Source organism: Peribacillus huizhouensis (genome assembly GCF_014138605.1).
Lineage (GTDB): Bacteria > Bacillota > Bacilli > Bacillales > DSM-1321 > Peribacillus > Peribacillus huizhouensis.
The window spans coordinates 1-45,526 of the sequence record NZ_JACJHX010000022.1; the positions used below are offsets into that span (position 1 = coordinate 1).

At 36.9% G+C, this 45,526-nt stretch carries 37 protein-coding genes and 1 pseudogene; 7 read left to right on the forward strand and 31 right to left on the reverse strand.

Annotated features, from left to right (window positions below; translation table 11 throughout):
• Positions 1 to 594: 594 nt before the first annotated feature.
• Positions 595 to 1,467, forward strand: coding sequence for a YitT family protein (locus HNP81_RS20655; RefSeq protein ID WP_034301526.1), 873 nt, complete (start codon positions 595 to 597; stop codon positions 1,465 to 1,467).
• Between the two features lie 332 nt (positions 1,468 to 1,799).
• Here HNP81_RS20655 and HNP81_RS20660 read toward each other — a convergent pair whose 3' ends face one another.
• From HNP81_RS20660 to HNP81_RS20740, 17 genes are all read right to left on the reverse strand, one after another.
• On the reverse strand, positions 1,800 to 1,994 hold the full coding sequence (locus HNP81_RS20660) for a cold-inducible protein YdjO-related protein (RefSeq protein WP_051404923.1): 195 nt from the start codon (positions 1,992 to 1,994) through the stop codon (positions 1,800 to 1,802).
• A gap of 843 nt (positions 1,995 to 2,837) precedes the next feature.
• Positions 2,838 to 3,044: a cold-inducible protein YdjO-related protein gene (locus tag HNP81_RS20665; protein ID WP_028391376.1), complete on the reverse strand. Its 207-nt coding sequence runs from the start codon at positions 3,042 to 3,044 to the stop codon at positions 2,838 to 2,840.
• Positions 3,045 to 3,248: 204 nt separating this feature from the next.
• Positions 3,249 to 3,530 carry a hypothetical protein gene (locus tag HNP81_RS20670; protein WP_182503861.1) on the reverse strand — a complete coding sequence of 94 codons (282 nt, stop codon included), beginning with the start codon at positions 3,528 to 3,530 and terminating at the stop codon, positions 3,249 to 3,251.
• 179 nt (positions 3,531 to 3,709) lie between these two features.
• The gene (gene recQ, locus HNP81_RS20675) at positions 3,710 to 5,857 is read right to left on the reverse strand and encodes a DNA helicase RecQ (protein ID WP_376766775.1); all 2,148 of its coding nucleotides are present in this window, start codon (positions 5,855 to 5,857) and stop codon (positions 3,710 to 3,712) included.
• Positions 5,858 to 6,201: 344 nt separating this feature from the next.
• Positions 6,202 to 6,999 (reverse strand): LysM peptidoglycan-binding and 3D domain-containing protein, encoded by a 798-nt coding sequence (locus HNP81_RS20680; RefSeq protein ID WP_182503863.1) that lies wholly within the window; start codon positions 6,997 to 6,999, stop codon positions 6,202 to 6,204.
• Positions 7,000 to 7,575: 576 nt separating this feature from the next.
• Positions 7,576 to 8,448 (reverse strand): CvfB family protein, encoded by an 873-nt coding sequence (locus HNP81_RS20685; RefSeq protein WP_182503864.1) that lies wholly within the window; start codon positions 8,446 to 8,448, stop codon positions 7,576 to 7,578.
• Between the two features lie 337 nt (positions 8,449 to 8,785).
• Entirely contained in the window at positions 8,786 to 9,967 is a 1,182-nt protein-coding gene (locus tag HNP81_RS20690) for a CapA family protein (protein ID WP_182503865.1), read from the reverse strand.
• Positions 9,968 to 10,101: 134 nt separating this feature from the next.
• Positions 10,102 to 12,966: an ATP-binding protein gene (locus tag HNP81_RS20695; RefSeq protein WP_182503866.1), complete on the reverse strand. Its 2,865-nt coding sequence runs from the start codon at positions 12,964 to 12,966 to the stop codon at positions 10,102 to 10,104.
• On the reverse strand, positions 12,956 to 13,324 hold the full coding sequence (locus tag HNP81_RS20700) for a response regulator (protein WP_028391383.1): 369 nt from the start codon (positions 13,322 to 13,324) through the stop codon (positions 12,956 to 12,958). The genes HNP81_RS20695 and HNP81_RS20700 overlap by 11 nt, the downstream gene beginning before the upstream one ends.
• A gap of 151 nt (positions 13,325 to 13,475) precedes the next feature.
• Complete coding sequence (locus tag HNP81_RS20705) at positions 13,476 to 15,092, reverse strand: GGDEF domain-containing response regulator (protein ID WP_312859714.1); 1,617 nt, start codon at positions 15,090 to 15,092, stop codon at positions 13,476 to 13,478.
• Between the two features lie 382 nt (positions 15,093 to 15,474).
• Complete coding sequence (locus tag HNP81_RS20710) at positions 15,475 to 16,962, reverse strand: sodium:solute symporter family protein (protein WP_182503867.1); 1,488 nt, start codon at positions 16,960 to 16,962, stop codon at positions 15,475 to 15,477.
• Positions 16,959 to 17,156, reverse strand: coding sequence for a DUF3311 domain-containing protein (locus HNP81_RS20715; RefSeq protein ID WP_028391386.1), 198 nt, complete (start codon positions 17,154 to 17,156; stop codon positions 16,959 to 16,961). The genes HNP81_RS20710 and HNP81_RS20715 overlap by 4 nt, the downstream gene beginning before the upstream one ends.
• 133 nt (positions 17,157 to 17,289) lie before the next feature.
• Positions 17,290 to 18,666 (reverse strand): hydantoin-5-propionate amidohydrolase, encoded by a 1,377-nt coding sequence (locus tag HNP81_RS20720; protein ID WP_182503868.1) that lies wholly within the window; start codon positions 18,664 to 18,666, stop codon positions 17,290 to 17,292.
• 15 nt (positions 18,667 to 18,681) lie between these two features.
• Complete coding sequence (locus HNP81_RS20725) at positions 18,682 to 19,413, reverse strand: IclR family transcriptional regulator (RefSeq protein ID WP_028391387.1); 732 nt, start codon at positions 19,411 to 19,413, stop codon at positions 18,682 to 18,684.
• Between the two features lie 467 nt (positions 19,414 to 19,880).
• Positions 19,881 to 21,113, reverse strand: coding sequence for an N-carbamyl-l-glutamate amidohydrolase ErtE (gene ertE / locus HNP81_RS20730; protein ID WP_182503869.1), 1,233 nt, complete (start codon positions 21,111 to 21,113; stop codon positions 19,881 to 19,883).
• Between the two features lie 12 nt (positions 21,114 to 21,125).
• Positions 21,126 to 21,893 carry an IclR family transcriptional regulator gene (locus tag HNP81_RS20735; protein WP_182503870.1) on the reverse strand — a complete coding sequence of 256 codons (768 nt, stop codon included), beginning with the start codon at positions 21,891 to 21,893 and terminating at the stop codon, positions 21,126 to 21,128.
• A complete protein-coding gene (locus HNP81_RS20740; protein WP_028391390.1) occupies positions 21,886 to 22,536 on the reverse strand; it encodes an AroM family protein in 651 nt (216 codons plus the stop codon). Before HNP81_RS20740 ends, HNP81_RS20735 begins: the two co-directional genes overlap by 8 nt.
• Before the next feature lie 304 nt (positions 22,537 to 22,840).
• On the opposite strand from HNP81_RS20740, the gene HNP81_RS20745 reads away from it, so the two are divergent.
• Positions 22,841 to 24,025 (forward strand): alanyl-tRNA editing protein, encoded by a 1,185-nt coding sequence (locus HNP81_RS20745; RefSeq protein WP_028391391.1) that lies wholly within the window; start codon positions 22,841 to 22,843, stop codon positions 24,023 to 24,025.
• Between the two features lie 172 nt (positions 24,026 to 24,197).
• Here the strand turns inward: HNP81_RS20745 and helD are convergent, their stop codons facing one another.
• From helD to HNP81_RS20775, 6 genes are all read right to left on the reverse strand, one after another.
• Entirely contained in the window at positions 24,198 to 26,450 is a 2,253-nt protein-coding gene (gene helD / locus HNP81_RS20750; RefSeq protein WP_182503871.1) for an RNA polymerase recycling motor HelD, read from the reverse strand.
• A 303-nt stretch (positions 26,451 to 26,753) separates the two neighbouring features.
• Positions 26,754 to 27,209 (reverse strand): (2Fe-2S)-binding protein, encoded by a 456-nt coding sequence (locus HNP81_RS20755; protein ID WP_182503872.1) that lies wholly within the window; start codon positions 27,207 to 27,209, stop codon positions 26,754 to 26,756.
• Positions 27,210 to 27,260: 51 nt separating this feature from the next.
• Entirely contained in the window at positions 27,261 to 28,094 is an 834-nt protein-coding gene (locus tag HNP81_RS20760; RefSeq protein ID WP_182503873.1) for an FAD binding domain-containing protein, read from the reverse strand.
• Positions 28,094 to 30,412 (reverse strand): xanthine dehydrogenase family protein molybdopterin-binding subunit, encoded by a 2,319-nt coding sequence (locus HNP81_RS20765; RefSeq protein ID WP_182503874.1) that lies wholly within the window; start codon positions 30,410 to 30,412, stop codon positions 28,094 to 28,096. Before HNP81_RS20765 ends, HNP81_RS20760 begins: the two co-directional genes overlap by 1 nt.
• Positions 30,413 to 30,563: 151 nt before the next feature.
• The gene (locus tag HNP81_RS20770) at positions 30,564 to 31,184 is read right to left on the reverse strand and encodes a nucleotidyltransferase family protein (protein ID WP_182503875.1); all 621 of its coding nucleotides are present in this window, start codon (positions 31,182 to 31,184) and stop codon (positions 30,564 to 30,566) included.
• Positions 31,181 to 32,176: an XdhC family protein gene (locus HNP81_RS20775; protein WP_182503876.1), complete on the reverse strand. Its 996-nt coding sequence runs from the start codon at positions 32,174 to 32,176 to the stop codon at positions 31,181 to 31,183. Before HNP81_RS20775 ends, HNP81_RS20770 begins: the two co-directional genes overlap by 4 nt.
• A gap of 192 nt (positions 32,177 to 32,368) precedes the next feature.
• Between HNP81_RS20775 and HNP81_RS20780 the strand changes: the two genes are divergently transcribed.
• Positions 32,369 to 33,910: a multicopper oxidase family protein gene (locus HNP81_RS20780; protein ID WP_182503877.1), complete on the forward strand. Its 1,542-nt coding sequence runs from the start codon at positions 32,369 to 32,371 to the stop codon at positions 33,908 to 33,910.
• Here the strand turns inward: HNP81_RS20780 and HNP81_RS20785 are convergent.
• Complete coding sequence (locus HNP81_RS20785; protein WP_182503878.1) at positions 33,907 to 34,923, reverse strand: FUSC family protein; 1,017 nt, start codon at positions 34,921 to 34,923, stop codon at positions 33,907 to 33,909. The two genes, HNP81_RS20780 and HNP81_RS20785, sit on opposite strands and share 4 nt — an antisense overlap.
• A gap of 122 nt (positions 34,924 to 35,045) precedes the next feature.
• Here HNP81_RS20785 and HNP81_RS20790 point away from each other — a divergent pair, with 122 nt between their 5' ends.
• Together HNP81_RS20790 and modB are read left to right on the forward strand one after the other, a co-directional pair.
• Positions 35,046 to 35,564, forward strand: a complete 519-nt coding sequence (locus tag HNP81_RS20790) for a MogA/MoaB family molybdenum cofactor biosynthesis protein (protein ID WP_182503879.1) — start codon at positions 35,046 to 35,048, stop codon at positions 35,562 to 35,564.
• A gap of 207 nt (positions 35,565 to 35,771) precedes the next feature.
• Positions 35,772 to 36,441: pseudogene (modB, locus tag HNP81_RS20795) on the forward strand (molybdate ABC transporter permease subunit).
• 204 nt (positions 36,442 to 36,645) lie between these two features.
• Here modB and moaC read toward each other — a convergent pair.
• The 6 genes from moaC to HNP81_RS20825 form a co-directional block, all read right to left on the reverse strand.
• The gene (gene moaC / locus HNP81_RS20800) at positions 36,646 to 37,146 is read right to left on the reverse strand and encodes a cyclic pyranopterin monophosphate synthase MoaC (RefSeq protein ID WP_182503880.1); all 501 of its coding nucleotides are present in this window, start codon (positions 37,144 to 37,146) and stop codon (positions 36,646 to 36,648) included.
• A gap of 38 nt (positions 37,147 to 37,184) precedes the next feature.
• Positions 37,185 to 38,201, reverse strand: a complete 1,017-nt coding sequence (gene moaA, locus HNP81_RS20805) for a GTP 3',8-cyclase MoaA (RefSeq protein ID WP_182503881.1) — start codon at positions 38,199 to 38,201, stop codon at positions 37,185 to 37,187.
• Positions 38,202 to 38,228: 27 nt separating this feature from the next.
• Positions 38,229 to 38,462, reverse strand: coding sequence for a molybdopterin converting factor subunit 1 (gene moaD, locus HNP81_RS20810; protein ID WP_182503882.1), 234 nt, complete (start codon positions 38,460 to 38,462; stop codon positions 38,229 to 38,231).
• 11 nt (positions 38,463 to 38,473) lie between these two features.
• The gene (locus HNP81_RS20815) at positions 38,474 to 38,902 is read right to left on the reverse strand and encodes a molybdenum cofactor biosynthesis protein MoaE (protein WP_182503883.1); all 429 of its coding nucleotides are present in this window, start codon (positions 38,900 to 38,902) and stop codon (positions 38,474 to 38,476) included.
• Between the two features lie 55 nt (positions 38,903 to 38,957).
• The gene (locus HNP81_RS20820) at positions 38,958 to 40,217 is read right to left on the reverse strand and encodes a molybdopterin molybdotransferase MoeA (RefSeq protein ID WP_312859715.1); all 1,260 of its coding nucleotides are present in this window, start codon (positions 40,215 to 40,217) and stop codon (positions 38,958 to 38,960) included.
• 198 nt (positions 40,218 to 40,415) lie between these two features.
• Complete coding sequence (locus tag HNP81_RS20825; RefSeq protein ID WP_182503884.1) at positions 40,416 to 41,435, reverse strand: ThiF family adenylyltransferase; 1,020 nt, start codon at positions 41,433 to 41,435, stop codon at positions 40,416 to 40,418.
• A 340-nt stretch (positions 41,436 to 41,775) separates the two neighbouring features.
• Between HNP81_RS20825 and HNP81_RS20830 the strand changes: the two genes are divergently transcribed.
• A complete protein-coding gene (locus HNP81_RS20830; RefSeq protein WP_182503885.1) occupies positions 41,776 to 42,345 on the forward strand; it encodes a PepSY domain-containing protein in 570 nt (189 codons plus the stop codon).
• Positions 42,346 to 43,610: 1,265 nt separating this feature from the next.
• The gene (locus tag HNP81_RS20835) at positions 43,611 to 44,450 is read left to right on the forward strand and encodes an immunoglobulin-like domain-containing protein (protein WP_182503886.1); all 840 of its coding nucleotides are present in this window, start codon (positions 43,611 to 43,613) and stop codon (positions 44,448 to 44,450) included.
• 571 nt (positions 44,451 to 45,021) lie between these two features.
• Here the strand turns inward: HNP81_RS20835 and HNP81_RS20840 are convergent.
• Positions 45,022 to 45,216 (reverse strand): hypothetical protein, encoded by a 195-nt coding sequence (locus HNP81_RS20840; RefSeq protein WP_182503887.1) that lies wholly within the window; start codon positions 45,214 to 45,216, stop codon positions 45,022 to 45,024.
• Positions 45,217 to 45,526 lie beyond the last annotated feature (310 nt).

A 45,526-nucleotide genomic window follows, 5' to 3' on the forward strand; every position in this document is an offset into this window, starting at 1 on the left:
CGCGATAAGTACCTTGCGCTTCCTTAGTGGTTAGTCGATGTGTACCCCCACAGTGGACTTTCACCACCTAGATAGTTGCCATGCCTGGCACACATTAAAAAGGGTGAGACCCCTCCCCCTTATGAAAGTTTCACTTAATTATCAGTGTATAGTAATCAACTCATACAGAAAAGACATTTCTTAACTTTGCATGTCAATATATGAATAATGGATAGACTTCATACAAATTTTATCTATAAATAAATGCCGTAAAATCTTTTGCAATTATTAGATCCAATAGCTAGACAAGATAAATCTTCCTTTTGTATCTTCGTTCGTCATAACACTATTTATAAATAATGATGTTCAGCTCCAAAAATGTTACTTAAATCCCATAAGGTTTTTATAGTGAAACTTCAATCAGTAGAGGTCTTACTACCCGTTAAGGAAATATAAACTGTTTTTTTTGAAAATTTAATGAATAATAATATTTTTATGATTAAGTAGACTGTATAATAATTAATGAAGACTATACTATTTATGTCAAGTACGTATTTAGACAGAAAGAGAGGGGTCTCTATGTCAAACGAAACAGATTTAGTGACAGTTGAAACAATGATTAAGAAAACGAAGCATAAAAAGCTCACTCCGAGGCAAGTTCTTCAAAGGGGAATATTAATTACAATCGGAGCAATATTAATGAGTACTGGTTTGGAAGTATTCCTTGTTCCTAATAATGTTATCGACGGAGGAATAACAGGGATCTCAATTATGCTTTCTTTTCTATCAGACTGGAAATTAGGAGTATTTCTCTTCGTTCTAAACCTTCCGTTTTTCTTCTTAGGCTATAAACAGATTGGTAAAACATTTGCATTCTCTACACTTTACGGCATTGTCGTACTTTCTATCACATCCATATTTCTCCATCATGTTCCAGCGTTTACACAAGATATTTTACTTGCCTCGATCTTTGGCGGAATTATTGTCGGCATCGGCGTCGGAATCGTTATTCGATATGGCGGTTCTCTAGACGGTACAGAAATATTAGCGATACTTGCCAGCAAGAAGCTCCCTTTTTCAGTTGGGGAAATGATCATGTTTTTCAACTTATTCATCTTTGCTTGTGCTGGTTTTGTCTATACATGGGACCGGGCAATGTATTCCGTCCTTGCATATTATGTAGCCTTTAAAACAATGGATATCGTCATTGCTGGATTGGATGAATCAAAATTTGTTTGGATCATTAGTGATGAATTTCGCGAAATTGGTGATGCCATTTTAAACCGACTAGGGCGTGGTGTAACGTACTTAAGTGGAGAAGGAGCTTTTTCTGGAGATGACAAGAGAGTCATTTTCTGTGTAATCAACCGCCTTGAAGAAGCTAAGCTTAAGGAAATTGTAAAGGACTATGACTCATCTGCATTCTTAGCGGTAGGAGATATTGCAGAAGTGCGCGGGGGACGCTTTAAAAAGAAAGACATACACTAACAAAACAGAAATGTCGCTATAACACACCATTTACTATGAAGTATCTACAATGTAGTAAGCTACACTCGCCAAATCACAATAGTGGCGGTGCAGAGCTGGAAATTTAGATGCTTTCTAAGTTGAAGTTCGTATACTTGCTAAGTAGTAGGCTCATTTGTAAGTCACGAAGACCCTTACCTATGGCCTTCATACAAAAAGAACTAGCCATCAGTGAGGTTAAAAATAACCTTCTAATGGGTAGTTCTTTTTCATAAAAGAATGTTAATAATTGCAGTCATGAAGTTGATTGAATAAAAATAATACACATTAGATGTGTAGTTCGCTTGTTGTTCTTATTTAAATCCTGGATTATCAATCGCTTGGAGCATCTTTGTCGTAGCAACCATATCACTACTGCATAAAGGACAGCTAGGCTGTTCACTCATGGTAAAATTCGCTCGAACCCATCCCTTACAAGTCGGAGATACACAATCCCAAATCTTTGTTTCTACCGGTTCCACTTCTTCTGTATTATTACGTCTATACAAAATAGCTCACTCCTCTGATTAAAATGGTTCGGTGCGGATTCCCCCAAAAATTGTTAACCATTAATAGTCGTTCTATTTCATTATACCATAAGAACAACATAAGCGCTTTGCAAAAGGAAAACTATCGTTACATTATGCTCTCTCCTATCTTCCTTTTTTAGGACTTACATCTAGAAGGGAAAATGATCTGTAGAAGCGAAATAATTTTACAATATAAAAAAGAAGCTGACTCAATGCAAAGGGACATACCCCGCAACCAAAACAGTATAAGATAAGTGTATGAAACACTAGATACTGATACAGAGCGCAAGGGCTGTCCCTTATGCAAGACCCTATTAAGTTAAACACAATGATGACAGATTTTTCAATGTGTTTCGTAAAGCATGAGAGTAATTTCTGATCCAAACCTAAAACAATGAAAGCCCTACCTCTCTCCCATCACTACGGTTCCTAGACCGCGCCAGCGAGAATCAGATTTGACTGTAAGTACATGTTTATTAAAGGTAACTGTAGGAAATCCCTAGACACAAGGGTTCATTATCCAATGGAAAGAAAGAATAGAAGTGTGTTTACTTGAAGAATAAAAAAACTTGTGAGGAAAATACAAATGGGTTTCTTTACTAATAAGCCATTAGGCTTCATTACATACACGTTGTCGTACTTCTATGCTGCTAAAACATCACTGTTTTACCATGCTTTAATAAAAATGTTCTATTTAAAATTACCCTCTGTGTGATTCATAAGAAAAACACATAAGAAATATACTATATCATCGTTTAATAAACTTGTCAATGTCTTTTCCCATGAAGAAAGGGATTACTTTATAGGCAATCCCTTTACGACTTAACGATAAGCATTATACTCGTTTGTAATTTTCGGTAATTCCCTTATTTCTTCAACTAAATTGCTCCCACACATTGGACAAGTATTTTCTGCACTTGCAAAATCTTTTCTCATCCAGCCATTACAAGCGTCCGATTCACATGAATAGACGACTGTATCGACCATTTCTACAACGGGTTCCTCTGCATTCTTTTTACCAAAGTACATAAGAGTAACCTCCTTTATGGATAGTATACTCATAAATACCAGGATTTATTTATCAAAAAAACAGGTGGATGTAACTAATTCATCAACACCCTAAAACATCATTAAAAGTAGCTTACAACCTCACTCTAATTCAATGGAAATAATAGACAAGATGATCATTAAATGATTTAGTTCAATAATCAACGTCTTAACTAATTTTGGTTATTAAGTATTCGCAGTAATTCCAAACAGTACTAAAAAAAACAGTAAAACAATAAGGTAAATGCCGATAAAAATAGCCATTAGTATCAATTGTGCCTTAGCAAAATTCCTCTTGTTCAAATTGGCGTCACCGCCGAATGCCCAAACAAACAATAAGATAATGTTAACGAACGGTATGATTAACAATGCTAAAGTGCCCAACCAACTTTTTACTGAAATTACATTCGTATTACTTGGGATATTCTTCTGTTGTTGAATTGGTGGTGTATCACGATTCTCTTCCATCTGGCCCCTCCAAAAATCAATTTTTATACAACTACATTCATTTTACGTAGCCACGATTAAAAATTATCATTTTAGATGTCTAATGCTCTTTTTTTGATGACCATATAATATAAGTAAAGAAATAGGTTACCAACTTCTTAAATTAGTATACTCATAAAAATTGAATTTATTTATCCAAATTATGCATTCGTTTGTCCCATTTTCAATAAAGCTAATTTTATCATGAAATAAGATATATCTTCTGGTAAATTTTCTTTAATCGGCTTTAGTTTATCCGTACCTATGCTTTCAATAGCTTGATAGATCAACTCCAGTTTCTCCTTAGGAAGAAACATGTCCCACTCTATATTTAAACCCTCTTCCTCGCATGTAACAAGATGATTTTCAATCGTTATTTTACTTAAACCACGTATACTTGCAATTTCACCAGTGCTGTTTCCTTCTTTGTACAAACGGTAAGTTTCCAAATATGTAGCTTCTTTTTTTGTTTGTTTCTTACCTTCCATCACAATTGGTTTCTCCAATTCAGCTTCCGGGTTATCTTCTAGATATTTAGCAATTGTTTGAAGGAATCGATCACCGTAACGATCTTGCTTCTGCTCCCCAACACCTTTAACCGTTAGCATTTGTGAAACAGTTACCGGCAATTTAGCGGCCATGTCTTTTAATGTCGCATCGGAAAATATTATAAAAGGCGGAACCTTTTCATTCTGAGCAATTTCCTTTCGAGTTTGGCGGAGCATTTCGAACAAACCGCTATCTACTGTTGTAATAGTTTGTACCTTCTTCAATTCTTTTTTCATAACCTTACGCTTTCCAAGTAAAACTTCTTTGCCCGTGTCACTCACTTTTAGCACTGGATATTGGCCGCCGGTTATTTCAATGAATTGCTGGGCAGTTAAATAGTCGATAAAATCAGCGACATGCTTAGCTGATTTTGCTGAAAGAATGCCATAAGTCGTTAACTTCTGGAAACCAAATTCTTCTATTTTCTTCACCTTAGAACCTGTTAACACCTGACTAATTAATGTTTTTCCAAAACGTTCACCCATACGAATCATGCAGGACAAAACCATTTGTGATTCTGTCGTAACATCCATTTCAACACGATTGTCTTTACAATTCTCACAGTGCCCACAATCTTCAGGATTCTCTTCTCCGAAATAGCGAAGAATGAAGGCTTGTAGACATCCTTCTGTGAAACAATAATCTTTCATTTGATTCAACTTCTGTAATTCCTGATCCTTCCATTCATCTGTGCCTTGCGATTGATCAATGAAAAACCGTTGAATATGTAAATCCTGCGGCGAATAAAGTAAGACACATTCACTGTCAAGACCATCTCGACCGGCACGGCCCGCTTCTTGATAATAACTTTCCATATTTTTTGGTGTTTGATAATGTAAGACAAACCGCACATTCGATTTATCAATTCCCATCCCAAAGGCAGAAGTAGCCACCATAACCGTTATATCATCTTTTAAAAAACCCTCTTGTTGACGAGTACGTTCCTCCTCATTCATCCCAGCATGGTATCTACCTGCTTTAATCCCTGAATTCGTAAGTTTTTGCGAAATCCGGTCTACGTCTTTTCTTGTTGATGCATATATAATTCCAGACTCACTCTGATTTTTTTCCAAATATCTCATTAAAAATTGCGCTCTATTTTCATCCTTCAAAACGGAAAATGTTAAATTATTTCGGGCAAAACCAGTGGAAAATTGATGATCTAATTTGATATCTAGAGTTCGGCAAATATCTTCCTTGACGATTGGTGTAGCAGTAGCTGTTAGGGCGAGGACAACCGGATTCTGCGGAATTTCTTGTAGGAGTGTTTTGATTTTCAAATAACTCGGACGGAAATCATGCCCCCATTGTGATATACAGTGCGCCTCGTCAATGGCAACAAATGAAATGTCCAGTTCACTTAATTGATGCAAAAAATGAGGAAGTTCCAATCTTTCCGGAGCAATGTATACGAGTTTATATATTCCGGCTTTGATCCCAACCAATCGTTCTGCCGCTTCATTAGCACTAAGGGAACTATTAAGAAACGTAGCTGAAATGCCATTTTGATGTAAAGCATCCACCTGATCCTTCATCAAAGAGATGAGAGGGGAAATGACTAGCGTAATTCCGGAAAAAATTAGTGCTGGGATTTGATAACAAATTGATTTCCCTCCGCCAGTCGGCATAATTCCAGCAGTATGGTATCCCGCTAGAACCGATTCGATAATTTCTTCCTGACCAGATCGGAATGAATCATATCCGAAATAAGTTTGAAGCAACTGTTGATGCTCACTTTTCAACACGTTCACCCTTTCCATTCATTTTCAAAAATTGTACAAGCACTTTCATTATACGTAAAGAACGATATGAAGACAAATTGAATTATATTAGAAACTTGAATCGCTCAATGAGCAAAAATCAATATATGAATAACAACATAAAACCTTTTATTACAAAAGGTCGGACAATGCGTACAATCTCTAGTTAAATTAACGTAAAAAATAAATATAGTACGCTAAACAAAATAAAAAAAGGTGTTGCAAAAGAAGGGTCAGACCTCGCATCAACTAAATTCAGTATAAGGTAAATGTTTGATACTCTACCTACTGATTTAGAATGCGAGGTCTGACCCTATAAGACACCTTCCGTTTATGTAAAGCGTTTAGTTTAAAACTTTAACTTTCACATTTTTTCTGCCCCAATTTTTTGCATCTTGCAAATCAGGTACGAAGACATCAATTTTATTTCCTTTAATCGCGCCGCCCGTGTCTCCGGCTACTGCATATCCATATCCTTCAACATAGACTTTTGAACCTAATGGAATGACAGATGGATCAACTGATATTACCTTTGTATCTGGATTGTTTTTCAGATTAATTCCAGTCGCTGTAATTCCGCTACAACCATTACAACTTGCCGTATATGCTGTTGCAGTAACAGTTATTTCCTTTTCAATACTTTCAGTATTAGCATCCGTTTTTGCAGCTTGTTTAACGACTGGTTTTGTTGCTGCCGTTGATGCTGATTGCTTTTTCGGCTGTGCCTCTGGAACTTCAGCGGTTCTTGGTTGTTGAATGGCTTCAGATTGAACTGGCGCCTGACTTATACTATCCAATATAACAATCTGATTGTCTGGATAAATTAAATCACTTTCAATACCGTTCCACTCTTTAATATCATTGACTGTTACTCCGTTTGTTTTCGCTATATTCCATAATGTATCACCAGATTTAATCGTATAATATTTTTCATTCGAAACCTTTAGTATATCGCCCGTATGAATTCGAGCCGTTTCCAAACCGTTCCATGTCATAATGTCTTCTACAGATACTTGATGTGTTTGAGAAAGTCCCCATAATGTATCTCCATCTTTCACTTTCACATCCTGGGCATTTGCTTGTGACCCTAGACTAATGGACAATACTGCAACCGCAGCTAATGATAAGACTGATTTTTTCATATAATAGTTACCTCCCTGTTCGCTTGTTCAAGCTAACAATATTCATGTTAACACAGAATCTCCCCCTGCAAAGAACAAGCAGATGAAGATCTAGTAACAAACATAACAGCGGGATGACAAAGAGATAACGAGTAAACTGAATAGTCAAACAATTCCCGCGTGAATAAATGCTCAAGTAAAAACGAGCAAAACATTAATAGTACAATGCTCTCGCCACATAAATAGCTTGGTATTTGACGTCAAGAGGTAGATTGCATACTAATAATTTAGATTAAAAAATTATGTTATCTACATAAAGTGAAACTTTATTCCCCTTTACAACAAGGCTCTGTTAAACTTGCCTATTGATTTCTTCTTAAGTGTTCGCTTTTCGCGGGCGATCCGTAAGCCTACATGGCGCTGTACGCCTGCGGGGTCTTCACTTTGACTCGCTTTTCTAAGCAGAAGTCTCACACCATCCGCTCAAAACAACATAGTGCCAAAATTAACAACGACGTTTAACAAAGCCTATAACAAAAAAAGGATGATGAACAGATTTCACAATATTAAAGTGAAAAACTTCATCAACCCTCAGCTTTATTTTCGATTTGAAGAATAGGTCCAGCCATCTTCTTGATAGACTTTATCTTCTTTCATTAGTTTCCCAAGTGCGCGTTTGAAAGCACCTTTGCTTAAGCCAAAATGGAATTTTACATCTTCCGGCAATGTTTTATCACCATATGGCATTGCTCCACCACGATTTAATAAATATTTATAAATAACAGCTGCGTCTTCTTCCATTTTATCTTGTTTGAAAGGTAAAAGGGATACATTTAACGTCCCATCCTCTTTCCGATCAATAACTCGCCCTTCCACATGCTCACCTAGTCGAGGTTCTTCTACTCGTTCTGTTTCATGGATAAAGCAACGATACCCTTCTTGTGAGATGAAAAATGAACCAACCAATAATAAACGGTATACGTTTCCTTTAACCGAAGCGTTACGAATTCCTTTTAGCGGGGCTTCAACTGACGTTTCCTGCATCACATCTTCTGTCGCAAGTTTTCCTAATAATCTTTCATGTCTGTCGGTTTTTAGTGAAATATACAAGGCATCTCCCACTTTTGGCCATAAATGACGTAAATTCGGTAGATCATCAACTGAAACCAAAATATCTTTACTAATACCGATATTTACAAATACGCCCATTTCTTTTTTTACGCTGACAACCTCAGCCCAGCCATAGGAATCAAAGCGTACTTCAGGGATTTTCATTGTTGCGGTCAAGCGCCCCGTTTTATCTAGATATACAAACACTTTTACTTTATCACCAATTGAAATTTGTGAATCAGATTGGATTTCACTGTTAGGGAGAAGTATACTATCCATCCCATCACCCATAAAATAACCATACTCAGCTTCTCGTTCTACTTCTAATTTGATGGCTATTCCAGCCTGTATTTTACTCATCTTTATACCTCCTGAAGCATATCACTACATGTACTTCTAATATTGTACCCGTTTTTATTATTTAGCGTATGTAAAAAAGAATAATTAATGTCGTCCACTAAATTCGAATGACCGTATACAGCATAAGTAGCTATGCTTCTATTCTGTTTGCCATATTTGAATCTATCATTTTTCGAAAGAATTGTATATGTTAAATTAAAAAAACATCGTTGGGCATATGATCTAAAGCCCAACGATGAAAAAGGTTCAGGTCCTCAATTTGCATTACCATATGAAGGTGGCGGTGCGGGACTAATTTTGCGAAGCCCCGCTCCTTTTCCACAGAAAAAGGTCGGAATTACTGCAAGTAACTCACGGCTCCTTTTTCATCAATCTTAATATTATAAGAAAGCTGATTAAGCTTTGATATAATCGCTTGGTTAAAGTTTTCGTCCATGAATTGAGGTTGTCCTTTGACAATTTTCGCAGGCTTGAGCGAAGAAGAAATTTCTCCATTATCCAAGGTAACTTGGACAATCATCGTTTCTGAACCTTTTTTTGAAGCAGATTCTGTGAAGATGAAATTACCAAGACTATAATATATTGGACACCCTTTGTACTCTTCAATCCCCATCAATGAATGGCTGTGGGAACCAATAACGGCAGAAGCACCTGCATCAATGAATGCTTTCCCCATTTCTCGAGCATAGCTTTCCGGGTAATCTTGCCTTTCTCTATTCCAATGAATCATCACCATCAGATAATCCGACTGCTCAGCTGCTTTCTTTACATAGGACATCATCGGTTCATTTTGATAGCCACTTGCAATGCCAGGTTGATCCCCTTTTGCTGCCCAGGAGACCTCAGGCAGAACCCTACTTATCCCTATAATTGCAATTTTCTTACCATTCACTTCCTTATAATAGGCAGAAAAAGCCTCCTCTTCGTTATTCCCTGCACCTGTATAGGCAATATTGTACGATTTTAAATGATCAAATGTATCACGTAATGCGTCGATTCCATAATCTAGTGTATGATTATTTGCCAAGGAAACGACATCAACACCTGAGTTGACTACTCCTTGCAATGTCTTTGGATCCGATCGAAAGGTAAACTGCTTATCAGCTGGGATACCGCGTGTTGAGACAGATGTTTCAAGATTAATTGCCGTAATATCAGAGTTCCGGAGCGATTCGCCAACTTGTATAAATGGGTAATCTACTCCATATGCATCTATTAATTCCCCTACACTTCGATCTAATAAAACATCTCCGGTAAACGTTACTGTGATTGGTTTATGCATTTCCGATTGCTCGCGCTTATGTACGTCCGGTTCTTTTTCTAGAAAAGAGGATTCTGGAACTTTCTTAACAGCAACTTTCGTAACCTGGTTTTCTTTTGCAGAAAAAGCCGGTACAACCTGTTTTTCCATCGATTGCAGCTGAAAAAGATAGAATGCAACACTAATAAATAGACAGACAGATACTAATAATGTCGTTTGAATAAGCAGTTTCCTTGTACTACGAGTTATTCTACCCATATACCTTCTCCGTTCCTATTTTATAGACTTTATCTATCTATTATACCAAAACTGGTAATTCTGTTAAACCCATCCAGGCGTTCCTACTAAAGATTTCAACATCACCTACATCTATCACAATAAATGTAAATTGATTATTCAGGCACTAAGATTTGACCTTGTTTCCCATTACTTAACAAAGTGTGCATAATCACTTTGGAAAGTTGACTTGGCTGGTAAGGCTTTACAAGATATTCTTGAGCACCTAAAGAATAACCTAGTTCTTTTTCATCTAGAGCTGTTGAAACAAAAATCGGTATATGTTGGAATCGTTCATTTCCCTTTAATTCTTTCATAATACTCCAGCCATCCATTTCATCTTCTTCAAGTAGAATATCTAGAACAATGGCGTCTGGGACAGCTGTTTTCATTTGCTCAAACGCTTGACTTCCACTGCTAAAGTAACTAACATGGAATCCGCTATCAAGTAATTCAAGTTTTAAAAGTTCAGCTAAACTTAAATCATCTTCAATGACAATGATATTGTAATTCAAATCTGATGAGATTCCTTCCGCTTGTTTCGTTAGCTCTCTTGTTATCACTCTTGGAAATTCAAGTTTAAAGACACTTCCCTTTCCGTATACAGATTCGACGAGTATTTTTCCACCACTAGCTTTTACAATTTCTTCAACAATTGCTAGTCCAAGCCCAGTTCCGCCAATTCTTCTGTGATCCGAATTGTCTACTCGATAAAACTTTTGGAATAAATGTGGAATAGCGTCATTAGGAATACCCAATCCTTCATCCTCAATTTCGATGAATACGGATTCAAGGTTCTCACTTATTCTTACTGTAATATTTCCCCCATTTGGCGAGTATTTTATTGAATTGCTAAGAAGATTCGTAAACACTTGTTCAAGCTTAGATTTATCGCCAAAAACAATGGACTGATGTATATCCGATTTAAGCGCAAAATGATGAAGGGTCGTATTCACTTTTTGGTGCTCGATTGCCGTTTCGATAATTGGATATAAATCCACATATTTCTTCTCATATGTTTGCTTACCTGACTCCATTCTTTGAACATCAAGGAAATCGTTAATTAATAGAGTTAACCGATTTGCTTCATTATAAATCGTCTGCAAATATTTCATTTTTCTTTCTGGCTTTAATTCTTTATTTAATAGAAGTTCCGTAAAACCTAGGACACTTGCTAGAGGAGTCCGTAATTCATGACTCACTGTGCTTACAAATTCAGATTTCATTTGATCAACTTCGTATTCTTTCGTTATATCACGATGGACAAGCATTGTTCTTAGTGTATCATCCCCATGATAGATCGTTTTCGCATACACCTTAATTATTTGTTTTGTATCCTTTTTACAATAAACAAATGATTGCTCATCTTCTGCATTTACGGCTGATTCAATGACTTTTTTCAAATCGACGAGGAATTTATCCCCTTCAATTTGCTCAGCCATAAGCGAGCTCCATTGCGTCCATGTCAATCCTATCCAACCATTTATTAATGTTTTTTGATTAAAGATGGTATTTAGACGCTGATTTACTTGAATCGTTTTACCATCTTGATCAATCAACTGAATTCCTTCTTGAACTGCATTTAAAATATCTTGATTTAAATTACGATTACTCTCCGTTTCTTCATACATCCTGATTGTTTCAAGAGAAATTGCAATTTGTCTGGCTAAGGCTTCATATTCACTTAAATCCTTGTCTGAGAAATTGTGACCATATCGGCTGAACACCATGATTGCTTCAACTTTATCCAAAGATGATAGAACGGGTAAATACAAATCATAACAATAGTTTATATTCTCATGATATCCTTTTTCTGCAATTTCTTGTTCCCGTTTCAAGGTGAATGCTTGCTTTGTCTCAAACAGACGCTGTACCAACCCTATATCCATAAAACGAATAAATCGATCGATACCTTTTTGTGTTAGACCAAAGGCGGCATAAGCGTCTTCTTCTACTAGTTTAATGATACCTCGATCTGCACCAATCAACTTACACATGTTTTGAACAACACTTTGCAGAACTTCTTTTTTATTTAAGGTACTAGAAATACTATGAATTAATTCATTTCTTCTAGAGAGTTTTTGCTCATGTGATCTAAGACTTTCTAACGTGGCTTCAAGTTCATGCTGCTGTGCATGTAATTCATCTTGTTGGGCGATTAACTCTTCATTTTGAGCAACTAATCCCTGTTCTTTTTCCTGAATACTTTCAACCATCTTCTGGAAAGCAACAGATAGCGTACCTAATTCGTCTTTTCTCTTAGGATCCACATGAATAATCGCTTCTCTACCAGCGGCAATTTCATTTGCGGCAAATGAGAAGTCAATCAGTGGTTTGCCAATATTTCTAAAAATCATTCGAATAATATATTGGACGAACAATAAGAAGAGAACAATAAAACCAATAAAGATCAGCTGTAAATTTGATTGATTTTTACTAAGTTCGACTACATTCTTCGCTAACTGATTATCAAGCGCTGAGCTTATGGCCTTCGTATCTTTTAGAAACCGCTCCACTTTCATGGTAGTCTCTGTATTTGCTATATCAAGAATTTCAGTATGATTACCATTTTCATAATTGGTAATCATATTTGGCAACACATCACCAAAATAATAATCTGAAAACTCAACCATTTCTCGGAAATTGGATATATCAGAAATAGTCACACTATCCCGTTCTAGTTCTGAAATTAACGCTCTTATCCCCTTTTCTTTGCCTCTTGCACGCTCCATCAATTGTTGGTTATTCAATGCAACATATCCTCTAATATCTAAAAAAACTGCGTTATATTCATCATAAATCGCATTAATCGTTTTCCGTTTTTCAACGAGGACCTTGCGATTCTCGATATATTGATGATTTAAGTTTTGTTGAAGAAAAAACAAAAGGGCAGTACCTAAAAGACCAAATATAAAACAAGCACTGATGAGTAAAATAACCTGTCTGGACAGGCTGTTCCGAAAATAATTACTAAGCCTCATTTACAATTTCCTCAATTTTCTCTAAAAGTTTAAGAGGACTGAATGGTTTTTCCATAAAATAGTCCGCACCTGCTAACAGAATTCTTTCTTGTTCATAGGCTTGACTTTTTGCTGAAAGCATCAAAATTTTCGAATGTCCCAGTGTTTCGCCTGCCTTAATTTTTTCAATTAGCTCAAGACCTGTATATACCGGCATCATATAATCAAGAATTACAAGATCATATTTTTCCATTTTCAAATAATCAAGTGCTTCTTGGCCATCAGCCGCTTCGTCAACGATAAAATCTTCATCCTCAAGCGTGTCAACAATTAACATCCGTAACACCGCTTCATCTTCTGCCAATAAAATCCGTTTCATGTTTTTCCTCCTTGAATAAAATGAGTAGAAATCGAAAATAGCTGAATCACTCACATTATTTTTCTATCATATTCATACTTGTAAGTGATCTTCTAATAACACCCATTCTATATAGATCGGATTTTTTATCATTTTTTCTAGCTTATCTGCATTATTTTTCTCGTTTTAGTAAACGTTCAATTCGCGCCTGAAGTTCAGGCACTGAGAAAGGTTTTGTAACATAATCATCTGCACCAAGCTTCAATGCTTGAGCAATATTTTCTTTGCTCTTTCGTCCAGTCAGCATTAATACCGAGAATTGGTTTGCATAAGGACCAGACTTCACTTTTTGTAAGACCTCAAGTCCATCCATGATTGGCATGACTCCATCAACAATCAAAAAATGATCCCGACCGTCATCTGCCCTTCCCGATTCAAAAAATAAAGGTCCATTTTCAAAGACCGCAATATTCAGTTCTAAATGACCCATGTCAATCGATTCGATTATTTTGTAGAGCATGGTTCGAATAATGATATCATCGTCAATGACTGACACATTGAGTACATTCTTTTTGTAAAAAAGGGACCTTCCAGAAGTTTCCACCCTCGCTCTCCCTAAACGCTTTGCCTCGTATAAAGCGTGATCTGCATACTTAAACGCTTCTTCAGGAGTTACGAATTCATCATCAACCGTATATAATCCAGCAGAAAATGTGACGGTAAAACTCTTCTCTTTATATATAAACACTTTTTGGGAAAATTCATGAATAAGTTCCGTCAGCCTTTGTTGAGCATCTATATTCTTGGTTCCTGGAAATATAATGACAAACTCTTCTCCCCCATACCTGAAAATTAAATCAGAACTTCTAATGGATCTTTTAATAAATTGGGCAAATTCATTTAGCACTCTATCCCCAAACAAATGTCCGTATGTATCATTCACTTGCTTAAAGTAATCAATATCTACCACGCTGATTGAGAATGCCTGTTTCGACCGTTTATATTCTTGAAAATATCGCGGAAGCGTTTCTTCCAAAAATCTTCTATTATAGATTTGAGTTAATTCATCTATTAAGACCGATTGATCAAACATTTTCTTCCTTTGTATATGTCGTTCTATCTTCACAATGAACTCTTCAATATCAATTGGCTTACCGATAAAGTCATCTGCACCAGATTGATAAGCTTTTATTCTTGTTTGCTTGTCATTTTGTATACTTATTATCATCTTAGGAATGAAATACTTTTCATTATGAGTCTGTATATCTTCTAAAACGTGAAAGCCGTCTTTCATAGGTAAATGTATATCTAGAATTAAAAGATCAGGCTGCATTTCGAAATATTGATTAACCGCTTTTTCAGGATCAGTATTTGTTATCACCATCCAACCTTTTTCTTCAAGCATATCTTTAAGTAGAATTAACATGGACACATCATCATCAATTATCTGGATTAGCGGTGCATTCGAAGGTCGGATTGTACTAGTTTTTATTGTTATATGTTTAAAATTTTCATATTCATAAGTTAACTCCATTAAATCAAATAAAAAGTTTCTTAGCTCATCAAGCTCCCAAACTTTATGGCTATTTTCATCAAGGTCCAAAAGAAGCCGATCAGATACTTGCATCAGACCGCCAAGCTGAATGGTTCCAGCAGTTCCTTTGATGGAATGTAGAAAACGATAGACGTCTCTTTGAGGAATTCCTTCATTTTCTTTAGGTTCAAACCAATTCGTTAAAACCTTCTTTGTATTTTGTATTAAATGATTCTTATATTTTTCCAAATTCACAAATATCCCCCTATTACAAACTTACCTTCATCATAATACAATCCACTCACATTACATAGAAATTTTTCTGAGGTAAAGAGCGGGGCTACTCACGATCAGCTCCGCACCACAACCTTCATTAGGTTATTTTAGTAGTTAGTTTAGGTGGGTAAGTTACTGGAATACTTTTCATTGTATTCATAATAGGTTTTGGAGTCGCATTAATACTCTTATAATGAGGAGACCTCTTATTGAGATCTTTGCGCTTCTTAACATTTCAACTGTTTAACAGTCATGCTTAAACAAAAGGGCTCCACTTCTATCGTTTGTGTTCTACAAACGATAGAAGTGGAGCCCCAACATGTATCCCTTTTGATTTACAGTCGTTATAGTATTACTCTATTTAACTCGTTAACTTTATATCGCTTTTATTTCCATTGGTTCTATCATTGATACTAGTATTTTTTGTAAGTGAACTTATAATAAACATTACCAAAATATTAGCAGCAAGAGCGATTATGCCAATATTCAAATCTTGAATGACACTTGGAAGCGATGGAAATAACATAGCCATTGTCGTTTTAGTAAATGTGATATAGATAACAATCGCTACACCTACCAGCATTCCGAATCCAGCACCATATTTAGTAATTCCATTATTCTTTCTTAAACTTAAATACAACGATGGAGCCATTTGGGTAATTAAACTAAATGATGTCAAATATAAAGTGGCTAATGTGCTACTTTCACTCATAGAGAAAAATGCACATACTATTGATAATAATATAACAAATCCTTTTGCCGAGAGCGCTTTGCTTTTATCAGAAACCCCTGGCTTTAAAGGTTCTATTACGTTGGTCGTAATCATTGTAGCTGCTGACATTAACATCATTGATCCAGGAACTAGTGTTGCAAGCAATCCTGTTGCACCTATAATTCCGACAAACCATGGATCAAACGACTTCATTGAAAGTTCTAACAATGCAAAGTCACCGTTTTCTAAGCCTGGAAGCTGGACAATTGCTGTAAATCCAACGAAGTAAACAAATAGTACCATAATAGCGTATATCGGTAGCAATACTGCATTTAAACGAAATGCTTTTGCATTTTTAGACGCAAATACTGTTGGTGCAACATGAGGCCACATGAAATACGCAAAGGAACTAATTGCAACAGTTGAGATAAACCATGAAACGCTCAACCCTTTCTCAGGAAGGGTTAACGCTTGAGGCTTAACCTCACTAACCGCTTGGAACAGCCCTTGAAAACTTCCGTGATAATGCAATGGTAAATAAATTCCCAAAAATAAGATAACGAAGAATATTAAGAAATCTTTAATTGTAGAGGTCCACGCCGATCCATGGATTCCTGAAACCATTACATAACCTAATAGTGCAATCATCCCTACCCAAATGGCTACATTTGATGAAATAGCACCATATGATGTTGCTGCAACTAAAATCCCCATTGATTTAAACAGTATCGTGATATACGGAATCAGTGCCACTACACCAACTATTGCAACAAATACGCCAAGCCCTGTACTGTTATATTTCTTGGAGAAGAATTGCGATTGAGATACTACATTGTTTTCTTTCGCATATTTCCAAATGACTGGTAATAGCCAATAGGATGTTATTGTTCCTAAAGCAGTGAAAGCTAATAAATAAAAGGCTGCTGCACCATTATTAAATGCTAATCCACTCGTTCCTAGCAACGTAAAAACGGAATAAGTTTCACCAGCTAACAGGAGGAATACAAATACCCCGCCAAAACCCCGGCCGCCAATTGCCCATTGTTCCATACTCATATCTTTCCCACGTTTGGCTAAAAGCCCCATAACAATACTTATAATTAAAAATAGTGTGATAATTAACAATGCTATATTCATTCTTCATTCTCCTTATTAAGAGGATCCAAACGATAAATAACGAACATAATCACTGAGCATGATAATGCCCAAAATATGATCCAAAATAAGAAAAACGGTAAACCTAATACATAAGGTTCGACTTTGTTTACAAAAGGAGCTCCACCTAATATTGCAATAAAGGGTAATATCGCTAGCAAATAGTATAATTTCATATCTTCACCATGCCTTTCAAATGTTTTAAAGTACATCCTATTACTTGATTAAACATTTATGGAAATCAGATGGGGTTCTTCCCCATCTAATTGGAAGCTCCTACCTAAAGTAGCACGGACTTCACCTTAATACTTACATAGATATAGTTGCTTTTGCTGCTGATCCGGCAACAAATTTTCCGAATCCAGGTTTTTGAGTCACACTTTCTCCATCAAAAACTTCCTCACCACGTACAATTGTTGAAATAACTTTACCATTCAATTCCTGTCCATCAAATGGAGTTAATTTCGAGAAGGATTTAAATGAATTTTGGTCAATAACTGTTTTTTGATTCGGATCAATTACAGTGAAGTCAGCATCAAATCCTACACTGATTTGCCCTTTTCCAGGGATATTAAATACTTCTGCTGGATGTGTAGACATTAAATTAGCAAAGTCATTCGGTGATAATTTTCCATTTGAAACGGTGCTGTTAAACATTAATGGTGTCATAATTTCAACGCCAGGCAACCCTGATGACGCAAGGAAAATATTTTCATTCCCTTTTACTTTTTGTTCAGCACTCCATGGAGCATGGTCAGAAGAGATTAAATCTATATTGCCTTCTTTGATATGCTCCCACAAACCTTGAACTTCCTCTTTTTCTCTTAATGGTGGGTTGTTTTTCGCAACTGGCCCGTATTTCTCGAGATCATCTACATCCATTAATAAATACGGATAGCATGTTTCACAAGTCACTTTAACCCCTTGGGCTTGGAATAGTTTAATCAAATCTATTGTTCTCGGATGACTAACATGAACAATATGAAGTTTCACATTCGTCCAATAGGCAAATTCCAATAACTTTAATACAGCGCTTGTTTCGGTAACTGGCGGCCGAGTTTCGTTATGCGCTTTTGGATAAACCTTTCCTTCTTTCTGATATTGTTCAATCATATCAACAATTATTTCATCGTTTTCTGAATGGAAAGCAGCTCGTAAACCTGTCTCTTCAATCAGTTTCATAGCTTTTAAGATTTCCGGATCTGGAATTCTCGGAAAACGATACTCATCTGTTTCAAAAGTAGACATCTTAAAAGCAATCGCTCCAGCTTCTGCTAAAGGAATAATTTGATCCGTTCCACCCTTCTTCGAAATGGTTCCCCATAAACAAATATCTACAACCGCTTCTTCTTCTAACTGCTTAACTTTCTTTTTGAATTGCTCAACATTATTAATTGGGTTTGGCAAATCATAAGGCATATCTAAGAAAGTTGTGATCCCACCTGCTGCTGCAGAAGAACTAGTTGTAACAAATCCTTCATTTGGATTACTAAAACAGTGCACATGAACATCAATCGTTCCCGGAAATACATATGCATCACCAAAATCTTTGATATTTTCGGACTCTAATTTTCCTGATCCTTCATGAATACTAACGATTTTACCTTCCTTAATTCCTACTTCACCGTGGATTACTGTATCTTTAGTAACAATATTCCCTTTAATAATTTGATCTACTTTAGTCATGAGGTAAAAACTCCCTTATAGTTGATTTTCAATTTTTTCTACAGCAGTTTTTATTGCCTGTACAATATCATTCTTCTCTTTTCTTTCCATTCTTTCTTTTGGGCCAGCAACACTCAGAGATGCAACTAGCTTTTTGTCGCTATCAAATATCGGCATACCATAAGAAATAACACCATCATCAATTTCACTTTCCGAATAAGAATACCCTTTTTGGCGAATTTCCTCTAAATGGTCTAACATGACATCCAAATCGAGAATCGTTTGATTCGTGTGTTTTTTTACAACTCCACTAAGATAAAGATCTTTAACAATTTGGTCGCCCATAAAGGCCAATAAAGCTTTGGAAGAAGCTCCTCCGTAGATAGGCACAATATTTCCTTGTTCAGATGAAACTTTAATTGGATGTCCAGAAGGAACGGCTGCTAAACAAACCGCTTGTAAATTGGAGGGCACTAATAATATAGAGCTTTCTCCTATTGATCGAGTTAATTCTCTCATTGCTACTTGAGAAACGACTGGTAGATCAATATCCATTTTTACAATCTTAGCTAATTTTAAAAAAACATATCCCAAGCTATACAATCCAGGTGAACTCTCAACAATGTACCCCTTTTCTTTAAGCACCCTCATATGTCTATATACTGAGCTTTGTGGTTGTTGGAGTTTAGCTGCTAGTTCTGGGACAGAAAGAGTTCTTGATTCAAAATCAAATTGTTCCAATATTTCTAAAGTTTTTTCTGCACTCACTACAATCCTCCGTTCTTAAGAATGTGAAATTGCAATCAACAATTTCATTACAATTATCATTTAATGATAATACATTATCTATATTTGATAATATATACTTAGTAATCATATTGCAAGCGCTTTTTTGAAAAGATAATATAATAAAAAGAACTATTCTTTCTATAAAATAGATGAATAGTTCTTTTTTACATTTTGATCTACCTGATTTATCCCGCGTTAACGCGCAGTAAGCCCCCCCACCTCAAGGCTTAGAAGAATCGAAGAAGAGTAGGTGAGGGACAACTGCCCGTAAAAGCCCGATTGGTGAGATACAGTGAAACTTACCTTTGTGCTCTTCAAAGGTTTAGTTGAACCAATCGGGTTCGTAGTGTCGCTTTACCGAAGCGAAGTAGAGGTATTAGCGACAGTAGAACGGGACTAACAATCAGTGGGGAGTGAAGAAATCCCCCACTGATTGAAGTTTCACTTTATTTTGAAAACTCTAGAACAGCATTTAACATAGCCTTTGCTCCTAAATATAAATCCTCTTTCTCTGCCCATTCTTCCGGACAATGACTTCTACCATCCTTACATGGTATAAATATCATCCCTACCGGAGCAAGCAATGACATTTGATTTGCATCATGACCAGCACCGCTTGGTAATTCAATGACACTATCTGTCACTTTTCTACATGAGTTTTGTAATAATTGCTTAATTTCATCATTTACTACAATTGAACTTGATCTTGAGATATTTTCAATTTGTACATTTACATTCCTATCCCCTGCAATTGAATCAACATTTTCTAAAAAGTCATTTGCTACTTTTTCAATCACCTCTTCAGAAATACTACGAATTTCAACAGCGAATTCTACTTTTCCAGGTACCACATTTGATGCATTAGGAAAATTATTAAAAACGCCAACTGTTCCAACAACTGGTTGCTCAAATTCTCCATTTGCTGCTTTCTCTAAAGCAAGTGTCATTTCAGCAGCTGCTGTAAGAGCATCATTCCTCATATCCATCGGTGTTGTTCCTGCATGATTTGGTAATCCATCTACTGAAATTTTATATCGTTGAATTCCTACAATCCCTGCTACAACACCTAAATTCGCATTATTTCTTAATAAAACAGGTCCTTGTTCAATATGCAATTCCAAATATAGAGCGATTGTACCTTTCTCTTTTTTACATTTAAATAGATTATTTGGGTCTCCCCCTGCGAATGTAATCGCAGCTGATAACGATTGTCCATCCGAATTCGTGTAAGTCAACATTTCTTTGGTTAAGTTACCAGACCATGCACGGCTACCAACTGTAGATAAACCGTATTCTGATGGTTCTTCTGCTGTAAAATCTACAATTTCAATTGTATGTTTGATTGCAATGTTATGTTCAACCAAAGACTTAACAATTTCTAATCCTACAAGTACACCAGCAATTCCATCAAATCTTCCTCCATTTGGAACAGTATCAGTATGAGATCCAATAACAATTGGAGGTAGGTTTGGTTCAGTACCAATCAATCGTCCAATTACATTAGCTCCTTCATCCTTTTTTACTTCTAAACCTATTTCACTCATTTCACTCATTAACCATTCTCGCCCTTGATTATATTTGGCAGTAAATGACCGTCTTGTCCATGGTTGATTCTCAATTGTGATATCAGCTAAATCATTTATTGTTTTCCATAATCGATCTTTATTTATCAATTCCATCTCTACACCCCATTAATAGTTTAATAATACTGACATATTATCAGCTGTTTTAATCACAGCTTTTGAAAGACTAATGATTGTTTCTTCCGAAAATTTTTGACTAATTCCAAGGATGCTAACAGATCCTACTATTTTTCCAGATTTCGAGAATATGGGTGCAGCTACTGCACTAATTCCTAAATCTAACTCACCATGACTAACAGCAAATCCATTCTTTTTTATTTGTTTTAACTCCTGTTCAAGTATCTCTTTTGAAACGATTGTAGAATCAGTAAATTTCTCCAAAACCTCTTCACTCATAATCCTATCTATTTTCGCTTGAGGAATAAAAGCCAATACCGCTTTTCCAGAAGCAGCTGCATGTAAAGCTGAATATCTGCCAATAATATGGGTTACATGTACGGATTTGGGACTATCTATTTTATCAATGCATTCCACTTTTTCGTCCACAAGAGCCGAAAGAGTTACCGTCTCTGAACATTGACTCGATAATTTCTCCAATTCCGGTCGTAATGTGCGTTGCAGAGCTTCGTTTTTATCAAATCGATCCACAATAATATTAAATTCCTCAGGACGCAAACCATAATCACCATTATCTTGTTGAAAGACGAATCCTCTTCTTTGCAGCGTTTTTAATATTCTGAATAAAGTTGATTTATTTATCTTCATTATTTTAGATAATTCACCAATTGATATTGGTCTATTTATCATCGATAAATGCGATATAACTTGTAATCCTTTATCTAAGGTTAATAAAATTTCTGAACTATTTTTATTCATTCCTAACTGCCTTCACTTTCTGAACAATTAAATGTTGGGCGTTATAGCAAGTGCATGAATATTTACTTTCAATTTGAGCTACTAAATCCGAGTCATACCCATAGCAATCCATGATCACATACTTTGGATGATGTAATTCAATCTCTCTAATCATTTCTTCATGTACTGCTTCAGATTTTGGATGAACAGCTACAATATGTTTATTCCCTTCTACAATTGCCCATTTTATTTTCGCTGTTGCTATCTGTTCTTTGATTGGAACAAATATGATCGTAGTATCACCGTTTTTTATATTTCCTACCTTTTCTTTCAATTCTTTAATCGGATAAATTATTTCTGTTCGATTAGCTGTACACGTAAATTCACTCATGCATAACACTGCAATAACTTCAGAACTATCCTCATATTCTTTTATTACATCTTCAACCTTTTTTTCGATCGTGCCTTTGCTCATATTTGCCATTCCGTTTCTCAATACAACGTATAATTTTTCTTCTCCCGGTTGTTTTACTAATACATCTATTTCATTTTGCGAAACATGATCAAGTGCACCAACCAGTTGATAGTCACATATCCCCTCCCTTTTAAACGCTTTCAACAAGTCGTCTCTAGGGGTCTGACCAATCGTTATTAAAGTAACCATCCTATACCTCCAATATCTTTTGTCGTTTCAATTATAGAAACAATTATTCCTATAATAGGTATATCAAAAATATTACCTAATGGAATTTACGTTGTCAATTTACTTTCTGGAAATAAAAATAACTAAAACCCTAAATAAATTAAAGGATCTCAGCAATTGGTAAAACAAATAATTGAGAAAAAGAAGCTAGATTTTTTTAGAGTACTATAAAATTCTACTATGAAATCAATACTCAGATTAACTATATTATTGGTTCATTCTTACATGATATAATGACGATATTTGGTTTTAGGAGGAGAAAGTAATGACAACAAAACTATATTATGAAGATACTTCAATTAAAGCTTGGGATTCTGAAGTTCTAACAGCTACTGAAAATGACGGCCATTTCTACGTAACATTGTTTGAAACGGCATTCTATCCAGAAGGTGGTGGCCAGCCAGCTGATCGTGGAAGGATTGGTGGAATTGAGGTATTAGATGTGCAAGTTAAAAATGAGGCGATTGTTCATGTTTTAGCAAGTAAGCCAGAACTAGGTAAGGTTCATTGTGAACTCGACTGGAAACGCCGTTTTGACCATATGCAGCATCACAGCGGCCAGCATCTACTATCTGCTGTATGCCGTGAGTTATTTGATGCAAACACATTAAGTTTTCACTTAGGTACAGATTATGTGACGATTGATGTGGACATTAAAGATATTTCTCACGATCAAATGAAAACAATCGAACAACTTGCGAATCAATATATTTACGAAAATAAAAAGTTACATACCTATTTCATTACTTCTGAACAGCTTAAAGAATTGCCAGTCGTGAAGCTACCTAAGGTTACCGAAAATATTCGTATTGTCGAAATGGAAGGAATCGAATATAACCCATGTGGTGGAACACATGTCCGACAAACGGGGGAAATCGGAATAATTAAACTACTGAAAACGGAAAAACACAAAGGCTTCACTCGCATTTATTTCAAATGCGGATTTCGGGCTTTACAAGATTTCCAAGAAAGCTTAACGATTCTCACAGCATTATCTAGTAAATACAGTGCAGGACGGGATGACATTCTTGACCGTGTAAATAAGTCTGAGCAAAACCAAAAGCATCTACTTGAGGCAAACGAAAAATTAAAAGAAGAATTGGCATTCATTGAAATGAAAGAAATCCTGTCTGAGAACAACGGGTTTCTTATCACTCGCGAGTTTCCCAATAAAACTCTGAAAGAGCTACAATTGCTTGCCACGAAGATTACATCTGAACGAGAAGCGGTTGTCCTTTTCGGCTCTGTTTCAGAAAATAAAGCGGTCCTTTATCAAAATGGGATAAATGAGGTTCAATGCGGACAATTTTTCAAACAGAACTTAGGAAGGCATAGTGGAAAAGGCGGAGGAAACGACAAATCAGCTCAAGCTGGATTTCCCGATTATGAATCGTTAGCCGGTTTTTTAACCTTTGCAAAATTAGAACTAAAGAAATTAACAGAAAAATAATAGAAATATCTTTCTATAATTAAAATACTTAATCAACCAAACAAAATGCACAGTCTGAACCTTCCTCCTATTAACAAAAAATTGGTATGAAAGTTGGTTCAGACTGATAAAGTGAAACTTCAATCGGTGGGGGTCTTACTGCCCGTTAATGCGGGATAAATAGATCGAGGGTTCACTTTATTAAAAAATCCTCTTCTGAATTACCGATAAAATACAAGCGATGTAATGGCCTTGTCATGACCACATAAAGAAGTTTGATATCTAATTCACGTTCACGCTCATATCTTTCGTTCAAGGAAATCGCAAACACCGCATCAAACTCCAGACCTTTGGCAAGATACGAAGGCAAAATAACCAAACGTTCCTTAGGAATGGAAGCTTGTTCTTCAAGCAAGCAAACTGATGAATCAATCCCACTCAAAATATTATACACTTCGCGGCAATCATCCATTGTTTTCGCAATCACGGCAAATGTCCGCAATCCTTGCTCTTTCATTTTAGTAGTCCGCTCAAGTAGTTCTTTGCCCCATTGATCATCTTTAATTTTTATAAATGACGGTTTCTCACCATGACGAACTACAGGCTCTACTTGAGGAAAACGATAAGGCAATAAATCCAATAGTTTATTTGCTTCATTCATAATTTCTACTGTTGTTCGATAGCTTTTTTGAAGTTCAGTGTAGGTAGCCCTGGGAAAAATGCTCCGATGGACTTCGTCCCATTCCTCTAATCCTCGATACGAATAAATTCCTTGAGCAAGATCTCCGACGAGTGTAAACATATCAGTGTCTGAAGCTGTTTTTAATGCCTGCAGCTGCATAAAACTATAATCTTGAGCTTCATCAATGACAATATTCTTCGCTCGCTTTTCTTTATCCACTCCAAAAAGATGGGAATAAAGATAAAGAATCGCTCCTAAATCTTCAACTTCGTACTGCTTTCTTTTAATAAACTGCGATTGATATACACAAAGTCGCTCTGCTTCATGAATAGTGAAAGAATCTTTACTATATGTAACTAGTATTTCTGGATCAGAGAACAGTTCTTGATAATACTCAAAAATCGTTTTTCGTTCAAATTGTTTAAAGTAGTTTTTAACAGAATTGCGCACTTCTTTCTTAATTTCATCCTGGCGTTCTGCTTTCTTATCAAGACATTTTGTCACATATTCTCGACGAATAGTAGGATCAATATTTTTATATAGGGCTTTCTCAATTCGAGCATCGTAGAACTTCACCACTCGCTCAAGCATTGCTTTTTTCTTAGATTTCACTTGACTTTGCAAGATTTGTTTTAATTTTTCAATCCTAGTGTATATCGGCATATACCAATATTCTTCCATTACTAACTTTTTGAATTTTTTAGCAGAATATAAGCGATACTTATCACAATAAAAATCTTCAGTTGGAACAAATCGATTTATTATGTCCATGATAAATTGATCAAGAATTCGTTTAAATTGCGAAGAACCCTTGATATTAGACACCCAGATAGACTCTAATGTATCCTCATCATTTTTTTCAAGTAGATCGATTAGTTTTTTATCAGGAACAAGCTTTATATCACAATCAATTGCTACTTGGACATATTCAGTAAACGTAAATTGTTTTGCTTTCTCGACGCCTAACTCAGGGAGCGCCTCCGAAATATAATCGATAAATAGACGACTTGGAGCAAGAATCATCATTTGTCTTGGGTCGAACAAATCTTTGTAGTGATAAATGAAGTATGAAATCCTATGCAAGGCGATCGTAGTTTTTCCACTTCCAGCTGCTCCTTGAACGATAATTGGTTTATTTAAATCTGCTCGAATAATCTTGTTCTGTTCTTCCTGAATCGTCGAGACAATTTCTGTCAGGCGATTACTCGAACTCTTAGAAAGCGATTCTTGAAGAAGTTCATCGGTTGTCGTTAAATCAATGTCTCGGATCTCTTCTAATTTTCCGCTGTCAATCATTAATTGCCGTTTCAACGTTATATCTCCCGAGAATTTCTCCCCTTCGGCTTCATAAGTTATCGGTCCAATTCGCCCCTCGTAGTAAAGGTTTGCAATCGGCGAACGCCAATCTACAATAATCTGCTCCTGATTTTCTCGCTGGTATAAGGATGCCTTGCCAAAATACAGAATTTCCTTTAGGCCATTTTCGTCACGTGAAAAATCGACCCGAGCAAAATATGGTTTACTTTTTGCTTTTCTTAAGATTTCCAACTCAGATTTGGACATATCAAAAAAATTGGCCGTTGTTAGCAATTCTGAATACCTTCCCGACTCTTGCCAATCTTCATCTCCAAATGTCTCTTGCATAATCTTCTTAAATTGATCTTTACTCGTTGCCGCAGTCTTAATAACTACGTCGATATACCGCTTCGTAAACTCCAATCTTTCTTGTTCATGTTTAAAATCCGGATGCTGCTGCGATGTCATTTTGTTCTCCTTTCATCTCTTGAAATAAGCGTCTTGACAATCGTTTGCAGCGGTGAAATGGATATTTATATTATCAGAAAACTCCGTCGAATACAAGCAGTAAACCTTTTTCATAAAAACATTGACGAACTTCACACCGAGCTTTTGTCTTCAATTTAGTCAAATCACTATGCAACTATTTTCAAATCGATAGTCGAAATTATTCCAAGAAGTTCACAATTTCTTCAATCTTAGTTTTTTCTAGTAGAAAGCAACATTTTGAAAATTTCCTTTTTGTTTTATTTTTGCTGATTATAACTCTGATTATTGATTTTCTAAAACTGTTTTAACTGCCTTTTCGATTTCGGCATAACCTGTACAGCGGCAAATATTTGATCCAAGCCACTCTTTAATGGTTTTATCATCAGCATCTGGATGTTGATGAATGAGTGAATGGCAGTTCATAATAAAGCCTGGCGTACAGTAACCACATTGAAACGCAAAGTTGTCAACGAAAGCTTGCTGAATAGGTGTTTTTTTCAACCCCTCTATCGTCGTAATATTTTTGCCAATGGCTTCGACAGCGAGCATCAAACACGATTTCATTGGCCAATCATCAACATTCACCGTACATGCGCCACAGTCGCCATTTAAACAACCTGGCTTTGCCCCTGTCAAACCAAGCTTTCCTCTTATTGCATATAGCAGTGTGTCTGCTGACCGTACCGTCACCGTGCGCAAATCACCATTTACATATAATTCAATTATTTGGGATTTCATGCCTATCACACCCTTTTTCAATCTAGTAATTTTTTATGAATATAAAAAAATTTAACTAGCTCCCAATACTTCTAAAACATCATGCAATAAATTCCGCAATACAAAGAGTCTGTATTCTGCTGATCCTTCCACATCGTTAAGGATTGGGCCCGGTAATTCCGATAAAGCACTATTGACCCTATCCTCAATTGGCCACTCCCGATTATTTAATAAGGTCTCTACTTTCTTGGACCTAAAGGGAAATGGACATAAACCGCTCAATGCAACCCTCACTTCTTCACCGATTTTTAAAGCTGCGACCGTGATTAAAGGATAGCCAGTGTCCCATTGTTGTCGTCGTTTTATACTAACAAACGGGGCAGTAACAAACCTCTTAGCCGTTGCAACTTGGATGAGAAACTCGCCGGTTCCCAATTGAAGCTGTTCATGAAACAAATTATTGATCGGTGACACTTTGATACCACTAGGTCCGACAATTACAACTTGACTGTCAGCTAGTAAAAACGGCAGTACAGTCTCACGGTAAAAAATTTGTGCACAAATATTGCCTCCAAGGGTGATTTTTCCACGAGAAGTGTGGTCAGCTACTTCACTCGCCGTTTTTGTTAATAATGGAAAATGATTGGTTTCTTCAATTTTTGTAAGAGATAATGTACTTCCGATGACGAGATAATCCCCTTCAAACTGCATGACCATGCATTCGGCAATATCTTTCAAATCAATAACCGCTTCGGTGTGAACAAGATTAATTCTTCCTAGAGTGATTAATTCCGTACCACCCGAAATAAACATTGGCTTTTTCCTATTTTTTGCTGCAGTTTGGTAAAGATCGATCGCTTCTTTCAATGATGCTGGCTTATAATACTCAAAATCAAACGGTAACATTAGCTCTTCGCCTCCTTCGTTTTCCAGATCAACTCTGGAATTAGAGGTAAATGATGAAGTGAAACTCCAGCAGCAACAGACAAGGCATTCCCTAATGCACCCGGCATCCCTAGAAGTCCATGCTCGCCAACCCCACGTGCCCCGTACGGTGCTTCTAGGTCAGGGGTATGAACAAAATCAACAAGATATTCAGGGTTTTCTCCATAATGAAGCGGTCGGTAAGTACGTAGTTGCGGATTCAAAACTCGACCAAGTTGATCAAAATAAAAGGTTTCTCGTCCAGCGAACGCTAAACCCATACTCATTGCACCCATCACTTGACCTAACGCTGCTTTTTTATTTAATACAGTACCAATATCAACAACCGTTGCCGCCTTCACTAGTTGATATGTAAAATCACGGCGATCAAACTCTATTTCAACCCCATACGCAGCAACCGTCCATTCTGGTCCAGGCTTCCCTGCCCCTGTTTCAGGATCCAAATGGGTAAGATGGCGCATAATAAAATTCCCTGTCCCGATAATTTGGCCACCGATTGAGTTTCCATTTGGATATTGATATCCATAGCAAATATCTTGAAAATGGAGCCCCATTAAAGGATTGTCACGCAAAAATACCCGACTATCAGCTATTTCAAGATCTTCCTTCGGTGCCCTAAGTACAATTGAAGCTATCTCCCGCAACTGATTGATGACATCTTCTGCAGCTTCTAATAAGGCTCTTCCAGCCATGTAGATGCCCCTACTTGCGACAGTCTTCCAATGTTCTGGTGTTGTTTGTGTATCTACTTCCATCTTGACATGAATGTTGTCCACATTCATCTTCAACCTTTCTGCAAGAATTTGAGCAAGTACGGTTTTTGTCCCTGTACCTATTTCTATGACTCCTGACATTAGATTTATACTGCCATCGCGATTAAACGTTAAAATCACACCTGAGGGGGCGTTTGGATCAATTGTTGAAGTTTTCCAACTGCAACTAATTCCTTTCACTCTGACCAAGCGGTTATTCATCTCCTTGACCTGTCCCTCATCCCAACTGATTAATTCTTTCAATCTAACAATACATTTCTGCAAGTCCCCAACATTACTTTGATTCAAAAGAACCCTTGTTGGCGTTGTATGGCCTTTCATAATCGCATTTCGATAACGAAGTTCTAGAGGATCAATTTGTAATTTTTGTGCTAATAAATCCATAGTTCTTTCGATAGCAAATGAAAGTTCTGAATGACTGAAACCGCGAAATGGGGCTGGATATGGATGATTTGTGTACATACAATAAGAATCACACCATAAATTCTCAATATTATAAGGACCCGTACAGTCAACTGCTCCAGCTCTCGTAAGGTCAATAGCTTTATCCGAGTAAGCACCGCTATCCCATAAATAGCGAATTTCAGCTACTTTGATAATCCCAAGGTGGTCAGCTCCGAATTTTATTTTTGCATCCAAGCCGATATGGCATGGGGACATTAAAATATCTTCTTCTCTTGAATTTAATATTTTCACCGGCAGCCCACCAACTGCTTTCGACCCTAAATAGGCAAGGATTTCAAGTTGTACCGATGCCTTGCCGCCAAATGCACCACCAACGAATGGTGTTTCCACGATTATTTTTCCAATATCTTCATTAAAGTATTTAGCAATTAATTGTTTAACCATAAATGGGGCTTGTGATGATGTCATGATTTTGATGGTTCCATCGGGCAATATCTCTGCAATGGAACATCTAGTCTCCATCGCAACATGATCGGAAGGTGGGAATGAAAAATCTGCTTCGACAGTCGTTACACTTTCAGTCCAGCCTTTTTCCATATTACCTTTTCGGATTTTAATATGTGTTGCTATATTTGTTCCTGGAACAGGGGTGGTATGTTTTTCTTTTATATATTCCCCTAAGCGTTCATGCACCATTGGGGCGTCCTTTTGAAACGCTTGTGTCGGCGAATGAACAACAGGCAGTAATTCATACTGGACCTTTATCCGGTCGGCTGCCTTTTTGGCCTGACCTGGTGTATCAGCAATAACAAGAGCAATCGCTTCTCCGTGGTAGCGTACCTTATCTACAGCGAGCGGTGGTCTATCACGAATATCTTCACCAGTAAGCGGAAATTCTTCTCCAGCGAGGATCGCTTTAACGCCAGGCATATTCCTCGCCTCTATTGTGTCGATTTTAACAATCTTAGCATGGCCATATGGACTAATAACAACTTTCCCCGAGAGCATAGTATTTGAGTGGTGGTCATGTGTGTATCTCGCTCTTCCGGTCACTTTATCCTGAGACTCCTTACGAAGGATACTTCTCCCAATAACATCCAATTTCACCACTCCGTTTTCTTCAAAGTTTGTATTTTACTAAGTTTCGATAATATATTCCTAGTTTACAAATATTCATTTTGTAAGTTTTAGCCGTCCGAAATTGCCAGGGCTGATCTACCATATATCAAGGCTTATCTATAAAGCTACTTATCTAACTTTTCTCCATCTGCTGTTTCAAAAGTTGGTATTCTTCTTCTGTGTCAATATCCCAAAAATGAAGATCACTTTTTATTTCAAGTTTTTTTCCTTGTTCTTTTATTTCCTCACGGATAATAGTTCGAGCTCCTTGATCACCTGTTAATTCACATAACATTGGAAAGAGACTCTTTGCAAAAAGTACTGGTGGCTTTACTATTCCTTCATGTGTGAAAGAAATATAAGAAACAATTTGTGAGATTTTAAATTCATCAATTAAGCGATTTATCATCTGGCTCGTTACAAAGGGCTGATCTGCTAGTAAGACAACCACGCCAGCAGCACCCAGTTCAGCCGCCACCCTTACCCCTGCTTTAAGTGAAGCACTTTGGCCTTGATTAGCTTTTAAGCATTCCAAATAACTCCAACCCTTGATTTTCGAAAAAGGAGCCAACCATTTAAGGGAATCTCCCTTTCGAGTAATAGCAATTGTGTAATCTAATTTCGACTCAAGCGCCGCCCTGAAAGCCATACTTCCTATGAATTGATTACCAACTGGTAAGTTAAGCTTAGCTCTGCCCATTCTGCTACTTTTACCTGCCGCTAGATAAATTCCCACTAAACCAGAATGATTCATACATACTCCACTCTTTTACGAACCGGTTTTCTCCATACTTCAATCATTTCAGCTAAAACACTAATTGCAATCTCAAATGGACCTTTAGCCCCAATCGGCAAGCCAATAGGCGAATGAATCCAATCTGGAAGGTTTTCACACTTAAGAAGCCGTTTTGTTCTTTCTTTTGGTCCTAAAATACCTAAGTACCTTATCTTTTTATCTATTAATGACAAAAGAATTTGTTGGTCCCGTTGAAAGTGATGCGACATAATAACAACAAAGGCATCAGAAGAAATCGAGATAGTTTTCATAAGTTCAGTTGGAAAGCCAACAAAAAGCTGATCCGCATCTGGAAAATTCCTTTTCTGACAGAACTCTTCCCGCCAATCACACACAGTTACAGAAAAACCAGCTTCTGCGGCTAGAGAAATGAGCGGTTTAGCATCAGGACCTGCACCGAACACAATTAAATGTGGTTTCGGCTGATAAGTATGTTGAAAAATTGGCTGATCTGCCATAACTCCGCTTTTTACATCAAAATTTATTTCAGGTATTTGACCTGACCACTTACCAAATGCCTTATCTTTACTTGGGATAAAGAGATACTCCCCTACTTCTGAATACTTTTTCAACAAGACTACTTTTTGATTGGAATTTAGCAATTGCTTTACTAATATGAAATCTTTTTGAACTTTTCCATTGACTGGCTCAAGCAATATATCAATTGTTCCATTACAGCCAGCCCCTTGGCCCCACGCTAAATCTGTTTCTTCGCTCATATCGTACTGAAGCAAAATAGCTTTTTGTTTTTTCAACACTTCTTGTGCTTGAATCGCTAAATCTGTTTCTAAGCAACCAGCACTTAACATGCCTATTTGAGTTCCGTCTTCAAAAATAAGCATCTGAGAACCTTCTTTTTTATAGGCCGATCCTGCAACACGAATAACGGTCGCCAATGCTTTATTCCTTGTATCGCCAATCATTTCTAATACTCGGTAAATATCTTCCATATAATTCCCCCATCTCATACAAAACTCCTATGGCGTTAAAACTCCACCATTTCCTTTGAAGGGTCCAGCCTGTACATACAAAAAGGTTCTAACCTATTTATATTCACGATTACCCTATTCCTAGAATGAATAGTTTTTTTCTTAACATGATCATATACATATAAAAAAAGACCTTGTAAAGGGAGGAAAAGCATGAAATTAAGAAAATTTGTAGATCCTCTGCCAATTCCGCCTGTATTAAAGCCGTCTAGGCGATCAGAGAATTATACGTATTATGAAGTGTCCATGAAGGAATCAAAGCAAGCTATTCATCGTGACATGCCGGAAACGACCATTTGGGGTTATGAAGGCATGTATCCAGGGCCAACGATTGAAGTCGTCCAAGGCGAAAAGGTATATGTTAAGTGGATAAATGATTTACCGGTTCACCATCTTTTTCCGATTGATCACACCGTACATGGAGCTGAAAAAGAAATTCCTAATGTAAGAACAGTTGTCCACCTTCACGGCGGTCGAACAGAGCCGGATAGTGACGGTTATCCCGATGCATGGTTCTCAAAAGGATTCGACGAATTCGGTTCATTTTTTCAAAAAAGGGTTTATGAATATGATAATCAGCAAAGCTCTCGTGCACTTTGGTATCATGATCATGCGATCGGGTTAACACGATTAAATATTTATGCCGGTTTGGCAGGACTTTATTTAATCCGTGATTGGCATGAGGGATCGTTAAACCTTCCAAGTGGCAAATATGAGGTTCCTTTATTACTTCAGGATCGTTCATTTAAGGAAGATGGATCTTTAGCCTATCCAGAGCATCCTAAGGACAATGTTTCTGGGATATCCCCTTCAATAATCCCTTCTTTTTTTGGTGATTCAATAGTTGTAAATGGGAAAGTTTGGCCGTATCTTGAAGTGGAGCCACGTAAGTATCGATTTCGTTTATTAAATGCAGCGAACGCACGCTTCTTTCACTTAACATTGGATTCAGGTCAGTTATTTTACCAAATTGGCACGGATAGTGGCTTCCTTGAACATTCAATTGGGGTGAAATCATTGTTGCTTGCACCCGCAGAACGCTTAGATGTGATCATTGATTTTTCAAATCTTATCGGTAAAATGATTACACTAAAAAATGATGCCCCCACTCATTTTCCAATTGGAGATCCTGTTGATCCAGATACAACAGGGATTATTATGCAATTTCAAGTTACAAAACCGCTTTCCAATATCGATACAAGCGTTATACCTTCCTTTATGGGTCCTATTAATTGGCTAGCTGAACATACTGCAAGAAATGATAGATATCTACAATTAAGTGAGGAGAAGGACCAGTACGGGAGACCCTTATTCCTTCTTGATCAAAAAAAATGGGATGATCCTATTACTGAAAATCCACATGTTGGTTCGACTGAGATTTGGAATTTTATTAATACGGACGAGGATGACCACCCCATCCACATCCATCTTGTTCAATTTCAATTGCTTGACCGACGCTCTTTCGATGTGAATCATTTTAAGCAAACAAAGCAAATCAAATACACGAGTCGCCCTTTTCCACCTCATCCCGGGGAACGAGGCTGGAAAGATACAATTCGTTGTCCACCTGGTCAGATTACCCGTGTTATCATTCCATTTTTCCCTTACACAGGTCAATATGTGTGGCATTGCCATATGCTCGAGCATGAAGATTATGAAATGATGCGGCCCTACCGCGTCCTTCCACCGAGTTAACCTTTGTTGCTAGGCAGCTGACCCAGTTTTTTCAATAAGCTTCTCGTTTCATAAAATAAAGAAATATGAAATTGCTGTTCTTCAAGATCAGCAGGAATAACAACCTTCAATGTTTCACCCTTTAGCCGAAATACTAAAGGAATTTCTTTTGTCTGAAATAAAGAAGTTACTGCTTTGATCTGGTCAGCCCATATAGATTGCTGAACTGGAGTTATTGTCCCAGCTTCAGACCAAGCTGTTAGTATCGCTACTATATTTGAGAGATAAGAATAACTTTGAGAAAGGTAATATATCCTTTGTTGGAAACTTTGCAGATCTTTCTTACTTCTTTTCGCGAATGGATTAAATGAAAGGCTATCTGTTGCAACTTTTATTAAATTCTTAGTTTGATGAAGCTCTTCGAGTATTCGATTTGTCTCTATTTGTATGGCATAGCCAATGTGTTTCTCAAGTCCAGACTCGGCCCACTCTGATACTTTAGTAAAGGTTGCTGTTAAATGAGCAACGAAATGATCGATACTTTTTGAAACCTGTTCTGTGTAATTCGGTGGGTATATGAGCATATGTAAAATAACAGCAACAAGCGCACCAATCAACGTATCACGGAAACGATCCATTGGATAATTACCAGATTTATGCCCTAAAACGAAGACGAGCAGCACCGTTAGCGCGACTTGATGGATAGTCGTTTCATCAGTTTTTAACCATTTAGCGACAAAACATGCGATAAGAATGAGTGCTCCAATTGTCCAGCCATTTACTTTTAAGTGTGGAGCAAAAAGGACGACAATTGAAATGCCAATAATCGTCCCGACCATTCGATGATAGGAAAAGCGAATGGACCGTTTAATCGTCGTTTGTAAACAAAGAATGACTGAAATAGGTGCCAAATAAGGATGATGTGATCCAGCTAATTTAGCAATCTCCCAAGACAGGGCGGAAGCAAGAGCCATTTTCAAAATAAGAAGTGCCTTGTTTTCCATTTGTTTTTTTAATTGTTCGTTATTTTTCATTAGAAATATGACCCCATTTTTCACCAAAGTAGATGATTTGTAATTAAGGATACCCATTCATCCAGTTCTTTATTTTTTTATCTTGGCATATATAAACACTGTAAGAGGATAAGGAGGGTGCCATGTCAAACGAACATAAACAAGAAGCGCAAGATATTATCAACTGTAAAATTATAACAGTCAGTGATTCCAGAACAATTGATACGGATTACAGCGGCCAGTTAATGAAAGAAATGCTTTTAAAATACGACCATAATGTGACAGCTTATGAACTTGTTTCGGATGAAAAAGCGGAAATCATACAGGCGTTTCATTCCGGATGCAATGATCATAAGGTAGATGTAATTTTACTAAACGGTGGAACGGGACTTGCTAAAAGAGATGTAACGATTGAAAGTATTCAACCTTTATTAGATAAAGAAATGATCGGATTTGGTGAGATTTTCCGTATTATTAGCTATCTGGAAGATATCGGTTCTGCCGCTATCCTTTCACGGGCAATTGCCGGTGTCTCAAGCAATACAGCTATTTTTTGCACCCCTGGATCAATAGGTGCAGTTAAACTGGCAATGGTAAAGTTAATTCTTCCAGAACTCAGGCATGTGGTCCGTGAAATTAGAAAAGATTTATACACTTTCTAAAATGCTGATCAATTGAACATTTACCTAAAGCTAGTTTACATACTTTCTTTCATAATGGTTCCACTATTTACCAGCGTGTGTACCGAGAAACAAAATCAAGTCGAACTGACCATTTCGGCGGCGGCCAGTTTAAAAGATAGTATGGTAATTATTAAGAAAGATTTCGAAAAAGAAAACCGAGGCATATCTCTTTGAGAGTGGAAGTTTATGGACCAGAATTATTTTTTTCCCATTCAATTATCGTTAATCGTTTCATTTTCAGCAGCTCTTGCTGTTTTTTTCAGTGGAGTATTAGTAGGTAAGTTGTTCACTATAAAATCATTTAAAGGAAAGATCATCCTTGAAACAATTCTAATGCTACCACTCGTTTTACCACCTTCAGTAATTGGTTATTCATTAATTTTAATCTTTGGAGCAAACTCAGCTATTGGCCAAGTTTTTGAAACTCGGAACAGGAAGTACCATCCTGTTCACCCCCTGCTGCAATAATAGCTGCAAGCGTCGTCGCGTTTCCACTCATGTTTCAATCAGCCAAAGCAGGGTTCACAATAGTTAATAAAGATATCGAAAATGCCGCAAAAGTAGATGGGGCTTCTAATTGGATCGTTTTCACGAAAATTTCAATTCCTTTGTAGTAAATCCCTTGTTGCTGGCGGCGTTTTGAGCTTTACCAGTGCACTCGGTGAATTTGGGGCAACACTTATGTTCGCCGGCAATCTTCCCGGTAAAACGCAAACAATTCCCTACCGCGATTTATATTGCCGTAGAGTCCGGCGATACCAAACTTGCTGCCAGCTATGTTTTGGTTAGCATCACATTAGCTTTTATTTTACTTAGACTACTTCAAATACTTAACAAACGAAATGATTCATACTAGTGCCTATCTAATACAAAACGCTTAGCAATAATTAGCTAAGCGTTTTTTGACTGAAGGGACGATCCTTCGCAGGTAATTAATTTTGCCAAACTACTAAGCATAAAATCTAATTTTATCGAGAAAGTATCCAAAATCCTATTTTTGCAAAAATGATCATTATGGTAAGGCAAGTGTAGCGGCTTCATGGTAAAAAATATTTGTCCGTTATACAGGTTTTGTAAATTCATTTCTACTATAATCACCACTCTCACCGCCTGTCTTACTAACTAAAAATGTCGGTCCAATGATGATCCCTTTGTGAATAGATTTACACATATCATATACCGTTAAGGCACAAACGGAAGCTGCGGTGAGCACCTCCATTTCAACACCCGTGCTCCCCTTCGTTTTTGCAGAACATTTAATATTTAATCGGTAAGCATCTTCCACCCTTTCCCAGTGAAAAACTATATCGATGCTAGTTAAAGCAATCGGGTGGCACATCGGGATGATTTGGCTCGTTTGCTTCGCTGCCATAATTCCTGCAACTTGGGCTACGGCAAGAACGTCTCCTTTCTCCATTGAGCCATTCGCAATTTTATTGTGTATTTCATTTGTTAATAATAGACTGGATTGGGCAATGGCTGTTCGACTCGTCTCATTTTTGTTGGTAATATCGACTATTTTAGCTCGACCCTGTTCATTGAAATGCGTAAATTCTATCATTCCACACTCCCTTTTTTCAAAAAGATCCATCATTGTATTCAGCCACCAATATATGACATCCCAATTTTCTTACGACTTATTGCCTGAAGATCGGTCCGTTCGTCTGAATAGCGATCTGTCCGGTTATTCCATACTTGCCAAATCGCATTAGACAGCTCGTTATTTGTCGCATTTTCTCGAAGAAGTTGCCGTAAATCATAACCGTTAGTGGCAAATAAACATGTATACAATTTTCCGTCCGATGATAAACGTGCACGTGTACAAGATGAGCAAAAAGATTTAGAGACAGACGGTATAAAACCGATTTCTGAATCACTATTTTCATAACGGTAACGCTCGGCCACTTCACCGAAATAATTAGCATCCACAGGAATTAATTGATATTGATTGAGCAATTCACTTAAAATTTCTTTTTTCGAAACTACTTTCTGAAAACTCCAGTCGTTATCATTGCCAACATCCATGAATTCAATAAACCGAAGCGTAATATGTTTTTCTTTAAAATAAGCGCTCATCGGAATAACTTCTTGTTCATTGACACCTCTTTGAACGACCATATTAACTTTTACTGAAAAGCCTAGACTTTTAACATACTCGATATTCTCAAGTATCAAACCTGGATTGATGCCACGCCCATTCATTTTGCTGAATATATCTTTGGACAATGCATCAAGGCTAATATTCAAGCGCCGCAGACCCGCCTCATAAAGAGCTTTTCCGTATTTATTCAAAAGCAATCCATTCGTAGTCAAGCCAATATCCTTTAGCCCTTCTAATTTCCTGAGCATTTTGATGAATTCTGGCAAACCGTTACGAAGCAGTGGTTCACCACCAGTCAGACGAATTTTTTTTACACCCATTTGAACAAAGATTGAAGCAAGTCTTGTCATTTCTTCAAAAGTTAATAATTCACTTTTTGGCAAAAACACATACTTATCACCAAACACTTCTTTCGGCATGCAGTACGTGCAGCGAAAATTGCAGCGATCGGTTACTGATATGCGTAAATCGCGCAAAGGCCTGCTTAAGGTATCTGTAAGCGGTTGTTTCATCATATCAGTCCTTTACGATTCTCTTTCATTTTACCCACCACTTACCGGAGGAATAAAAGCGACAATATCGCCCGGATTTATTTCTTCTGTTTCTAATACATATTCTTCATTAACTGCGACTTGCCATGAATAGTCTGTAAATCCTGGATAAGTCTCATCCGCCCATTTGATAAGCTCCGCAACTGTTCCCTCTGACCATAAAATCGTTTCTTCTTTTTTTTGGGTCAACTCTTTGATTTGTGCAAAATAATAAAGTTGAATCATGGTACTCCACCTCACAACGGTTTATTCGATTGCTCACCCACCCATTTTTCACCATCTTCCCAAATTTCTTTTTTCCAAATGGGGACGTGTTTTTTTATTTGTTCAATTGCAAATTCATTAGCTTTATATGCTATTTGCCGGTGCGGTGAAGATACAGCTATGATTACTGCAGTTTCAGAAATTTGCAATCTACCGATTCGATGGGCAATTGCAATACGAGTTCCCGGCCACTTCCTTTGAATATCAGCTCCAATTTCGGCAAGTATTTTCTCAGCCATTGGTACATAAGCTTCATATTCTAAAAACAGCGTTCGCATTCCATTCGTCCACTCTCTAACAATACCGGAAAAGAGCGTTACTGCACCTACTTCTGCATGTGTTACGTATCGTAAATAACGATTAGGACTTAACACTTCTGAAGTAACTTCAAATGGGTTCATACTTTCCTCCGTCTAAAGATTTTTTTGGATGGACAATCCAGAAATGTAAAGCACCTTACTCATGTATGAACCAGTTTTCTCCCCCTTCATCCAAACCAAGTAACAAGACATCCACTATTTCTCCTTTCTTATATCCCTCTGTTCCACCTGGGAGAACTATGAACGAATTGCCTCGTGCAATCGAAGTAACAGAGTTCGATTTATTAAAACCTGCAGGATAAACTATTACGCCTGTTGGACTTGATTCGTAGATGGCCCGGATAAATTGCGTAAACGAATTTGCTTGTAAATCTTCCTGTAAAACGGCTTTATTATAAGGTAAATATGGCTTGTTTGAACCGATCATAGCCAAAAGCGCTGGTCGAACAAACAATTCAAAGCCGACAAAGCTGGAACTAGGATTTCCAGACAAGCCAAATAATAAACCATTATCCGTATGTGCAACAGTTGTCACACTACCTGGACGCATTTTTACTTTATTAAATAGAACTTCAGCCCCCATCCTTTCAAAAACAGCTGGTAAGTAATCAAAGTCTCCTACCGACACGCCCCCTGTTGTAATTACAGCATCGCAATCTTTTGCTGCTTGCTTAACTGATAAATAACAGGACTCTATATCATCATCTAATACACCTAGCCATCTAGGCTCGACACCAAGTCTTTTAAGCTGGGCGGTTACCATCGGACCATTAGAATTTCGAATTTTCCCTGGTTTAAGCGGTGTTGAAACATCCAGTAATTCAGAGCCAGTAACTAGCAAACCAACAACAGGTCGTTTCGCCACTTTCACATGCGTATAGCCAAACGTCGCCAAAACAGCAATAACGCCTGGAGTAATATGAGATCCTTTTTCAATAATGACATCACCTTTTTTTGCATCTTCTCCTTTTAAGGATACATTTTCAAGTTGAGTAAACGACTTGCGAATTGTAAATGAATCTTCACTACTAACTGTTTCCTCGAGCATAACCACCGCATCCGATTCTTTCGGTAGTTCAGCACCCGTCATAATACGAACTGCTTTATTTTTGCCAAGCAGTGCGGTCGATACATCACCTGCAGCAATGCGATCAATCACTGTAAAAGCTATTGGTGAATGACTGGCAGCTCCTGTTGTATCTACAGAACGAACCGCATAGCCGTCATAGATAGAACGGTTAAATGGCGGGACATCATGGATTGCCAATACAGGTTCTGCTAAAACACGCCCTGCCGCTTCAGATAGAGGAATAATTTCTATTTGAATTTTATCTACTTTTTTCATAATTTTTGAGATCGCTTCTTTTACCGTGATTGGATTCCTGTTTTCAATAATAGCTAATGACCCCCTCTCGAGAGAATAATGTGTAGATTCGATAAGAAACACTACTCCTTGTTAGAAAGTAGATTCCGTGCGAAATAATCATAAAAATTCACTCACTAGTCAGGTGAAGCAATGAAAGTTTCAAGTTTCAACTATTCTACTTATATTCGGACATGTATTACAAAATGCCCCCATAATAATGATATAGTTTCAACCGAATAATTGATGATACAAAGATTTTGCTTCGTTCACATCTTGAATTCCATGTACGTGTATACGACCATTGGCAAATATCATTACACGACTGCCCCCATATTCTATTTGAACGAAGTAAGGAGTTCGTTTTGACGGGAGTCTTTGTTTTTTTGCTATATTTTCACCATCATCAAGTGTGAGTGTTCGCCCTTTAGCTGGAATAATTTGTACTGAATCACGGCCACAAAATGAAGCATATTTTGTTTGAGCTGATCGTTGAAGCGCAGGGTACATACGTTTTTCCCCACATGAAGGGCAATCAGATCGCTTCATATTTTCTATTCCAAATTGATGCTGTTGATTAGTCCAGACATCAAGCCAAACCAGCTTTTTTTTCATATTATCTTTATCACCGCATAAATATTTGAACACTTCAGCACATTGAAAAGCAGCTGTCATATAAACCGCAGGAGCAATCACTCCAACCGTTGCACAGGTATCGTTAGTAGCTGGTAAAGCGGGCAATAAACAGCGAAAACAGGCAGATGAATCTGAATAAAAGGACTTCACAACACTCGTGCTTCCCACACACGCACCGTAAATCCACGGAATTTGATGCTTCAAACTGGCGTCATTAACGATCAGCCTTGTTTCAAAATTATCAGTTCCATCGACCATAATATCGCTTCGTTTGGCAAATTGTTCAATCAGTTCAGCATCTGCATGATCAAATACCGTTTTGACTTGAACATGCTGATTAACTTGATTAATTCGTCTTTTTGCGGCTTCTACTTTGGGTATCATCTCATTAGCATCTTGTTCGGTGTACAGCGTTTGACGATGTAAATTAGATATTTCAACATAATCTCGATCTACAAGAATTAATGTTCCAATACCAGCCCGAGCGAGAATATCTGCCGCCGCTGATCCGAGCGCGCCGCAGCCAATAATAGTTACGCAAGCTTCCTGAAGCCTTTGCTGGCCTTCTGTACCAAGCATTTGAAATCGCTTCTGCTGTATAAATCGATCATTCATTCCCAACACTCCCTACTTCGAATCCCTTTTTTCAGAATTAGCATGAAGTCTTAAAAACTTAATGAATTTTGAACTCTCCAGTTATTATCCTTTCGTCATTATGACCCCATTCCAGTTATTACAATTGGAAGCGAACCATACTACAAAATCACTATCTACATTTTTCTCTATAAAAAATAATCATTTCATGTTTATGAACAATTATTAAAAGTAGCAAAAAAACGACCACTGTATATTCTTATACTTTTCTAAGGAAATTTTAACCTTCTTTTTCTTTTTCTATAAATTCCATTAGTTATGATAAAAATAAAAATAAAAAAATCATGGAGGTCTTAAAACCATGCAATTCATAACAAAACTAATAACCGGTGCCATCATCATAGGTGGGATTGGAGCAAGCGCTTATGCGATGAAAAGTAATAAACCTACTACCATACAGACAAATGAAACTTCACCAAAAAGCGTAATATCACAAAAGATTACTGAACAAAAAGCAAATCAACTTGCACTGATAGAAACAAAAGGTGGGATTGTAACGAATACTCATTTAGACGAAGATAACGAGGTAAAAAAATACGAAGTGATTATCGTAAAACAAAATAAAAAATTTGAAATTGATATTGATGCCTTAACAGGAAAAGTTTTAGAAGTTGATCAAAACATTTTAGGAAAAAGCGATCTAAAGATTGAGGTAAATGAACTTCAAAACGTTTCGACAAATATATCTTTAGTAGATGCAAAACAAATAGCTTTAAATAAAGTAAGAGGGACGATTACTGAGTCTGAATTAGATTACTATAATAATCGAATAGTCTACAAATTCGAAATAAGCACTGCCGATCATCGTGAAACTGAAGTGATTATAGATGCAAATAGTGGACAAGTAGTTAAAGTGGAAGAATACAAATAAAGTGAAACTTCAAACAGGGCGGTTTTCTTCATCCCCCACTGTTTGTTAGTCCCGTTCTAGAGTCGCTAATATCTCCCGAGCAGCGTAGATAAATCGACTCTACGAACCCGAATCAATGAATCACAGACTAAGTGCGCCACGTCCTGCGGCAACGTCTGTGTGACCCACATCCTGTGGGCGCAAACTTTACCTCTGCTCACGCATCGGTAAATTTCACTGTATCTCACCAATCGAGCTTTTACTTCAAAAAGTGAGGCGACGATGTAGGAACGTCTCCTAAGATCGCTCACGTCCTGTGAGAAACAGAGACGCCATCACATCTTGTGATAGTCCGACAAGCATAAGATGGAATACGGTGTGGCGTAGTTTGCCACAGAGTATTACAGCTTATGCTTGTCGGGGCTAGGAGCCGCAACTAGATTAGGCAGTTGTCCCCCACCTATGCTTCTTCGAATTCCTCTAAGCCTTGAGTCGGGGCCTTATTGCCCGTTAATGCGGGATAACTAGTTTGCTCAAGGGTAATTCAAATGATAAGTAAACACAATTAATTATCATTTTGACTTAGTAAGTTGAATCTAATCAAAAGGTAATAAAATAAATGAAAATACATCCATTGAGTAGCAGGCAGAATCGAAAATTTTAAAGAATTTAGCAAGTTCAAAACCGTAAAAGAATTTAATAACACGATCGAAATGTTCTTAGCTGACCATAAAAAAGATTTTACTAATGGCGAATTAGTCGCGTTCAAACGCTTAGCCCGACGCTCTGTTAAATATGTTCGGGTTGCTAATGCAAAGATTGGTACTCTATTAAGAGCCATCAATGAAAAAATCAGTCATTAAAACAGGAATTAATACCTTAAAAAAAACTAATTTTAGACATTATTCCTCTTTTTAAAAACCGTAAAACACACCGCAACAAAGATAGATCTCAAAGAGTGCTCAATGTCTGTTTCATTTGCGGTTTTACTTTGTTAAATCCCTGTTTGTATATGGGTTCGGATATTACGTGGACATAGCCGAGGTCTTCTGGTACGCTAAAGTTGTCACCGGCCTAGAGAGAATATGGATGAAGTAACAGGTAGGTTTATGTAAAAATGAAGTGATTATTTTGAGGAATAAATTAGGAAATATAGATATATATGAAATGAGTAAAAAATACGAATGATGTAAGAATGATAGAATGATGTAAGAATGAAAGGATGCTGTTCGCTAATTTATTTGTAGTGTTTTTTAGTTTCGAAGGGTTCCGAAAGGGGGAAAAAAATGAAGAAAGCAATGCCTATATTTATGTGTATTTTATTATTAGTTGGGTGTGGATCGGGTGAAATAACCAATAGTAGTTCTGAAACACCGGAAGATGAACGAAATAAAGTAGCAATATTAAACGATGTTCCACAGCAATTAAAGGAAGTGGACCAAGATAAATTGGATACAGCTATTCAATATTGGAGTCAATCTTATTTAGATTTATTGGATTCAACCTTTTTTGAAAAGAAAAATCGTGAATCTTTTCAACTAACGTCTCATCTCCTCTATCGTCCTGGTGATCAGTTTGAAATTGATGCTGATTCTTTACCGCGAGATGGTAGATATGAAGTTAAATTTTTCAAATTTAAAGAAGCCGAAAAAAAATTCGAAACAATCCTAGAAGATACAGTTGATAGAAATAATACTGATTTCCTCATCGAAATCCCAGAACAAGAAAATATCACTTATTATCTTGAACAAATTGCATTAAATAGTAAAAATGAAGTTCTCAAGCAAGAATATCATCGTATTTTTGTTCCATACAATGAGGTAAATGCAAGAATCGATATTGATAAGACCTTGTATTCTTCTGGAGAAACCATGAAGATTACCTTAAAAAATTTGGGTACGGTTGAATTAGGAACTGGGTATGGAGTCCGGTTTGAGAAATGGGACGGCGAGCGCTGGAATCAATATGAATTTAAACAAATTGTAACGGCGCAGTTAATTATTTTAAGGACAGGACAATCTTTTTCCGAGGATGTTCAACTTAAAGAATTTGAAAAAGGAACCTATCGTGTTACTGAAGGGTTACCAGATGATCATAAAATTTCTGTAGCCTTTACATTGGATTAAATAGATTAGCATAGGGTGTCCCAAAAGTTATACTTTTGGGGCACCTTCTGTTTGTTCGTAATGGGGTAGCGTCAGGAAAAAGCCATATATAACTAGTTGTAAATGGCTTTTTTGAACTAGAACCTTGTTAGAAACATTCATTTGATAGATAACCTCTTACTATTTCCATTCGGAACCTAATTACTGGACGGATGTAATTAATCATTAATGAGTAAGAGATGGCTTAAACACCTTTAGAACTGTTTATAATTCCGTTAATAACGCCTTTTTACAGGTGATAAATATAATCCAGAAAATCACTGAAATACAACCACCCTATTAAATAAAGTTCACAACGCTTCGCTTTCGCAACCTCAATTTATAAGGAAGAACAAGTCCCTAAACACAACGTTCAGGATAAAGAGTGTACTACCGTCACACTCAAAGCGTTGGCACGCTTGAGGTTGACTAGAATACCGGTTATGTTAAATCATACTACTATGGTGTTCAATCCCTTTGTTGGCAATGGTAGAACGAGAATACTCTAAGGTTCCAAACTTCCGATCCCTACCTCATTTACCATAACAACACTCTAATCTACAAATGCAACAACCAAACCCAAAAATAGCATAATACCCAAAATAAATAACAACCAAAAAACAAATCCATTTATGTCTTTGAAATAGTGCCTAATCAAAAACAGCAGAGATATTCCAGCAATCTTAACAATAGAATTACTTATCCCGCCAAACAAATCAGATAACATTACAGTATCCATAGCACCCATTACTAAGCAACTCAAAGCAAAAAGGTATAAAAAACAAAGAATGTACGAAAATACACAAAATCATACATCCAGAAAAACCCCTGGATGTTTTAGGAACAAAAAAGGTAGGCAACATTTAGATACCCACCTCTTATATATTTAGTCTATTGATGACATTCATGAACTTGATTTTCGAACAATGATTTTCCTTTAAAATCTTGATATACGTAGTTAGTCATCAAGTCATACACTTTCGATTCCAAATCTTGAAGGTCGTCTCCTTCAAGGTTATTTTGGGGTTGAGGATGAAACCATTGAATTTCTTCATCAT

Coding starts and splice junctions, on each gene's coding strand:
- HNP81_RS20655 (WP_034301526.1), top strand. CDS start 595: ATGATTAAGAAAACGAAGCATAAAAAGCTCACTCCGAGGCAAGTTCTT.
- HNP81_RS20665 (WP_028391376.1), bottom strand. CDS start 3,044: ATGTACTTTGGTAAAAAGAATGCAGAGGAACCCGTTGTAGAAATGGTC.
- HNP81_RS20670 (WP_182503861.1), bottom strand. CDS start 3,530: ATGGAAGAGAATCGTGATACACCACCAATTCAACAACAGAAGAATATC.
- recQ (WP_376766775.1), bottom strand. CDS start 5,857: ATGGAAAGGGTGAACGTGTTGAAAAGTGAGCATCAACAGTTGCTTCAA.
- HNP81_RS20680 (WP_182503863.1), bottom strand. CDS start 6,999: ATGAAAAAATCAGTCTTATCATTAGCTGCGGTTGCAGTATTGTCCATT.
- HNP81_RS20685 (WP_182503864.1), bottom strand. CDS start 8,448: ATGAGTAAAATACAGGCTGGAATAGCCATCAAATTAGAAGTAGAACGA.
- HNP81_RS20690 (WP_182503865.1), bottom strand. CDS start 9,967: ATGGGTAGAATAACTCGTAGTACAAGGAAACTGCTTATTCAAACGACA.
- HNP81_RS20695 (WP_182503866.1), bottom strand. CDS start 12,966: ATGAGGCTTAGTAATTATTTTCGGAACAGCCTGTCCAGACAGGTTATT.
- HNP81_RS20700 (WP_028391383.1), bottom strand. CDS start 13,324: ATGAAACGGATTTTATTGGCAGAAGATGAAGCGGTGTTACGGATGTTA.
- HNP81_RS20710 (WP_182503867.1), bottom strand. CDS start 16,962: ATGAATATAGCATTGTTAATTATCACACTATTTTTAATTATAAGTATT.
- HNP81_RS20715 (WP_028391386.1), bottom strand. CDS start 17,156: ATGAAATTATACTATTTGCTAGCGATATTACCCTTTATTGCAATATTA.
- HNP81_RS20720 (WP_182503868.1), bottom strand. CDS start 18,666: ATGACTAAAGTAGATCAAATTATTAAAGGGAATATTGTTACTAAAGAT.
- ertE (WP_182503869.1), bottom strand. CDS start 21,113: ATGGAATTGATAAATAAAGATCGATTATGGAAAACAATAAATGATTTA.
- HNP81_RS20735 (WP_182503870.1), bottom strand. CDS start 21,893: ATGAATAAAAATAGTTCAGAAATTTTATTAACCTTAGATAAAGGATTA.
- HNP81_RS20740 (WP_028391390.1), bottom strand. CDS start 22,536: ATGGTTACTTTAATAACGATTGGTCAGACCCCTAGAGACGACTTGTTG.
- HNP81_RS20745 (WP_028391391.1), top strand. CDS start 22,841: ATGACAACAAAACTATATTATGAAGATACTTCAATTAAAGCTTGGGAT.
- helD (WP_182503871.1), bottom strand. CDS start 26,450: ATGACATCGCAGCAGCATCCGGATTTTAAACATGAACAAGAAAGATTG.
- HNP81_RS20755 (WP_182503872.1), bottom strand. CDS start 27,209: ATGAAATCCCAAATAATTGAATTATATGTAAATGGTGATTTGCGCACG.
- HNP81_RS20760 (WP_182503873.1), bottom strand. CDS start 28,094: ATGTTACCGTTTGATTTTGAGTATTATAAGCCAGCATCATTGAAAGAA.
- HNP81_RS20770 (WP_182503875.1), bottom strand. CDS start 31,184: ATGAATCATTCTGGTTTAGTGGGAATTTATCTAGCGGCAGGTAAAAGT.
- HNP81_RS20775 (WP_182503876.1), bottom strand. CDS start 32,176: ATGGAAGATATTTACCGAGTATTAGAAATGATTGGCGATACAAGGAAT.
- HNP81_RS20780 (WP_182503877.1), top strand. CDS start 32,369: ATGAAATTAAGAAAATTTGTAGATCCTCTGCCAATTCCGCCTGTATTA.
- HNP81_RS20785 (WP_182503878.1), bottom strand. CDS start 34,923: ATGAAAAATAACGAACAATTAAAAAAACAAATGGAAAACAAGGCACTT.
- HNP81_RS20790 (WP_182503879.1), top strand. CDS start 35,046: ATGTCAAACGAACATAAACAAGAAGCGCAAGATATTATCAACTGTAAA.
- moaC (WP_182503880.1), bottom strand. CDS start 37,146: ATGATAGAATTTACGCATTTCAATGAACAGGGTCGAGCTAAAATAGTC.
- moaA (WP_182503881.1), bottom strand. CDS start 38,201: ATGATGAAACAACCGCTTACAGATACCTTAAGCAGGCCTTTGCGCGAT.
- moaD (WP_182503882.1), bottom strand. CDS start 38,462: ATGATTCAACTTTATTATTTTGCACAAATCAAAGAGTTGACCCAAAAA.
- HNP81_RS20815 (WP_182503883.1), bottom strand. CDS start 38,902: ATGAACCCATTTGAAGTTACTTCAGAAGTGTTAAGTCCTAATCGTTAT.
- HNP81_RS20825 (WP_182503884.1), bottom strand. CDS start 41,435: ATGAATGATCGATTTATACAGCAGAAGCGATTTCAAATGCTTGGTACA.
- HNP81_RS20830 (WP_182503885.1), top strand. CDS start 41,776: ATGCAATTCATAACAAAACTAATAACCGGTGCCATCATCATAGGTGGG.
- HNP81_RS20835 (WP_182503886.1), top strand. CDS start 43,611: ATGAAGAAAGCAATGCCTATATTTATGTGTATTTTATTATTAGTTGGG.
- HNP81_RS20840 (WP_182503887.1), bottom strand. CDS start 45,216: ATGGGTGCTATGGATACTGTAATGTTATCTGATTTGTTTGGCGGGATA.